Below are 55,288 nucleotides of genomic sequence, written 5' to 3' on the forward strand. Positions count from 1 at the left end.
AATCTGCAAGTTTGAAACTGACAGAACAAATCATTACTGACTTGCTTTGTTGTTTAAATGTTTTCCAAAGGAATCTCTTCCGCGGTACCCCCTAGAAAGGAGCCCTACGACCGAGGTTTTTGGCATTTGACATTGTGCACGCTGTTGAGTTCTCAAGGATCGGACGCACTCGACTTCAAACCCACCAAGGGCTGTCGCTTCGAGGCAACCTGTAAAACTTACCCACCCGACTAATCTCTGTCAAATCACGGAAAGCAGCCGATTCCGAGTGCGCCAAAGCGACTCGAAATCATCTACATACGCGACCTGACGACCAGCCGAAGAGAGATATTATTTTGGTTTAAACCCGAACTCTCCCTAGTCGGGAGGATATTCGAGAAAAAACTAAATCTTCGTCCCACTTGAGGCCGGGAAGCTCTGCGGCTTTCCGCACCTGTGGGGTGACTAGAGAGACATTACGGTGAATTTTGGGGGTGCGCAACTCCCTCCCGCATCCCGGGCGTGTCGGCTCCGGCGCCCTGGCGGAAGCCCCCAGGTGCGGGCCTCACGGCGGTCCGGCGCGTCTCAGCGTCCGGTCGAGACCGTGACGGTGAACTTGGCGTTCCGACCGACCTGGTGTGTCGGCCCGACCAATCGCGTCAGCGCGGGGCGATAACCGAGGTGGGTGTTCCACACACTCCACAGTTCACCACCGGGCTGCAACACTCGTCCGGCATCCTCGAACAGTTTCAGGGCTATGCCGGCATGGACCGACGAGCCGATGTGAAAGGGCGGGTTCAGCACAATCAGTTCGGCCGAGGCATCCGGTTGGCTCTGGAGCGCGTCATCCCGCACGACCGTGACCCGGTCGGCGAGCGCATTGGCCACCATGGTGGCCCGCGCGGAGGCGACGGCCGCGGCCGACTGGTCGGTGGCGGTCACCCGCAGGGCGGGACGGCGTCGGGCGAGGGTGGCGGCGAGCACCCCGGTGCCGCAGCCGAGGTCGATGGCGCTCCGAGCATCCGTTTTCATACGATCAAGGAACTCAAGCAGGTAGCGCGTTCCGATATCGACGGTCGCGCCGGCAAACGCAGCCCCGTGGGCGCAGATCGTGAGTCCCAGGTCGGCGTGCTCCACAGAATTCGGCCAGGTGGACACCGTCGGCTGAGTTGCGGAGGCAGTCGGAGCCGCTGCCCTGAGTACCCGCGACTTTTGCCGGGCCGACGAGACCTGCAGCTCGCCGAAGTGCTGGCGGAGCACCGCGTTCATGGTCGGCGTCATGTGCTTGATGCGTCCGCCGGCGATCACCACCACATCCGGTGCCGCGAAACGACGGATGGCGTCGGCGAACTCATCGAGCGCCGCCAGACTGCGCGGCAGCTGGATCAGCACCACCCGCGCGTTCGTCAGCAGTTCTTCGCCCAGGATGAGGGAGCGGTAGGAATCGGCGAGTCCGGCGTCGGCCGCATTCAGGGTGAGGGCCAACTCCCCAGAGAGGACATCCTGGTGCACCCGGATTCCCCGGGCCCCGGCCAGTGCGGCCGCGCCCAGGGTGAGAGCGCCATAGCGGTCCTCGATCACCACGACCTCGCCGGATCCTGCCTCGGCCAGCACGCCGGCCGCCTCGTCGAGGATCAGGCGGTCGCTCGCATCCACGGCGAAGAGATTGTCCGCTTCCACGTCGGGGAAACGCCTCAGGCGGTCAAAGGAAAAATCAGGCATTGCCTCAGGCTAGCCCGCAGGTGCGGCTACTTCTCGTCGCCGATCGGGCGGGAACCCAAGGGGCGCCAGATCACGATCTGGTTGGACCGGCGCGTGCGCGTACCGGCCCGCATCGAGATGACCTCACCGGCCGAGCCGGCCGCGAAGATGCGGCGGCCCGGACGGTTGAGCAGTTCATCGGCCAGCGCAGACTCCAATTCGCGCAGCCGCGATTCGAGCGTGCGCACGTGGTCCTCGAGGTCAATGATGCGACGGATCCCTTCCAGGCTCACACCCTCGGCACCGAGCTCCGCGATCTCGCGGAGCTTGGCCACATCCCGCATCGAGTACCGGCGAGACCGACCGGGGGTGCGGTCGGGACTCACCAGCCCCAGGCGATCGTATTGGCGCAGCGTTTGCGGGTGCATGCCCGCAAGCTCGGCGGCCATCGAGATTACGAAAACCCGGGTGTTCTCGTCCACCGTCAGTCTCTCGCCTTCGCGAGGAGTTCGTCGCGCGGATTCTCCTTCGGCAGTGCTTCCGCGAAGGCCGCGAGTTTCTCTTCGGCGTCCTTCGACAGATGAGACGGAACGGCAACCTGAACCTCCGCCAGCAGGTCCCCGGTGCCCTTGGGCGTCACGACGCCACGCCCCTTGACGCGCAGCACGCGCCCGCTCGGGGTGCCCGGGGCGATGCGCAGTTTGACCGGCGCTCCGCCCAACGTCGGCACCTCGATAGTGGCGCCGAGCGCGGCCTCGACGAACGTGACCGGAACGGAGACCCGCAGGTTCAGCCCATCGCGTTCGAAGACCGGGTGCTTGCGCACGTTCACCGTGAGTACGATGTCGCCGGACTCGCCGCCGTCAGGGCTGTGCTGCCCCTGGCCGCGGAGCTTGATCTTCTGCCCGTCGGCCACCCCGGCCGGGATCTTCACCTTGATGGCGCGGCCATCCTGCGTTTGCAGGGTGATCTGGTCACCGTGCGTGGCCGTGATGAAGTCGACCGTTGTCGACGCGATCACGTCGCGGCCGCGAGTCGGCCCGCCGTAGCCGCGGAACCCGCCGCTCGAGGTGCCGAAACCGCCGCCACCCTGACCGCGGCCGAACATGCCGCCGAGGAGGTCGTCGAAACCGCCCTGCTCATAGGAGTAGCCGGGCTGTTGTTGCCGCGCGCCCCCACCGAACATGCCTCCGAAGACATCATCGAAGCCTCCGGCCTGCCCGCCACCGGGGCGCGGGGCGGTGAAGCGGGCCCCACCGCCCATCGCGCGCACAGCATCGTATTCCTTGCGTTGGGCAGGGTCACCGATCACCGAGTGTGCCTCGCTGATCTCCTTGAACGTCGCCTCGGCCGCAGGGTTGCCCGGATTGGAGTCCGGGTGATACGTGCGGGCGAGCTTGCGATAGGCCTTCTTCAGCTCGGCCGGGGTGACGTCCTTTGACACACCCAGGACCTTGTAAAAGTCCTTATCGAACCAGTCCTGGCTAGCCATCGCTCGGTACCTGCACGACGACCTTGGCCACGCGCAGGAGCGACGAGCCGAGGAAGTAGCCGGTCTCGATCACGTCACCGACGGTCTCCGACTCGATGCCCGCGGTGGGCAGCTGGAAGATCGCCTCGTGGATGGTCGGATCGAACGGTTCGCCGACCGTGCCGAAGGACTTCACGCCCAGGCGCTCGACGCTCCCCCGCAGTTTCGCGGCGATCGTGCTGAACGCCGAGTCTTCGACCAGGTCGCCGTGCTTCTCAGCGCGGTCGAGATCGTCGAGCACGGGAATCAGGCCCTTTACGACATCCACGGTGACGCGCTCACGCTCGACCTCGCGGTTGGCCTCGGTGCGGCGACGGTAGTTGGCGTACTCCGCGGTGACCCGCTTGAGGTCGGCGAGGTGCTCGCTCGTGGGCTCGTCGACTTCCCGCGTGGCGGCATCCAGGATGTCTTGGACCGTCAGCTCGTCCTCTTCGATACCCTCGGCGGACGCCTCGTCGAAGTCCTCGACACTCACACCTTCGGCTTCCGCCTCGGCGTCGGCCCCGGGGGCACCCTCAGTGGATGCCCCCTCGTCAAACGGCTCGTCGCCAGGACGCTTGTTGTCGTCTGCCATTACTTCTTGGTCTCGTCTTCGTCGTCGACGACCTCGGCGTCAACCACGTCTTCGTCGGAGCCGGCCGCGTCGGCGGTCGGCTCGGAGTCGGTTGGGGCACCGGCCGCGGCATCCGCCTGGCTGGTCTTGTAGATGGCCTCGCCGAGCTTGCCCTGGCTCTCGTTGAGCTTGTCGAAGGCCGTCTTCACGGCCGCATCGTCGTCGCCGACGAGAGCGGCCTTGAGGGCGTCAACGTCGGCCTGAACCTCGGACTTCACGTCCTCGGGCAGCTTCTCGTCGTTCTCCTTGATCAGCTTCTCGATCGAGTAAGCGAGCTGCTCCGCCGTGTTGCGGGTCTCGGCTGCCTCGCGACGGCGCTTGTCCTCGGCGGCGTGCTCTTCGCCCTCGCGCACCATGCGCTCGATGTCTTCCTTCGCGAGCGAAGATCCGCCCGTGATGGTCATCGACTGTTCCTTGCCGGTGCCCTTGTCTTTGGCAGACACGTGCACGATGCCGTTGGCGTCGAGATCGAAGGTAACCTCAACCTGCGGGATGCCGCGCGGGGCCGGCGCGATGCCGGTCAGCTCGAACGTGCCGAGGTTCTTGTTGTCGCGGGTGAACTCGCGCTCGCCTTGGAAGACCTGGATCGCGACGGACGGCTGGTTGTCGTCGGCTGTGGTGAAGGTCTCGCTGCGCTTGGTCGGGATGGCCGTGTTGCGCTCGATCAGGCGCGTCATGATGCCGCCCTTGGTCTCGATGCCGAGGCTCAGCGGGGTGACGTCGATGAGCAGGACATCTTTGCGCTCACCCTTCAGCACGCCGGCCTGCAGTGCGGCGCCAACGGCGACGACCTCGTCCGGGTTGACGCCCTTGTTCGGGTCCTTGCCACCGGTCTCGGCCTTGACGAGCTCGTACACGGCGGGCATGCGGGTGGAGCCACCGACGAGAACGACGTGGGCGATATCTTCCACCTTGACCCCGGCTTCACGGATGACGTCCTGAAACGGCTTCTTCGTGCGGTCGAGCAGGTCTTCGGTCATCTTCTCGAACTGGGCGCGGGTGAGCGTCTCGTCGAGGTTGGCCGGGCCATTCTCGGTCAGGGAGAGGTACGGCAGCTGGATGCTCGTCGACATGCTGCTCGAGAGTTCCTTCTTGGCCTGCTCGGCGGCTTCCTTGAGGCGCTGCTTGGCGATCTTGTCCTTGGAGACGTCGACGCCGGTGGTTTCCTTGAACTTCTTGATCAGGTGATCGACGATGCGCTGATCCCAGTCGTCGCCGCCGAGGCGGTTGTCACCGGCAGTCGACCGCACCTGAATGGTGGAGAAGTCGTCGTCCTTGCCTACCTCGAGGAGGGAGACGTCGAAGGTTCCGCCGCCGAGGTCGAAGACCAGGATGAGCTCGTCTTCTTTGCCACGGTCGAGGCCGTAGGCGAGTGCGGCCGCGGTCGGCTCGTTGATGATACGCAGCACGTTAAGGCCGGAGATCTCGCCGGCCTCCTTGGTGGCCTGGCGCTCGGCATCATTGAAGTACGCGGGAACGGTGATGACGGCATCCGTCACCTTGTCGCCCAGGTACGCCTCGGCATCGCGCTTGAGCTTGGCCAGGATGCGGGCCGAAACTTCCTGCGGGGTGAACTTCTTGTCGTCGATGGCGACATTCCAGTCGGTGCCCATGTGGCGCTTGACCGACGCGATGGTGCGGTCGACGTTGGTGACGGCCTGCCGCTTGGCGGTCTCGCCGACCAGCACCTCGCCGTCTTTGGTGAAGGCGACGACGGACGGCGTGGTCCGGAAGCCTTCGGCGTTTGCGATGACGGTGGGTTCTCCACCTTCGAGGACGGCCACCACAGAGTTGGTGGTTCCGAGGTCGATGCCTACTGCACGGGCCATGTGTGCGTTCTCCTTTAAAGTATGTTCTCAGCTCGATTTCACAGAGTTGAGTGGTGCTGACTCAAGTGTGCCAGTGTCCCAAATCGAAAGTCAAGCCACGCACCTGAGAGTTGAGCGTGAACGACTCAACTTTGAGATTTCGTGCAATCGATGGTCTCCGGCCACCCACATCCACTAGCCTCAGCGCATGACCGGGATCGCGGAGCAGGGCAGCACGGATGCCCGGGAGCTGCCAGACAAAACGAGCAGACGCCGCGTAGTGGCCTGGAGCTTCTGGGACTGGGGCTCTGCCGCGTTTAATGCGGTGGTCACCACCTTCGTCTTCACCGTCTACATCACGGGCAGCTCGTTCGGCGACAAAGACGTCATTTCCGCACAGCTCGGTTGGGCCCTCGCCATCGCCGGCTTGCTGGTAGCGGTCCTGGCCCCGATCACCGGACAGCGCTCGGACACCTCCGGGCGGCGCAAGCTGTGGCTCGGCGTCAACACGTTCATCGTGGTGGGCCTCACCGCGGCGATGTTCTTCGTGGAGGCGTCACCGAGCTTCCTGCTGCTCGGCCTCGTTCTGGTGGCCGCCGGCAACGTCTTCTTCGAGTTCGCCAGCGTCAACTACAACGCCATGCTGTCCCAGGTCTCGACCGCGCGCACCATCGGCAGGGTCAGCGGTTTCGGTTGGGGCATGGGCTACATCGGCGGCATCGTGCTGCTGCTCATCGTGTACTTCGGTTTCATCAGCCCCGACGTGGGTCTGTTCGGGGTGACCAGCGAGAACGGCCTCTCGGTGCGGGTCACGATGCTCATCGCGGCCGCCTGGTTCGGCCTGTTCGCCCTGCCGGTGCTGTTCTCGGTTCCCGAATACCGTTCTCCCGTTGCGGTGCGCCGGCCCCGGGTGAGCTTCCTCCGTTCCTACGTCGTGCTCGGGCAGGACATCATTCGGCTCTGGAAGACCAGCCGCCAGACGGTGTACTTCCTGATCGCGAGCGCGATCTTCCGCGACGGCCTGGCCGGGGTTTTCACCTTCGGCGGGGTGCTCGCGGCATCCGTCTTCGGATTCTCACCCGGCGAGGTGATCATCTTCGCTATCGCCGCCAATGTCGTGGCGGGCTTGGCCACCATCATCGCCGGCGCGCTTGACGACCGGGTCGGCGCAAAGCCGATCATCGTGACCGCTCTGATCGGCCTGATCGTGTTCGGCAGCATCGTATTCCTGCTGCACGACGGCGGTCAGATCGTGTTCTGGACCGCCGGCCTCGCCTTGACGCTCTTCGTCGGGCCGGCCCAGTCGGCCAGCCGCACCTTCCTGGCACGCCTGATCCCGGCCGGCCGGGAGGGTGAGGTCTTCGGGCTCTACGCCACGACGGGCCGCGCGGTGAGCTTTCTGGCGCCGACCATGTTCGCCCTGACGGTGACGATCTTCGGCGAAACCTATTGGGGCATCCTCGGACTTATGTTGGTTTTGCTCGTGGGGCTGCTTCTCCTGCTTCCGGTGAAGGCCCGCCAGGACCAGATTGGCTAACGGATGCGGGTGGCCTCGTTGTGCTCGACCAGCACCCAGGTGGAACCCTCGTCGTTGGAGACCCAGCCCTCCCAGGCATAGGCGTCAGGTGTGATCGAGACGAAGTTCCAGCGGATCGGGCGGCCGTCGGTGCCCGTGCCGTCCTGGCGCAGGCCGTTGCGGTGGGGGGTCGCCACGAGGTGGCAGTACTCGCCGGATGCCGGGGCGAAATAGCTGACCCGCCACACGCCGGCGTAGGAATCATAGACTCGCACGGCCGTGGCGACGGTCTCGAAGCCGGTCGGGTGCGAGTCGCTCACGACGACCTCGACGTCTTGCACCGCACGCCCGTCGAGCACGAAGTCGACGATCCAGGTGAATTCGCGCCCGGTCCATTCGCCGGTCGTCTCGTCGAGGAGGGACCCGGTGGCGGCCCAGGCGCCGACCAGCTGGCCGAAGCGGCGCATCCGCCCCGGGTAGTCGGGTGTCGGTCCCGGCGCGACGAGCGCCTCTGCAAAGCTGGGCACGGATGTGGTCATGGGCCGATTTTACCGGGCGCGTGTTGCATGCGTGTGAACCGGGCTACTCGGCTCCGGTGGTCGATCCCATCGAGGCCTCCCGCACATCCGTGCAGTGGAAGTTCTGGAACGACCGCGACGCGGTCGGCCCGCGCTGGCCCTGGTAGCGGGAGCTGTATTCGCTTGAGCCGTAGGGACGTTCGGCGGGCGAACTCAGCCGGAAGAAGCAGAGCTGACCGATCTTCATGCCGGGCCACAGCTTGATCGGCAGGGTGGCGACGTTGCTCAACTCGAGCGTCACGTGGCCGGTGAAACCGGGATCGATGAAGCCGGCGGTCGAGTGGGTGAGCAGGCCGAGCCGGCCGAGCGAGCTCTTGCCCTCCAGCCGCGCGGCGACGTCGTCGGGCAGGGTGACCTTCTCGTAGGTGGACCCGAGTACGAACTCACCGGGGTGCAGGATGAACGGTTCGCCCGCGGCGGTCTCGATCAACCGGGTCAGATCGGGCTGGTCTTCGGCCGGATCGATATAGGGGTACTTGTGGTTGTCGAAGAGGCGGAAGAAGCCGTCGAGTCGCACGTCGATACTCGACGGCTGGATCATGTCGGCCTGGTACGGCTCCAGACGGATTCGTTCCGCGTTGATTTCAGCCTTGATTTCGCGATCCGAGAGCAGCACGGTTCCAGCCTAACGGCGCGGACTTGATATGCTGGCACGGTTCCGTTCCGGGCTTGCCTGCGCGACGGACACGCGGATGTAGTTCAATGGTAGAACTTCAGCTTCCCAAGCTGATAGCGCGGGTTCGATTCCCGTCATCCGCTCACTTGTCATATTTCCCGGTCCTGTGATGCGGCTCGGTGATGCGGCTCTGTGCTGCCCCACGTCGGCGGCCTCCGGTATCGTCGAGACTATGACCGACCCGACACTGCGTATGCCGAACACCGTGCTGCGGGTGGTGCTCGACCTCGGCGTGCTGCCCCTGGACATCCCCCCGCTGCCCCCGCGTTTCCGGCACCCGGAATTCGACGCGGACTGGGACGACGAGGAGCAGGTCGCCGGCATCTTCCTCGGCTTCGACGACGGAGAGTTCCACCTGGACATCCTGGACGAAGGAGTCGAGTACCACTTCCACAACGCGGACGGGTCTTCGAGCGATGACAGTCCGTGGCCGGCCGCCGACACCCAGGCCCTCGTCGACTGGGCGACCGGCTTCGTGCTGCACGTTGCACCGCGCCTCCCGGATCTGCTGGAAGACTCGGATGAGGCCGCCGAATGGCACCATGTGGGGCTGCCGGTGTACTCCCGCGATTACGGGCCGGTCCCGCTCGAAATCATCGACGTGGAGTTGGAGGGCGAGCAGCTGATGCTCCCCTGGCTCGGGTCCGGCCACATCGCCGACGATCACCTCGACGGATCTGACCACCCGATCGCGCTCCTCTGGAATCCGGAGCACGAAGATCCGGATATCCCGATCGCACGGGTGTGGCTGAACCCGAAGACCGGGGAACCGACAGCGCGCGCGGAAGCAGGGGTGGACTGGTCGGCCGTGGGGCTCACCAAAGCGGAAGTCCTGTCATGGGCGGAGAGCCTGTACCTGAACAATCACGTGATCGGCGATCCGGCCCAGATGATCATGCGAGCCGCACTGGAACGCATGGCAGGGCTCGACCGCTAACCGAGTGAGTCCCAACCCGTTGGGTTGCATGGCTCCCGATGGCTCCGATCCGACAGCCCCCGTGGACTTTGTTCCTCAGCGGCGGAGCGCCGGGTCCGTCGCCGCACCAATTCGACGGAGATTCTCGTATATGGGACCATTTTTTCGGGTTTCCGGGCCGTTTCGGGCAAAAACTCCGTCGAATTCGTTCGGGCCGGCGTTGCCGGCAGCGAGCGCGCCCTCGCCGCGGCGAAAACGGGCGACGAACCCGCTGCGATCGCGGATGCCGCGGACGCCGCGGACGCCGCGGACGCCCTCACCCTCGCAAAAACCCGGCTCGATTCGGTGCTCGCGGCTCGCGACACCACGGCCGAGACATCCGCCCTGCGGTCCGCCGAACAGCAGGCGACGAGCGCGCGTGACGCGCTCGCCACGGCGAACGAGGCCACCATGACCTATCTGCCGGCATGCGAAATCCTGTACCTGTCGGGTCTCCCCCGCCGGGTCGACGAGGTCACCGTATCCCGCGGCACCTCGATCACAGGCTCCGTGATGCGCGTCTCCGGTGCCACGATCCAGATCAGCGCCTCCGCCTCGGCGAGCGATGCCAAACTCATGAAGGTCGGCAACGCCGCCGTGCTCTCGATGCAGGACGATTCCGAGCACGGCGCCACCGTGACATCCGTCGCCGTGGCCGAGGCTAAAGAGGGAACGGATGCGGCGAGCGGACGCTTCACCATCCTGCTCACGCCCGACGACCTCACACCCGGGCAGCTCCAGAGCATCCAGGGCAGCAACCTTCGGGTCACCATCCCGGTCAGCTCCACCGACGGGGAGGTGCTCGCTGTGCCGTTGGCCGCGCTTACCGCCGGCCCGGGCGGGGAATCCCGGGTCGAGGTGTCGACCGGATACGGAAAAAAGACCGTGCTGGTCGAGGTGAGCGCCGGGCTCGCGGCTGACGGTTTCGTCGAGGTGCAGGCGGTCGACGGTTCCCTCGAGGAAGAGGACCTCGTCGTGGTCGGGCGATGAGTCGACCGGCCGTCGTGGAGCTCATCGACGTCACCCGCTCCTTCCCCGGCCCACCCGAGGTCCAGGCGCTCAAATCAATCAACCTGCGGGTAGAGAAGCAGGACTACCTCTCGATCGTCGGGCCGAGCGGGTCGGGCAAGTCGACCATGCTCAACGTCCTCGGCCTGCTCGACCGACCGAGCGTCGGCGAGTACTACCTCGACGGAGCGCTCACGGGTCTGGCCGGCGAGGCGGAACGCGCGGCGCTGCGGGGCGGCAAGATCGGCTTCGTGTTCCAGGCCTTCCACCTCATGCCGCACCGCTCGGTGTGCGACAATGAGCTGCTAGCCACGATCTACAGCAAATTTCCGCGCGCCGACCGCGAATGACGGGCCCGCGCCGCCCTGCACCGGGTGCACCTGGACCACCGGATCGACTTCCTGCCCGGCACTCTCTCCGGCGGCGAGCGCCAGCGGGTCGCGGTCGCGCGGGCCGTGGTGGCCTCGCCCCAGCTGCTGTTGGCCGACGAGCCGACCGGCAACCTCGACGCCTCCACCTCCAGGGAGGTCATGGACCTGTTAGAGGAGCTGAATGCCGGCGGCCTCACGTTCATCGTCATCACCCACGACCGGGCCGTGGCGGATCGCGCCGGGCGCACCATCAGCATCACCGACGGCCGCGTGGGCGAAACAACATAAAATTGCGGATGCCGAACCGCCGTCGAGCGACCAGCGCTCCGGCCCCGGTAAGCGACGGTGACCGCGGGGCCGCGCCGGCCATCACCCGCGCCGACCGGTTCTCGGTGCAGGACCTCATCGTCGAGGCGGGCTATGGCATCGGGGCGCGCCCCACCCGCCTGATCATGACCGCGCTCGGGACCACGATCAGAATCGCCTCCCTGGTGGTGACAATCGGATTCGCCCAGACGGCGGCCGGTTAGATCGCCCGCCAATTCGACGCGGTCGCGGCCACCCAGGTCGTGATCGAGCCGGGGAGCACCGACGGGATGAACGGCTCGGAGCGCGCGACCGGGCGACTGCCTTGGGATGCCCCGGACCGGGTCAGCCGCCTGGCCGGGGTGGAGCTGGCCGGCCTCGTCAGCGAGGTGCCCCTCGATGCCGTGACCATTACCGCGGTGCCGGTAAACGACCCGTCGGAACCGGCAACCCTGGGCCAATCGCTGATGGCCACCTTCCCCGGACTGTTCGACGCGGTTCGCGGCAACATCGTGACCGGCCGGTACTTCGACACCGGCCACGATGCCAGGGCCGATCGGGTGGCGGTGCTCGGTTCGCGCGCGGCTGAGCGCCTGGGCATCAACCGCGTCGACAGCCAGCCCTCCATCTTCATCGGCGACTCCTCATATACCGTGATCGGCATCATCGATGGGATGGAGCGACGCTCCGACCTGCTCGACGCGGTGGTCGTGCCGATGGGCACCGCGCGCGCCGACTTCGGCCTGACCGGCCCGGATGAACTGCAGATCCGGATCGCTCTCGGCGCCGGCAAAGTGGTCGCGGAACAGGCTCCGCTCGCCCTGGACCCCAACGCTGCGCAGAACTTCGAGGTACAGGCCCCGTCGGCTAGGTCCGCCCTGCGCGAGAACGTGCAGGCCGACGTGAACGTCATCTCCCTGATTCTCGGCGTGCTCGCACTCGTCGCGGGCGGACTGGGGATCGCGAACGTCACTCTGCTGTCGGTGATGGAAAGGGTGGGCGAGATCGGGCTGCGCCGGGCCTTGGGCGCCACCAAGCGCAACATCTCGAGCCAGTTCATGGTCGAATCCGTGGTCATCGGCCTACTCGGCGGCCTGATCGGAGCCGCACTCGGGGTCTTCGCGGTGGTGATCGTGTCGCCTATTCAGCAGTGGGCGCCGGTCGTCGACCCCTGGCTCGCAGCCGGGTCGGCGCTGCTCGGGGCCGTCGTCGGCCTTGCCGCCGGGGTCTACCCCGCCCTGAAGGCGTCGAATATCGAGCCGATCGTCGCCCTGCGCGGGGGCAACTGACGCACCCTGTCGGCCCCGCCTCGCATCAGCCGCGCGCCTCGTCGGCGACGAGCGCGAGCTCCACGAACGCGCGCACGGCAGCCGACGCGCGCCGCTTGCGCGAGGCCGCCAGGTACACCGTGAAATCGGGCAGATTCGCCACGGGAAGCCGGTGCACGTCGAGCGCGTCGTGGGCGGTGAATTCGGGCAACAGGGCCACTCCGAGGCCGTTGGTCACGTATTCGGCGGCCGTTCCGATATCGGAGACCTCGATCATCACCCGCCGCTCGAGGCCGGCAGCGGTGAAGGCATCGTCCACGATCTGACGGCTGGCGTAGCCGGGCGGCAGATCGATGAACTCCTCCGGCACGAGGTCGCCCAGGCCCACGGCCGACGCGGAGGCGAGCCGGTGGCCTTTCGGCACCACCAGCACCATCGGCGACGAAGCGATCGGCACGGCTGAGAGCGCCGTCGGCGCCGGGCCGCTGAGGGCGAGGAAGGCCAGGTCGAGTTCGCCCGAGACGAGCTCGTCGACCAGCCCGGCCGACCCCCGCCGGGCCGCGCGCAGCCGCACGCCGACGCCCGGATGGCCGGCGCGGAAGAGACCGAGCAGCCGAGGCACATTGACGAGCGTGACCGAGGTCATCAGCCCGATCACGATGGACCCGGTGATGGCGCGGGTGGTGTCCTGGGCGGCGTCGCGCACCTCGTTCACGGCGTCGAGGGCGTCGCGCACCTTCGGAAGCAGCAGTTCGCCAGTCGTAGTGAGCCTGATCTGGCGGCGGCTGCGATCGAACAGTTCGACGCCCAATTCGCTTTCGAGCGATCGAATGCCGGCCGAGACGGCTGACTGGGCGATGGTGAGCCGGTCCCCAGCGCGCGTGAAGCTCAACTCACCGGCGACGGCGCTGAAGAATTCGAGCTGTCTCAATTCCATGGGCCTAAGCATCTCATTTTCAGATCGTTTGCATCGCTACTCGGCGTTGCTTGTTATTGAATGTGCAGCGACGATGGAGGGGAGGCCGATTCAGAACGGCGATCCGGGAGGCATCACAATGACCACTACTTCACCGCTCCAGAGCGACGACGACACAACCGAGACCACGCTCGTGCGCTCTGACGCCGGCACCCCCGCTCCGTCCACACGCTCCGCCGAACGCGTGGTGGAATGCCTGAAGGCATACGGCGTGCAGTGGGTCTTCGGCGTTCCCGGCGCCAAGATCGACCCGGTCTATGACGCTCTCATCGACGACGGACCCGAGGTGATCGTGGTGCGTCACGAGCAGAATGCGGCCTTCATGGCCGCGGCCGTCGGGCGTCTGAGCGGCCAGCCGGGCGTCGTCCTGGTGACGAGCGGCCCAGGCACCTCCAACCTCGCGACGGGCCTGCTGACGGCGACGACCGAAGGCGACCCGGTGGTCGCCCTCTGCGGCGCGGTTCCGCGCGCAGACCGGTTGAAGCGTACCCACCAGACAATGGATGCCGTGGGCATGCTGTCCGCCGTGACCAAGTCCGCCGGCGAGGTGAGTGTCGCCGACAACGTGCCGGAAGCAATCGCGAACGCGTTCCGCGAGGCAACCCAGGAGCCCAAGGGCGCCGCCGCGGTTGTTCTCCCCTACGACGTGCTCACGGACTCGACGACCGTGTCGATGACGCATCCGCACTGGGTGCCGCAGCTGGGCGCCGCACCCTCCGAGAGCGTGCAGCGCGCTGCCGCCCTGCTGAAGGATGCGCAGTTCCCGGTCATCCTCGCCGGCGCGCGGTCCGGCTCGGACCAGGCCGTCGCGGCGCTGCACCGCCTGCTGGGCGTCGCCGGACTGCCCGTCGTCGAGACGTTCCAGGCCGCGGGAGTCATCTCGCACGAGCTCGAAGAGCATTACCTCGGACGCGTGGGCCTGTTCCGCAACCAGCCCGGGGACATCCTTCTGCACAAGGCCGACGTGATCCTGACCGTCGGCTACGACTTCGTCGAGTACGAACCGTCGAAGTGGAACAAAGACCACCTGCGCGTGATCATCCACCTGGACGAACTCTCCGCCGACCTCGACGACTACTACCGCCCCACGCTCGAACTGCGCGGCGACGTCGCCGAGACCCTCGACGCCCTCGCCCGCCAGATCAACGGGCTGTCGATGCCGGTCGCCGCCGCGGCCGAGGTAGCCGAGCAGCGCGCCCGCCTCGCGCACGCCGACCAGCCCACCGGTCGCCGGGACGAGTCCGAGGGCGTGCACCCGGCCGACCTCACCCTGATGATGCGCGAACTGCTCCCGGATGACACGACGGTGCTCTGCGACGTGGGCTCCCACTACATCTACATGGCCCGGCACTTCCGCACCTACCACCCGCGCACCCTGCTGTTCTCGAACGGCCAGCAGACCCTGGGCGTGGCCCTGCCCTGGGCGATCGCCGCGACCCTGGTGCGCCCGGGCACACCAGTCGTGTCCGTGTCGGGCGACGGCGGTTTTCTCTACTCCGCCATGGAGCTGGAGACGGCCGTGCGGCTCGGCTCGACGTTCACCCACATCATTTTCAACGACGGCACCTACGACATGGTGGCGTTCCAGCAGATGGGCAAATACGGGCGCACCTCCGGCGTGCAGCTGGGCGATTACGACGCCGTCGCCTATGCCGAATCGTTCGGCGCCCACGGCCACCGGGTAACGCACCTCGACGACTTCGCCGGCATCCTGGCGCAGGCCCTTGCCGAACCCGGCCCGAGCATCATCGACGTGCACGTCGACTACCGCAACAATAGAGATGACCTGATGGCCGATCTGGAAAGCGATGTGCTGCAATGAGCAAATTCACTGTCACCCGACACGAAATTTTCCAGACGAGCCTGATGAGCGCGCTGCTCGACGGCGTCTACGAAGACGAGATGACCGTGCGCGACCTGCTCGGCCGCGGCAGTTTCGGACTCGGCACGTTCAACGGACTGGACGGTGAAATGCTGATCATCGACGGCATCTGCTACCAGCTGCGGGCCGACGGCGGGGTGTCGAAGGCCGACCTGGGCGCGCACACGCCCTACGCCGTCGTCACGAATTTCGTGCCTCATATCGAGAGCCAATTGCCGAAGAACATCGTGCGCGCGGAGGCGTCAACGTTCATCGACAAGCTGACGGCGTCGCAGAACTACATGTACGCCCTGCGCATCGACGGCGACTTCGAGTGGATCCGGATGCGCACGGTCGTCAAGCAGGAGAAGCCCTACCGCCCCATGGTGGAGGCAACCGACGAGGACGCGATCATTGAGTTGCACGACGTCTCGGGCGTCGTGGCTGGCTTCCGCACCCCGCTCTACGAGCAGGGGATCGGCGTGCCCGGCTGCCACACGCATTTCCTGACCGACGACCGCACGGCCGGCGGCCACGTGCTCGACTTCAAGCTGCGCTCCGGCACCGCTGCCCTGTGCCTCGGCACCGACCTGCGCTTGCAGCTGCCGCTGACGGATGCCTTCAAGAACGCCAACCTGTCCCCCGACGACCTCGAGTGGCAGATCCAGAAGACCGAAATGCACCGGTAGCCGAGCGATCCGAATCGGTTGGTTGTGTCGCTCTCGAAAGATCACAGCTCAGCGCACCGAGTGAATGCTGCTCATCACAGGTGACTCCCTGCCCGGCGTCCAGCCAATTCGACGGAGATTCTGGTGCAAATCGGCTTCTTCTCAGGATTTACGGCCATTTTTGGGCAAAATCTCGGCTCTCCGTCGAATTCGTCCGGGGTACGGGGTGGAGCGGCTGATGGAGGTGCGAAGCGCGCACGCGCTGCCGCTCATCCGGCGCGCGTTGTGGCCAATTCAGGAGATCCGTCCGGCCGGGCCGAACATCCGCCCCGGTTCCGCACTGGTCCGTGGCGGCCGATGGACTTGGCTGACGGATGTCCTGAGTTGGCCACATGTGTCGGCTCGGCCGGGCCTAACCCACGCATGAGGGCAGCGCGACCGCCATCACGGTGAGCGCGAAGGTGCGGGGTATCCGTCTGCTGGATGGCGTGGGCGACCACGACATCGACTGCAAGCTGGACGGATTCGGCTCAATGCGGCTGAAGTCCAGCGTGGTGAAGAAGGTCCAGCCCCGAACCGCCCGCTAAGGGGACCGTCAGCGTCCGGAATCCAGCCCTGCCCGACGGTTCGACATCAGCGCCGCCAGATCGGTGTTCACCAGAACCCGCACCCGTTCCGCCCGCCGCTGCGCGTAGTCGGGCTCCCGGCGGTCGACAACCTGTTCGACCAGCCGGGCGGCGAGCGCGGCGCCGATTTCCTCGCTGGCGTCCGTGCGGGCCCGCTTAAGCAGGTCGGCGACCTGCTCGTCGTCGGCGGCCACGGCCCGTAGGGCACCGGCGAGCTTCAGGTGCACACTCCGTCGCAAGGCCAGCTGGCGCACGTGGAGCCTGTCATCGTCGGTGATCTCGAATGCGCTCCGCTGCCGGCCCAGGACTTTCCGCTGCCGGCCGACACGCTCGGCATCTTCCTCGTTCTGCGTCGCCAGCCGGACCAATTCGGAGCGGACGGCCGCGGTGTAATCGGCATCGGCGAAGTCGCGGTGCTCACGCAGCGCCCCCACGATGATGTGGTTCTTCACGGCCATGCGCGCCGCGGAGAGCCCGATGAGAACGCCCTCGTCGACAATCCGCTCAAAGGAGGCCATGGCGATACCCTACGCCCCACGCGCCCACGGGGGTCTCATGGGCTGCATGACGGCAGGAACCGAAGCCTCGACACGCTGGCCCACCATCCCCAAGAATGTTCGCGCCCTCACGGTGCCGCCCAACCTCGTCAACTATGACGAGACCTGCGCTGCCTTCACCTGGGACGAGGCCCGCCACGCTCTTTCGGGGCTGCCCGGCGATCGGGGGCTCAACATCGCCTACGAGGCGGTTGACCGGCATGCCGCCGGTGCCAGGGCCGCTCACGAGGCCCTGTGCTTCGTGCGCGGCGACGGCACGACCCACTCCCTGAGCTATGCAGAGCTCGCCGAGCAGACCGGCCGCTTCGCCAGCGTGCTGCGGGGCCTAGGCATCGGGCGGGGCGACCGGGTCTTCTCCCTCCTCGGCCGCGTTCCCGCGCTCTACGTCGCGGTGCTCGGCACGTTCAAGAATGCCAGCGTCTTCTGCCCGCTGTTCTCCGCCTTCGGGCCGGAACCGGTACGCCGACGGCTCCAGCTCGGCGGCGGCCGGGCCCTGGTCACAACGCGGGCGCTGTACCGCAAGAAGGTGGCGCCGATCCGGGTCCAGCTGCCGGACCCGCGGCACGTGTTGCTGGTCGACGCCGACGGCCATCCGGACCCGGGCACGCTCGATCTGGCGGCCCAGCTGCGGGAGACCCCGCCCTACATCGAGATCGCCGCCACCCAGAGCTAGGACATGGCTCTGCTGCGCTTCACGAGCGGCACCACCGGCACCCCGAAGGGTGCCATCCACGTGCACGACGCCGTGACCGCGCACTACGCGACCGGCCGGTTCGCCCTCGACCTGCACCCCGGTGATGTCTACTGGTGTACCGCCGACCCCGACTGGGTCACGGGCACCTCCTACGGCATCATCGCTCCGCTGGTGCACGGCGTGACCGCCATCGTCGACGAGGAGGAGCTGGACGCGGACCGGTGGTACCGGGTGCTCGCCGAGCAGCGCGTGACCGTCTGGTACACGGCGCCGACCGCCCTGCGAATGCTTATGAAAGCCGGCTCAGACCGGGCCGCCGGCCACGACCTGTCCACGCTGAGGTTCGTGGCCAGCGTGGGTGAGCCGCTCAACCCGGAGGTCGTGGTGTGGGGCCAGGAGACGTTCGGGCAACCCGTGCACGACAACTGGTGGCAGACCGAGACCGGCGGGATCATGATCGCGAACTACGCGGCCACGCCCATCCGCCCCGGCTCGATGGGGCGGCCTTTGCCCGGCGTCGGGGCGGCGAGGTCGTGCTGGTGACCGAAATGGATGCCCTGAGCGAGCTGGCACTGCGGCCCGGCTGGCCGTCGATGTTCCGCGGGTATCTGGGCGAGGAGGAACGTTACCGACGAACTTTCGCCGGCGGCTAGTACCTCACCGGCGACCTCGCCCGACAAGATTCCGACGAGTACTTTTGGTTTGTCGGCCGCGGAGACGACCTCATCAAGTCGTCCGGGCACCTGATCGGGCCCTTCGAGATGGAGAGCTCGCTGATGGAGCACGAGGCGGTGGCGGAGGCCGGCGTGATCGGCATCCCGGATCCGGTTGACGGCGAGGTGGTCAAGGCCTTCGTGGAACTAAAGACAGGGTGAGAGCCCAGCGAGGCCCTGCACCTGGACATTATCGGCTTCGCCCGCGGCCTGCTGCACCAGATGCTGCGGGTGCGGCGGTTCGAGGAGAAGTGCGTCGAGCTGTACAGCGCCGCATAGATCCGCGGGTTCATGCACGTCTGCATCGGCGAAGAGGCGGTGGCAGCCGGCGTTCTGGTGACGCTCGAACCGGAGGACGCCGTCGTGGCGACCAACCGCGAACACGACCACGCGCTGCTGCGAGGGGTCGCCGCCGGCGCAATCCTGGCCGAGATGTACGGATTCGAACAGGGATGCTGCCGGGGCCGCAGCGGGTCCATGCACCTTTTCGACGCGGCCACCCGGTTCTTCGGGGGCAACGCCATCGTCGCCGGCGGTCTTCCTCTCGCCATCGGTCTGGCTCTGGCCGACAAGATGGCGGGCCGTTCCCGCGTCACCGCCTGCTTCTTCGGCGAGGGCGCCGTCGAGGAAGCCACTCGGCGCGCCGTCGCCGCCGTGAGAGCCGGCGCCGGACCGCACTTCCTCGAGCTCCGCACGTACCGCTTCCGGGCGCACACGATGATCGACCCCGAGCGCTACCGCGAGAAGGCCGAGGTGGCCCAGTGGCTGGAGCGCGACCCGATCGACCTGCGGGCATCCGTGGACACCGAGGTGCAGGCCGCCGTCGACTTCGCCGAGGCAGGCACCGCGGAACCGGTCGAAAACCTCACCCGCCACGTGTATACCGAGAGAGACGTCACCGAGCAGGAACGATCATGAAACGGATGCCGAGATGAAAACCACCTATCGCGAGGCCATGCGGGCGGCCATCCGGGAGGCGATGGTGCGCGATGACCGGGTGTTCATGATGGGGGAAGACGTCGGGGCCTACGGCGGCTGCTTCGCGGTGAGCCTGGGTCTGCTCGAGGAATTCAGGCCCGAACGCATCCGGGACACCCCGCTTTCGGAAACCGGGTTCGTGGGGGCCGGGATCGGCGCGGCCCTGGGCGGGATGCGCCCGATCGTCGAGATCATGACCGTCAATCTCAGTCTGCTCGCCCTCGGCCAGATCATGAACAACGCGGCGACCCTGTCCTACATGTCGGGCGGGCAGTTCAGTGTGCCCGTGGTGATCCGCATGACCACCGGCGCCGGGCGCCAGCTGGCCGCCCAACACTCGCACGGCCTCGAGGGCTGGTACGCACACATCCCGGGCCTGCGTATCCTCACCCCGTCGTCCCTGGCCGACGCCCGCGGGATGCTGTGGAGCGCCCTGCAAGACCCCGACCCGGTGCTGATCTTCGAGCATGGTTCGCTCTACAACACTGCCGGCGAGCTCGACGATGACGCCGGCGCGGTCGACATCGACACCGCGGTCGTGATCGACGAGGGCTGGCGCAGCGGCAGCATCTCGTCCGAGATCAGCGCACGCATCACCGAAACAGCCTTCTTCGACCTGGATTCTCCGGTCGGCCGGGTCTGCAGCGCCGAGGTGCCGCTACCCTACGCCCGGCACCTGGAGCAGGCCGCCCCGCCGTCGACCGCACGCGTCATCGCCGCCGCCCGGGAGGCGGTGGGCACCCGTGGGTGAGTTCCGGATGCCGGCGCTCGGCGCGGACATGGAGCAGGGCGGCCGGGCCAACCGCCGCTCCAACGGATGCCGCCGAGCGGGCCGCGGGCCTGCTCCGCGCCATCGGGTCGCTGATGGCGCGCTCGAAGAAGACCATCCCGCACTACTACCTGAGCACCACCCTGGATTTGCGGGCGGCACTGGCCTGGATGGAGCAGTACAACTCCGCCCGCCCGATCGCTGAGCGGCTCGTGCCGGCCGCCCTGCTCCTGAAGGCCTCCGCGCTGGCCGTCAGGGACGTCCCCGAGGTCAACGGCTTCTTCACCGAGGGTTCCTTCCAACCGAGCGCCGCAGTGCACCTGAGCGTAGCCGTGGCATTGCGCCGGGGTGGCCTGGTTGCCCCCGCGCCGCACGACGCGGACACCCTGCCGCTGGAGGTGCTGATGAAACAGCTGCGGGACCTGGTGAGCCGGGCGCGCGGCGGGCCATTCCTCGCCCGGATCGACGAACTGTTGCAGAACCCGGAGGAGCTATGACCGAACAGACCGAACAGGAGGCCCGAGCGGCCGTGTATGCGGCCATCCGCCAGGTGGCGCCGGATGTCGACACCGACGATCTCGACGAGGGCGCGCGATTGCGCCAGGATCTGGAACTCGACTCGCTGGACTTCTTGCGGCTGATCGAGACGATCCACGAGGCGACAGGCGTTGACATCCCCGAGCGCGACTACGCGGTTGTCACAACGGTGCGAGTCCTGATCACCTATGTCGCCCTGCACGGTTGATTCAGTTCTCGAGCATTATTCGGTTTCTTCCCGGCCGAGTCAAGGCCCTCGACGCAGTCCCGCCCAGGATATGTACTGATGTTCCAGCCCGAACTGGAGGAACCCATGACCATTACCGCACATGCATCATCCGTTGCCACGTATAACCGTGCAGCGACGGACGCGTTCGGCGACTACCTGAGAAAAATCGGCAGCGTTTCGCTCCTCACCGCCGAGGACGAGGTCGACCTGGCCAGACGCATCGAAGTCGGCCTGTTCGCCGAGCAACGCAGCGAGCAGGGCGAAATTGAACCCTCTCTCCTCCGCGAGCTGGCCTGGCTTGCCCATGACGGCCGCCGCGCGAAGAACCACTTCATCGAAGCGAATCTGCGCCTGGTGGTCAGCATCGCCAAGCACTACTCCGGACGCGGAATGCCCATCATGGACCTCGTGCAGGACGGCAACATCGGCCTCGTCCGCGCCGTCGAAAAATACGACTTCATGACCGGCTACAAATTCTCCACCTACGCCACCTGGTGGATCCGCCAAGCCATCCACCGCGGCATGGCCGACAAATCCCGCATGATCCGCATCCCCGTGCACACCGCGGAGAAGCTCAACAAGATCAAGCGCATCCGCCGAGACCTCACCAGCACCCTCGACCGCGAACCCACCGTGGCGGAGCTCTCCGAGGCCTCGCAGATCCTGCCGGCCGATGTGATGCGCCTGCTGCGCTATGACAACGAGCCGATGTCCCTGCAGTCGCCGGTGGGCGATGGTCTCGGCGACATCTCCGAGCTGATCATCGACGACGACCTCCCCCAGCCCGAGGAGCATGCCGTGCTCACCATGCGGGCTTCGGACATCGTTTTCTACATGAGTGCCCTGCCGCCGCGGGAGCGGTCGATCCTGATGTCCCGGTTCGGTCTCGACGGGGGCGCGCCCCAAACGCTGGACCAGATCGCCGTCGTTCAGGGCGTGACCCGGGAACGGGTGCGCCAGATCGAGAAGCGCGCACTGGCCCTGCTGAAGGTGCCGTGCCTGGAACAGTACCTGCGCGATTGACCGCCTCTGGGCGGGGACCTGACCGGCTGACGCAGCGGCCGACGCGACTCGAGAAGTCACGTCAGCCGTTGTGGTCACTCCCCCTGCTCATCCATGGCGCCCAGTAGTTCCGGTCGAAGGCGATTTCACTGACCCGGCCCAGCGGCGCGTCGATCGGCATTAGGCGCTCGGTCGCGGGAAGCGCGAAAATGGGCTCATGTCCTCCGTAAGCGCTGCACCCAGGTCTCTGCCCGCATCCGTTCGAATCGGAGAGGGCCGCGGTAGCCTCACCGTGGTGAGAGTGGTCGGTCGCGCCGGCTCCGCCGAGATCTACCTGCACGGCGCGCACGTCACCGACTTCACCCCGGCCGGCGGCCGGCCGGTGCTTTTCCTGAGCGACCTGAGCCGGTTCGAGGCCACCGCCGCGATCCGCGGCGGCGTGCCGATCTGCTTCCCCTGGTTCGGTGCGAACGCGCTCGATCCGGCCGCGCCGTCGCACGGTTTCGCCCGCCTGATCGAGTGGGAGCTCGTGGACGCCCACGAATCCGACGACGACGTCGTGCTCACCTTCAGCCTCACCGACACTCCCGCCACACGCACCTCGGCTTGGCCCCACCGTTTCGAGGCCCGCTACACGGTCACCGTCGGCGCCCGCCTGACCCTCGCCCTCCGGGTGACCAACCGGGAGACGGATGCGCTCAGCTACGAAGAAGCGCTGCACACCTATCTGCGAGTGAGCAATGTGCGCGGCACGACGGTCTCGGGGCTGCAGGGCACCGCGTTCCTGAACCAGCTGACCGCTCTGACCGAGCCCGCGGAGAACAACCCCCTGGGCTTCGGCACCGAGACGGACCGCCTCTATCTGGGCAGCCGCGGCAGCGCCACCGTCGCCGACCCGGACGGCCGCACCGTCACGATCGAATCCGACGGATCCGACAGCACCGTGGTCTGGAACCCCTGGGCCGACAAGGCCGCCCGGATGAGCGACTTCGGCGACGACGAGTGGCCCGGCATGGTCTGCGTGGAAACCGCGAACGTGCGCCGGGACCAGGTACGTCTGGACGCCGGCCAGAGCCACACGACGACCGTCGAGTTCGCGGTTTCGGCCTGAGAACCGACCTTCGGGACTGCCCCGCAAAAACTTTCTTTCGGCGCTAGCGTGACGAATTCCCGTCGACCGACGTCATACTAGTGTCGCCCGGCTCGTGCCACGCGCCGCGACAGATTGGAGCCTGCCATCGTGGAACAGACGACCTCCGCACGACCAGCCGTCCCCCCGACCGGACCAGGGACGACTGTCATCGCCGATGGCGTCGTCGCGAAGGTAGCCGGCATCGCCGCACGTGAGGTGCCGGGCGTTCACGCGCTCGGCGGAAGCGCGGCCCGGGCTCTCGGCGCCATCCGGGAAGCCCTCAGCGTCGCCGACCTCTCCCCCGGGGTGAGCGTCACCACCGAGGGCGCCGCGGCATCCATCGCGATCTCCATCGTCGTCGAGTACCCGCACGAACTGCAGAAGGTCGCGGGCGCAGTGCGCAACGCGGTCGAGACGGCGATCGAGACAATCGTCGGCATGCAGGTCACCTCGGTCGATGTGACCGTCAAGGACGTGCACCAGGCGTCAGATGACACGGTCGCGGACGTCGACGAGACAGACACCCCGGACTAGTCCGGCTCTTTTCCCCACTTCACCAGAACTGACCTTCATTAGTTCGCAAACAACAGAGAGACGCAAGGACAAATTATGGGCTTCATCGGATTCCTTATTCTCGGACTCATCGCCGGCGCAATCGCCAAGGCAATCCTGCCGGGCAACCAGGGCGGCGGCTGGGTCATCACCCTCATCCTCGGCGTGCTCGGCGCGTTCCTCGGTGGTTTCCTCGGCTCGGTCATCTTCGGCACGGGTCTGGAGAACTTCTTCGACATCTCGACCTGGCTTCTCGCCATCGCCGGCTCCGTCATCGTTCTCGTGATCTACGGCGCACTCACGGGGCGTCGCCGCCGGGCCTAAGTCACGGCAGCGCGACAAGCGCGAACGAACGGGCGCACTATTAGGGGGTGCTCCGGTTCGTTCGCGCTTATTTTTTGTTGATTCGTGCCTGCTGGCGTCCGATTGCCGGCATTCTGCGTGCCGGTGGCGTCAGCCGCCGGCGACGTCGTGCAGGTGGTGCACCGGATCGTGCACAAAATATTGCCCCATCGTGGTGACGGTGAACCGGGCACCGTCGCTGCGGCGACCGGTTCGGCCGTGGTCTGCGGGCGAAACGGCGGCGAAAGAGCCGGCGACGGATGCCGCGGCTTCGGCGAGTTCGCGGGCCACGACCGCCGGCTCCTGCTCGTTATAGCGCTCCATCACCGCGGTGGCGTCCTGGTCCCAGTTCGGGAAAGCCGGGTCGTCCTCGGCGAGCATGAGGGTGAGACGCTCGTCGAAGATGCGGAACACGTCGCGAACATGGGCCGCGTATTCCAGGGCAGACCAGGTCTGCTCGTCGGGGCGCGACGCGACATCCGTTCGCTGCAGCACCGGCTGCCAGCGGGCCGCGTTCTCGCGCACCAGCCGCGGAATGTGCGCGAAATCGACGTCGGCGGCGGAGAAACCGCACTCCGGGCAGGGGCGCTCCAGCACCCAGGTCCAATCTTTTGTATCCGCGCTGATTCCCATCCGGTGATCCTATCCGGCGGTCACGGCTACGCACCGGTGTCCGGCCAAACCGAACCGTCGTTGATTCCGAACAATGGGCGAGCACGGATGCACCGTGACATCTACTGGAGGTCTTCTCATGCGTACATCCCCCAACCGCATCATTGCCACTGTTTTCGGTGCCGTCTACGTTCTGGTCGGCGTGCTCGGTTTCTTCGTGACCGGCGGCGTCGACTTCTTCGCCACCGATGGCGGCCTGCTTCTCGGCATCTTCGCGGTCAACCCTCTCCACAACACGGCCCACCTCCTGATCGGCGCAGCACTGTTGATCGCCGGCCTGGCCACGGCCCCCGCCGCAAAGGCCGTCAACACCACGGTCGGTGCGGTGTACCTGCTCCTCGGAATTGTCGGTTTCTTCATCGCCGACACCGCGCTCAACATCCTCGCCCTCAACACGGCCGACCACTTCCTGCATCTGACCAGCGCCATCGTGCTGCTTGGAGCCGGTCTCGCAGCCGACAAGACGGTACCTCGCACGGTCACCGTCTAGCCCACGCGCGCCACCCACACCGCGGACAGGAATCCCATGACGCAGATCACGCGCCTCTGGATCGCTTTCGCCGCCCTCGGGGCAGGGATTATTCACCTGGCCGTGGGCGCCGGCGCTCCAGCCCTGCTCGCCGTCACCTTCGTCGGGCTCGGCGTCGCCGAGCTCTGCTGGGGTGTGGCGACGCTCGTGCGAGGAAGGCATCTTTGGCCGAACCAGGCCCTCGTCGCCGCCCTTCTCCCGGGCGTCGTTTGGGCTGCAATGGTGGCGCTCCGCAGCACCTCGGCGGTGCCGGCCGACGCCACAGTGCTGCCGGTCTTCCCAATGACCATCGCCACCCTGTTCGGCGTGTTCGTGGCCGTCTCCCTTGCCCTCACCCGGCGGCGTGCCAGATGCCGGGCGGCGGCATCCGACACCCCTGCCGGGGTGACCGGGGCGACCGAACCCGCACCGCAGGGCTGGCGTTTCCTGGCCGCGCTGACGCTCGGCGGCCTGCTGGTTTCCGGCCTGACCACTCCGGCCCTGGCCGCGACGGATGCCGGCACTCAGGCGGTCCCGCACGGGTCCCACGGTCACTCGGGCCCCGCCGTTCTGCCCGGCGCACCGCACTCCCACCACTGACCGGCTGCGGGCCAAAGATAATTCCCGGGTCTCGCTGGGCCCGGCAGCCCTTCTAGTCCGGCTGCTGCGATCCGCAGACGGCGACAGCCCGGATTTCGCTGGCGATTTGGTTTTCGGTCCAGGGCAGGTTCAGCTGGGGTGCCGGCACCTCTCCGGACGCGGGCGCAGCGCCGGCGACCGCGGCAAGTCGGCGGGCGACCGCCTCGGCGAATCCGCGGCCGGAGGTCGAATTATTGAAGGCGACCACTACCGTGAGTCCGCTGACCGGGTCGGCCATCGCCGCCGAAATGAAACCGGGGATCTCCCCGGACTGACCGAGCAGCGGGCCGAACCGCTCGACCCCGAGGCCGTGTTGATGCCAGGAGAGGGCTCCGGCACCCGGCAGAACCGGCGCCCACTGCGCATCCGTCGATGTTTTCGACAGGAGGGTCCCCGCGGCCAGCGCCTGCGCCCAGATCTTCAGGTCGTCGAGGTTCGAGACCGCCCCCGCCGCCACTCCGCCCACCGAGGGCGACAGCTGCGTCACATCGAGCACGCTCCCACAGCGGGCCCTGCCGACCGGATCAAGGGCCGCGGCATAGCCGCGGGGACTCGGCCCCGGGATCGCAAGCTCGCCCGGCGATGGCAGGCTGGTGTTCGTCATGCCCAGCGGTTCGAACACGTAGTGCCGGTAGAGCCACGGCCAGTCGCGTCGGGTTGCCTGCTGCAGGGCGAGACCGAGCAGCACGACCCCGGTATCCGACGCGGACCAGGTTCCGCCGGGCAGCGCCACCCGAGGTGCGCCCGTGCCGCTCGCGATAACTTCGCGCGTCGACCATTTGCGACTGGGGTTGGCCATAATCTGCGGAGCCATCAGTGAGGCGTGATCGGCCAGGCCGGACGTGTTGCGGCAAAGCTGCCCGAGGGTGATTTTGTCCAGCCCCACCACCCGGGGCACGTAGTCGGACACCGGATCCTCCAAGCGCACCTGCCCCTCCTCGACGAGCCGGAGCAGCACCGTGCAGGTCAGCGCCGTCGTGTTGGTGCCGATCCGGAATCGCATCTCCGGGGTGAGGGCACCCGGTGTCGTCCTCGAGACGGACCCGGGCGACGCGACCCAGGTGCCGGCCCACGGCGCCCAGACACCGGCAATGGCCCCCGAGGAACCGGACAGGGTCTTCGCCTCGGCGAGCACGTCATCCAGCCGGGACGTGACCTCGGACGAGAACGGGGCCGCCGCCTGCGCGCGGGCCTCCGGGGACGCATCCGTCGCCGCGGTGCACGCCGTCAGCACGAGGGCGGCACTCACGACGAGAGCCGGCACGCGGTGGTGGCGTGTGTGGGGGCTCGCGTGACGAGGTGCGGAGCCGGCTGGTACAAGGCCGGCTGCGGCCTGGCTGATCGGTGCCTGTCCGAGCTTCATCGCCTGACCCCCGTCGCGTCGCGGCCCACACAGGAGCGCCCCTGCACGACGGAGTGTACCCACGCCGCCGTCCGGCCGCACCGTATTGCTGCCGGCGCCCCCCCCGGCTCTCGCTCTTGCCCCTACTGCCGCCCTCGTCCCTAACGAATTCGACGGAGATTTTGGGCTAGAGACTCTAGTTTTGGGCTGTTCTGCACCGTTTTCGGCAAAATCTCCGTCGAATTGGTGCGTAGGCAGCGGCGGGAGAGGCAGCCGCGAGAAGGGCAGCCGCGGCGGTAAACACGGGGCTAGTCGGCGGGGGTGACCGGGCAGGGGGTCTCGGTAGCGCGCGGGCCGCGCATGAACCGCTGCACGTTCTCGTCCACGATCATGTCGCTCGGGCGCAGCGGACGGGTCAGATAAAGGCCGTCCAGGCTGGTCAGCCGGCTGAGGGCCACATAGGTCTGGCCGGGGCTGAACACGCGCGCGCCGAGGTCGACGACCGCGCGTTCATAGGTGGCGCCCTGCGATTTGTGGATGGTGACCGCCCACGCCAGCCGCAACGGGAACTGCGTGAACTCGGCGACGACGTCTTTGCGCAGCTTCTTCGTGGTCGGGTTGTAGGTGTACTTGAACTTCTCCCACACCGCCGGTTCGACCTCGTGCGTTTCGCCGTCGATGTCCACGTACACCGTCGAATCGACCCGAGTGACGGTGCCGATGCTGCCGTTCACCCAGCGCGGGCCGCCGTCCTGGTTGGAGTCGTTGCGCAGAAACATGACCTGCGCCCCGACCTTCAGCTCGAGCACCTCGTCGGCGGGGAATGTGCGCCCGCCGAAGTCGCCGGTGACGTCGGCCTTGGCGGTCAGCGCCTTGCCGGGGAGGCGTTTGAGAGCGGATGCGTTGATCCGGTTCACGGAATCGTTGCGGGTGGCCAGCGTGATCACGCCCTCCCTCGGCGGGGTGCGGGCGCCCGCGGCGTTGAGCGCGCCGCCGATCTCGGCCGTGACCTGCCCGTGCCGCACCGCGTTGAGCATGTGTTTGAAGTCGGCGTCGCGCTGCCGGTGCACCTCGGTGAGCTCGAAGATGCGCAGGTCGGCGACCTGCCAGACCTTCGCGTCGAAGAACCACATCGACCGGTAGGTGTCCGCGAAGTAGGCACGCTCGTCGGAATCCCCCGGCACCGGGGCCAGCTGGTACGGGTCGCCGAAGAGCACGATCTGCGCGCCGCCGAACGTGTCGTTCGGCCGTTGCCGCGCCTGACGCAGGCTGCGGTCGATCGCATCCATCAGGTCGGCGTTGACCATCGACACCTCGTCGATGACGACCGTGTCGATCGTGTTGAGCAGTTTGCGTACCTGGTCGGACTGGTCGATCGCGTTGTCGGCGATCACGCCGATCGGCAGGCGGAACAGGGAGTGGATGGTCTGGCCGCCCACGTTCAAGGCCGCCACCCCGGTGGGAGCGGCAATCACGATCTGCTTGCTCGTGTTCCAGGCGAGGTGATTGAGCAGCGTCGACTTGCCGGTGCCGGCGCGCCCGGTCACGAACACGTTCTGCCGGGTTCCCTCGATGGCCTCGAACACTTCGGCCTGCTCGCGCGACAGCGGAATCTCAGACACGGGGGCGCTTTCGATGGGGTGCGGACGGGACATACCACTGTATCCGGCCCGGCTGCACGAGTCGGCCCCGGTCTACGGGTTGGTGGAGAACCGGCCCCGTAGGATGTGGGGGTGAGCAACCGGGACGGCAGGCGCCGGCGTAACGAGCGGCGCGCCATCGTGGCCGTGGTCATCGTTGCCGCCCTCCTTGGCGCAGGCCTGGTCGCGACGATCGGGTCGCTCAACCGCGACCTCTACAGCGCCGGCAGCTTCGTGGGGCAGTATCTCGGCGCCCTGGCCCGCAAAGACACCGCCAGTGCGCTGCTGCTTCCCGGGGTCAAACCCACGGCTGCGGAGCTCAAAGCGGCCGCGCTGCCGAAGGACCTGCCGGACACCCTGCTGCGGAACTCCGTGCTGGGGGAGCTCACCGACATCCGTCTGACCGCTGACGACGAGTCGGCCGACGGACGGCACACGGTCGACTACGAGTTCCGGCTGAACGGCACACCCGCGGCGATGACCTTCCAGGTGGAGAGCGCCGGCACGTTCTTCGGCGTTTTCGACAGCTGGCGCTTCACCACCAGCCCGCTGGCCGTGCTGCGAGTGAACGTGCTGCAGCAGGCCACGTTCTCGGTGAACAGGCTGACCCTCGACACGCGTGCGCACGCCGCCGATGGCGCGCCGGAAATGTTCTCGAACCAGGCGGCCTACCTGGCCTTCGCACCAGCCCTCTACTCGTTCGAGCACACCTCCACCCTGCTCGACGCGGCCTCGCAGACGGTGCCGGTCGTCGCGTCCGGGGTGACGGATGTCACGGTCGACGCCCAGCCCAACGCCCAATTCATCGGTCAGGTCCAGGCCGAGCTGGACCGTTTCCTCGACGATTGCACCACGCAACAGGTGTTGCAGCCCACGAACTGCCCATTCGGCATCGAGATCAACGACCGGGTGCGAGACGACCCGATCTGGTCGATCGCCCAGTATCCCCCAGTCACCCTTGTGGCCGGCGACTCCACCTTCGAGATGCCCGACACCGAGGGGCAGGCGCACATTGTGGTGGAGGTGCAGTCGCTTTTCGACGGCGATGTCGAGGTGCGGGATGAGGACGTGGCCTTTGCGGTCGCGATCAGCGTGACCGTGAACCCGGACGGGTCGCTCGCTCTCCAGCTGCGCTGACCGGCGGCGGCTGCCCTGCTGAACGCTTTCTTGCTACTCCGAGCGGTCGTGCGCGGCGAGGCGGGCCAGGCCAGCGTTGTACTGGAGCAGTTCGGCGTCGCCCGTGCGGGCGGCGTTTCGGTCCTTGCGGCGGGTTTCCTTCTCGTCGCTGCGGCTCCATTGGATGGCCACCGCAATGGCCAGGGCGATCGTTGGGATCTCGCCGACGCTCCAGGCGATGCCACCGCCCATCTGCTGGTCCTCGATGCCGCTGAGCCCCCAATCGCGCCCCATGGCCCCGTACCAGTCGGCGAGGAGCAGCCCGGTACCCGTCATCATGGTGACACCGAAGAAGGCGTGGAAGGCCATCGTGCCCAGAAGAAGAAGCAGGCGGCCGGCGTAGGGCAGGCGGTAGGGCACCGGGTCGACGCCGATCAGCGACTGCACGAACAGGTAGCCGGTGATCAGGAAGTGCACGATCATCCACTCGTGGCCGATGTGGTCGGTCGTCGCCCAGCTGAATAGCGAGGAGTAATAGAACACCCAGAGTGAACCGGCGAAGAGCACGGCTGCGACCAGCGGATTGGCCAGGAACCCCGCGTACGCCGAGTGCACGGCCAACAGGATCCACTCGCGGGCGCCGCGGCTGCCATCCTGCCGCTTGCGGATGGCCCGGGCGGCGAGAGTGACCGGCGCCCCGGGCACCAGAAAGACGGGCACGAGCATGGTCAGGGCCATGTGCATGAGCATGTGGGAGGAGAAGAGGTACTTCGCGTAGAGGTTCGCGCCGCCGTTGGTGATGTAGAACAGGATCAGCATGCCGGTCACCCAGAGCACGGTGCGGAAGACGGGCCACTTATCGCCGCGGCGGGCCAGGCGGCGCACCCCGGCCACGTAGAAGAAGATGCCGAACGCGCAGAACAACACCCAGGCCAGGTCGAAGTTCCACTCGGTGAAGTAGCGGCTGAAAGTGAGCGGCGGTGGCAGGAGCTCGCCGGTCAGGATCTGGGCGGGCGTCGAGGTGGGAATCTCGGTCGCCGTGATCTGCTCGACCGGCGTCGCGGTCTTGGCGAGGGCGGCGGCAGCCCCGGAGGCGAGCCCCATGAACGCCAGTTCCGTGACGATGAGCCACCAAAACCAGACGTTCCGGCGGGGTGCGGGGGTCTGGGCGTCTGCGGGGGTGCTCCGCAACATCCGCCCGATCACGTACCGGCGTTGCAGCACGCCGAACACGCCGAGCACGGTGAGGGCGAAGACCTTGACCAGAACGAGGATGCCATAGGGCGAGAGCAGCCGGTCCCAGGCACCCAACCGCAGTTCGGCGCCGACGTAGCCGGACGCAGCGACGACGATGAAGGAAACGAGGGCGAGCGAGGAGTAGCGCGCGATGACCGGATCGAGGCGGCCGCCGGCCAACTGCTTGCGCAGCACGATGATGGTCAGCAGCCCGCCCAGCCAGACCGCGGCGAAGACCAGGTGCAGACCCAGGGCGGTGATGGCCACGTCGTGCCCCTCGGCGCCGGCCGCGTGCCCCTGTAGTGCAATCGGCACCAGGGCCCCCACGGCGAGGACCGTGACGAAGACGAGCCCGGTCAGTGAACGCACCGCGAAACACAAGACGGTGACGAAGGCCGCGATCAGGGTGGTGATCAGCCAGGCCTGGCCGATCTCGATGTCGCTGAAGAACTGCCCGGCGGTGGCGCTGAACCGGTCATCGAAGCTGAGCGGAATGGTCGTCACCTGCAGGAAGGTGAAGAAACCGGTGAGGGCGGATGCCACGGTGAAGACGGCGGCGGACCCGGCGGCGAAATCGAGGGCCGCGTTGTATTCGGGTTCCCGAGGGCTCAGGGCGAAAAGGGTGAGCACGAGGGCGCCGATGGTGCCGGCGGCGCTGAGGTTGACGAGGAGCTTGGCCAGCGGGAGACCCCACCGCACGACTGGTCCCGGATCGGCCAGCAGTTGCGCCGAAGCGCCGCCACCGTAGGCTAGCGCGACGAGCGTCGCCAGCGTCGCGACCAGCAGAAGCACTGCCGGACCGGAGATACGCACGAGACGAGGCACTGACTCAGCCTAACCGTGCCCGGTGGACGCACGCTCCACGAGGCACGCTGACGTGTGACGTCACAGACGAAAGCAGGGCGCCGACCGAAGGCGACGCCCTGCTTTCTTGGTTCGCGACCTACTTGGCGGCAGCCTTGAGCTTGCTACCAGCGGTCAGCTTGACGCGGTGGCCCGCGGCGATGGCGATCTCTTCGCCGGTCTGCGGGTTGCGGCCGGTGCGCGCTGCGGTAGCGGTGCGCTCGACTCCGAGCCAGCCCGGGATCGTGACCTTGCCGTCGTTCGCGACGGTGTCGGCGAGAGTTGCAAAGAAAGCGTTCAGAACGCTGTCAACTGCAGCCTGGCTCTGGCCAGAGTCTGCGGCAACCTTGGCAACGAGCTCGGTCTTGTTCAGCGACTTGTCAGCCATTGAGTGTCCTCCTCGGACCTTTGTCTGTAAAAACAGGGATTCACGTATTGCGGGCGACGCTCCGAGGAGCGACTCCGTTTGGCCGGTTGGACCGGGTTGAATCTAGCAGACAACCGCGGAATTCCGCGGATTTGCGGCGTTTCCAGCCGGTTTGGCTGCCGTAACGGCTTCATTTTCGCTGTGGGCGAAAAAAGAGGATGCCGACCGGAGTCGACATCCTCTCGCTTCAGAACCGAGGTTCCGAATGACCGGCTAAGCGGCTTGGTGCGTTGTTACCAGCTGGACTTGGTGATGCCGGGCAGTTCGCCGCGGTGAGCCATGTCGCGGAAACGCACGCGGGAGATTCCGAACTTGCTGAGGTGTCCACGGGGACGACCGTCGACCGCGTCGCGGTTGCGCAGGCGAACCGGCGACGCGTTGCGGGGAAGCTTCTGCAGGCCGAGGCGAGCAGCTTCACGGGACTCATCGGTGCCGGCCGGGTTGACGAGGGCCTTCTTGAGCTCAAGGCGCTTCGCGGCGTAGCGCTCGACGATAACCTTGCGCTGGTTGTTCTTGGCAATCATGCTCTTCTTCGCCATTTTTAGCGCTCCTCACGGAAGTCAACGTGCTTGCGCACTACGGGGTCGTACTTCTTGAGTACGAGACGGTCGGGGTCGTTGCGACGGTTCTTCTTGGTCACGTAGGTGTAACCGGTGCCAGCCGTCGAACGGAGCTTGATGATCGGGCGGACGTCATGCTGCTTGGCCATTAGATTTTCTCCCCACGAGCGAGAAGGTCCTTTACGACCGATTCAATGCCACGAGCGTCGATCACCTTGATGCCCTTGACGGACAGGGTCAGCGTGACGTTGCGGCGAAGCGACGGTACGTAGTACTTCTTGGTCTGAACGTTCGGGTCGAAGCGACGCTTGGTGCGTCGGTGCGAGTGCGAAATGTTGTGTCCGAAGCCGGGAACGGCGCCGGTCACCTGACAAGTAGCTGCCATGGTTCTCCTCCAATACCGAAGGGCGACTGCCCTTCCCAAGATCTCTTGTCGGCTGGCGTGACTACGCTTCCGCGAAGCGGAAGCGAGCGAACCAGCAGTGCACGCACAGATATGCGCAGCAGCATGCAACATTACGCGGTGCTCTCCCCCAGCGCAAACTGAACCAATTCGACGGAGATTTTGCCGATTGAGGCCCTAAAGCCGGCAAAACTGGGTTGTGGGGGCAGAATCTCCGTCGAATTCGTTCGGGGCGAGGACGAGTCCGGCGCGCGGAGCCCGGCGCGCGGCGGTTGGCCTAGTCCACGGATGTGGCGGAGCAGGCCGCGCAGAGACCGAACACGTCGACCACGTGGGCGGCCTGGCTGAAGCCGTGTTCGGCGGCCACGTTCTTGGCCCAGTTTTCCACGGCGTCCGCTTCGATCTCGACGGTGAGTCCGCAGTTGCGGCAGATCAGGTGGTGGTGGTGGTCGGTCGTGCTGCAGGCGCGGTAGAGCGCCTCACCGTCGGGCGACTGCAGCGAGTCGGCCTCGCCCTCGCCGGCCAGGTCGGCCAGGGCCCGGTACACCGTGGCCAGGCCGATGGGCGAACCGGTGGCGTGCAGGCTGGCGTGCAGACCCTGGGCGCTGACGAATCCCTCGGCGTCGCTGAGTGCGGTGCGCACGGCCTCGCGCTGCCAGGTGTTTCGCTTCATGCTTTCAACCGTAACCGCGCCCGGACCAGCCGGCGACCGCCCAGGGCCACCAGGAAGAAGACGGCCGCGGTGAGGGCGATCGCCGGCCCGGCGGCCACGTCGATCGCCCGGGACAGGAGCACTCCGACCAGGCCGGCGGCCGCGCCCAGCACCGGAGCGAGAACCAGGATCTGGGTGGCGGTGCGCGTGACCAGGCGCGCGGCGGCGGCCGGGGCCGCGATCAGCGCGATCGCGAGGATCGCCCCGACGGCCGGCATTGCGGTGACCACGGTGGCGGTGGTCAGGGCGAGGGTGAGCAGCTCGATCGGCCATTCCCGGAATCCGGCGGCGCGGAATCCGCTCGGGTCGAAGGTAGAGAACAGGATCTCCTTGCCCAGCAGCACCATCACGGCCACGGCCACCCCGAGCACGCCGACGGCCAGCCAGACGTCACCGGTCGTGACGGTGAGGATTGACCCGACCAAATAGGAGTCGACCTGCACCGGCAGCGACGGGTTGAGGGCCTGCAGAAGCACGCCGAGCGCGAAGCCCGCGGTGAGCAGGATGCCGGACGCCACCTGGGTGCCCTGCCGCTTCACCCGGCCGATCAGGGTCATGATGCCGACGATGAGGATGCTCGCCAGGGCCGCCCCGAGTGGGATGCTCACGCCGACGATCGTGGCGGTCACGGCGCCCGGGAAGGTGGCGTGGGTGAGGGCCTGGGCGAAGAAAGTGCGGCGGCGCAATACGACGAGGGATCCGACCAGCCCGCTGAGGGCGCCGATCACGGCGGCCGCGAGGAGTGCCTTCTCGAAGTAGCCCATCACGTCACCAGCTGTTCGTGCGGCGGCGGGGTGTGCGGCTGCGGGGTGTGCGGCTGCGGGGACAGCGGCGGCGGGGTGCGCGGCGGCGGGGTGTGCTGCGACCGCAGACGGGGCGAACCCAGCCGCCGAAGACCGTCGATGGACAGGCGCAACAGCAGCACCACGGCGTAGCCGGCGACCAGCACCAGCACCACGGTCGCGCCGCTGGGCAGGTCGAGACCGGCCTGCACGGATGCCTGGAAACCGAGCACGAGCCCAAGCCAGGCACCGAGGGCCGCGAAACAGGCCGCGATCGGGAACAGCAGCCAGAGCCGGTCAGTGATGAGCCGGGCCACGGCGCCGGGCACGATCAACACGGCCAGGACGAGGAGGTTGCCGACGGCGCTGGAGGCCGCGACGACCACGAGGGCGATGGCCACGTTGAGCACGAGGTCGAGCGCGAGCGTGCGGTAGCCGGCCGCGGCGAAGCCGACCCGGTCGAAGGCGCGGAACACCTCCTCCTTGAGCGTGAACCCGATCAGGACCAGCGCCACGAGGCAGATGGCGACGGTCTGCACGACCTCATTCGGGCTGACCGTGAGGAGGCGGCCGAAGAGAAGCTGCTCCAGCTGGCCGACGTAGTTCGTCTCGCGGGAGACCAGGATGATGCCCACGCTGAACATGGCGGTGAAGACGATGGCGACCGCGGCATCCGAGGACACGGACTGGCGCACGATCAGGGTGAGGATGACCGCCGCGAACAGGGCGGCGACCATCGCGCCGGCGAACAGCCCCTCGCGCCCACCCCAGACGAAGCCGATCGCGATGCCGGGGAAGACCGCGTGGGTGAGACCGTCGCTGATGAACTCGAGGCCCCGCAGATTGACCAGCACCCCGACGACGCCGGCTACCAGGCTGAGCGCACCCAGCACGAAGAGGGCCCGGGTCATGAACGGCAGGGCAAAGGCGTCGATCAGCGGGCTGAGGAAGTCCATCTCAGTGACCGGTGTGCCCGGGCACAACCACGGTGTGCTCGTCGATCTCCACGCCGACCTCTCGGAACGTGCGCTGCACGTTCTCCAGGATCAGCACCGACTCGCGCGGCCCGAACGCCACCTGGGCGCCATTGAGCAGCAACACCTGTTCGCAGACCTCGCGGGCGAGCTGGAGGTCGTGGGTGGAGACGACCACGGCCACCCCCTCCTCCTTCAAACGCTTGACGGTGCCCACGAGCGCGTCCCGATTCTGCTGGTCGAGGCCGTTGAACGGCTCGTCGAGCAGCAGCAGGCGGGGCCCCGCGGCCACGGCCCGTGCGAGCAGTCCGCGCTGCTGCTGGCCGCCGGAGAGTTCCCCGAAGCGGGTTTTCGCGCGATGCGCGAGGCCCACCGCGTCGAGTGCACGGGCCACGGCCTGACGGTCGCGCTTACCGGGCAGGCGCAGCCAGCCTAGCGAGCGGTAGCGCCCCATCATGACGACCTGCTCGAGCGTGACCGGGAACTGCTGGTCGATCTCGTCGGCCTGCGGCACGTAACCGATGGATCCGGCCGGGGCCGCTGCCGCTCCCAGCACCTCGACGGTGCCGCTCACGCGCTGGATCAGGCCGAGGATGCCCTTGAGCAGCGTGGACTTGCCGGACCCGTTGGGCCCGATCAGCGCCACGGCCTCGCCGGCGTGCACCTCGAAGTCGATGTCGGCCAGGGCAGGGCTCTGGCCGTAGGAAAAGGAGGCGCCCGCCACCTTGAGCGCGACAGGCGCGCTCGGCCGTACTTGAGAAGGGTTCTCGATCACTGACTAACTATCGCAGGTCTGCGGGCACCGCGGTGGGCTCGGCTCCCCAGGATTCGAGGATCAGGCCGACGTTGTGCAGCTGCGAACTGATGTAGGTGGCGCCGTCACTGTGCCGCGCACCGAGGGAGTCGCTGTAGAGCGCGTCCTCCCCCGAGTACACGCTGACGCCGGCCTCGCCGGCGATGGTGTCGGCGGCCTTCGGGCTGATCGAGGCCTCGGAGAAGACCGCCTTGACCCCGGTGGCCGTGATGGCGTCGACGAGTTCGTCGATCGCGGCGGCGCTGGGCTCGGCGTTGTCATCGAAGCTCGGGATGATGGAGCCGACGTAGGTGATGCCGTAGGCCTCGGTGAAGTAGCCGAATGCGTCGTGGTTGCTCACGAGCAGGCGCTGCTCGGCGGGCACGGCGTCGATGTTGGTACGGATCCAGTCGTCGAGCTCGGCCAGCCGGCCGGTGTAGGCGGTCGCGTTGGCCTCGACGTCCGGGGCCAGGTCCGGCTGGGCATCACTGAGGCCCGTGGCGATGGTGACGGCCATGGTCTCGGCATTGGACACGTCGGTCCAGATGTGCGGGTTGCCGCCCTGGTGGGAGTGCTCGGCGTCATCCGTCGCGGCCTTGTCGTCGGCGTGGTCCTCTTCGCCGGCTGCGATGTCCTGGATCTCGATGCCCTCGTCGGAGTCGATCGTCACGCCGTCGAAACCGCTGGCGCTGATTGCGTCGTCGAGCCACTCCTCGAGGCCGACCCCATTGATCACGAGCACATCGGCCTCACCGAGGGCTGTCAAGTCGGCCACGGACGGATCATAGCTGTGCGCGCTCTGGTTGGGCTGGATGAGCTGGGTCACTACTACGCCCGCGGTGTCGCCGACGACGTTGCGGGTGAGGTCCGCCACCTGGGTGGTCGTCGCGACCACCTTGAGGTCGCCGGCGGCGGCGCCATCCGCCGAACCGCCGGTCGGAGTGCAGCCGACCATGGTCAGCGAGGCAACGGCGGCCAGGGCGGTGAGGACGAATCGATTGTTGATCACAGGGCCGACGTTACGCCTAATGATAATGATTGTCAACATCAATAAGAGCCGCCGCCGGGATCTCCTCCGGGACCTTACTCGAGCAGCAGCGCGGGCTCCTCAATGATGCTCGCGACATCCGCCAGGAAGCGGCTCGCGACATCCCCATCGACCACGCGATGGTCGAAGCTCGCGCCGATGGTCGTCACCTGACGCACCCGCACCTCGCCGTCGACGACCCACGGTTTGGGCTTGATCGTTCCGAGGGCCACGATGCCGGCCTCGCCGGAGTTGAGGATGGGCGTGCCGGTATCCATGCCGAAGACACCGATATTGGTGATCGTGATCGTGCCGTTCGACATCTCCGCCGGCGAGGTCTTGCCGTCCCGCGCGGTGAGCGTGAGCTTCTCAAGGGCGCGGGCCAGTTCAAGCAGGCTCATGTCCTGCGCTTCCTTCACATTGGGCACGATGAGCCCACGGGGGGTGGCCGCGGCGATGCCCAGGTTCACGTAGTGCTTGATCACGATTTCCTCGTCGGTGAAAACCGAGTTGACCGTGGGGTTGCGCCGCACGGCCCAGATCATGGCTTTGGCCATGATCAGCATCGGGGACACGCGCACGCCCGCGAAGTCGGTGGACGCCTTGAGCCGCTTGACGAACTCCATGGTGCGGGTGGCGTCCACGTCGACGAAGAGGCTCACGTGCGGTGCGGTGAAGGCGCTGGAGGCCATGGCCTGGGCGATGGCCTTGCGCACGCCTTTGACCGGGACGCGCTCCTCACGGTCGCTGGGCCATTCCGGCGTCTGGATGTTGCGGAACACGCTGGCCTGGGTGGCCTCCCGCAGCACGTCCTCGCGGGTGACGTCGCCGACCGGGCCGGTCGCCTCGACCAGGGACAAGTCCACACCGAGGTCCTTGGCCAGCTTGCGGATCGGCGGCTTGGCGACGACGGGGCCCGCGGATGCCGCGCGCGGCAGGTGCGGGAGCTGCGAAGTGGCCGGGCGCGTGGGGTGCACGGGCGGCGGCGCGATCGACTCGTGGGCGACGGGGGTGACCCCGTGGCGCTTGCGCCGGGTGGGCATGGTCGCCGCGGCGCCGCGCCCGACCAGGACCGCGCCCGGCGTCTCGGCCGGCTCGTCCGTGATGGTGGAGCCGGCATCCGCTGCCGCGCTGGCCAGCTCGCCCGCGCGGTTCGCGATCGCACTGCTCGACGCAGACGCGACGGCGACGGTCTCGGCCACGATGGTGATGATGACCGTTCCGACGTCGACGGTCGTGCCGGGTTTCACCAGGATCTCCCCGACCACGCCGACGTACGGCGACGGCAGCTCGACGAGCGACTTCGCGGTCTCGATCTCGACCAGCACCTGGTTGATCGACACGGTGTCGCCGGGCGCCACCTTCCACTCCACGATTTCGGCCTCGGTGAGACCCTCGCCGACGTCGGGCAGTGTGAATTTCGACACGCTCATCGAGTACGCTCCTTGCGATTGGTGAGGCGAGAAGCCCTGGTGCGACTCATATCAGTAGGAGAGGGCGCGGTCGACGGCCTCGAGCACGCGGTCCGGGCTGGGCAGGAAGTGCGTCTCGACGGCGGCCGGCGGGAACGGGGTGTCGAAACCGGAGACGCGCAGCACGGGAGCCTCGAGCAGGTAGAAGGCCTTCTCCATGACGGTCGCGGCGATCTCCGATCCGACGCTGACGAAGCCGTGGGCCTCCTGGGCGACGACCAGATGCCCGGTCTTCTCGACCGACGCGAGGATGGGACCGTAGTCGATCGGCGAGATTGAACGCAGGTCGATGACCTCGACGCTGGTTCCCTCCGCCGCCGCGAGATCCGCCGCCTGCAGCAGGACGCTGACCATGGCGCCGTGGCCGACGACCGTCGCATCCGTGCCGCTGCGTACCACGCGGCTGGCGTGCAGGGGCGTGCCGCTCTCGGCAAGGTTCACCTCACCCTTGGGCCAGTAGCGGCTCTTGGGCTCGAAGAAGATGACCGGGTCGTCGGAGGCGATGGCCTCCTGCAACATCCAGTAGGCGTCGTGCGGGTTCGACGGGCTGACCACGCGCAGGCCCGGCGTGTGCGCGAAGTACGTCTCCGGGCTCTCCTGGTGGTGCTCGATCGACCCGATGTGGCCGCCGTAGGGGATGCGGATCACGACGGGCATGGAGACCTCACCCTCGTGCCGGTTGCGCATCCGCGCCAGCTGGCTGGTGATCTGGTCAAAGCCGGGGAAGACGAACCCGTCGAACTGGATCTCGCAGACCGGGCGGTAGCCGCGCAGGGCCAGGCCGATGGCCGTACCGATGATGCCGGACTCGGCCAGCGGGGTGTCGAGCACGCGCTTGTCGCCGAATTCGGCGATCAGACCCTCGGTGACGCGGAAGACCCCGCCCAGCGGGCCGATGTCCTCGCCCATCATCAGCACCCGGGGGTTGTCGCGCATGGCCTGGCGCAGGCCCGCGTTGAGGGCCTTCGTCATGGGCAGGTTCGCCGTTCCGGTGCCGGGAATGGCCCGCTTGGCGGCGGCCGGGTGTTCCGGGGTCGGCATCGCGGTGGTCGGTGTGGCGAGGCCGGTGGTGCTCGTCACGATCGTGTCGCTCACGCGTCGCCTCCTTCGAAGGATGCCTCGTAGTGGTCGAGCCAGGCCTTCTGTTCCTGGATCAGCGGGTGGGGTTCGGCGTAGACGTTGTCGAAGATGACAGCCTTCTCCGGGGAGTGGATGTCGAGGGCCCGGCGGCGCACATCCGCGGCGTAGTCGTCGGCCTCCACGTCGACGGCGTCGAGGAACTCCTGCTCGACGCCCAGGCCCTGCAGGTAGCTGCGGAAGCGCACGATCGGGTCGCGGGCCACCCAGTAGGCCAGCTGCTCCGGGTCGCGGTACTTGGTGGGGTCGTCGGCCGTGGTGTGGGCACCGACTCGGTAGGTCAGGGCCTCGATCAGGGCGGGGCCGTGGCCGGCGCGGGCGTCGTCGAGGTGCTTGGCCGTCACCGCGAAACTGGCGAGCACGTCGTTGCCGTCGATCTGGGTGCCGGGCATGCCGAAGCCGGCGGCACGCAGGTAGAGCGGAGTGCGGGACTGCCGGGTCACGGGCACTGAGATGGCCCAGTGGTTGTTCTGCAGGAAGAAGACCTGCGGGGTCTGGTAGCTGGCGGCGAAGACGAGCGCCTCGTTGGCGTCGCCCTGCGACGAAGCTCCATCGCCGTAGTACACGATGACGGCCTGGTCGGTCTCGGGATTGCCGGTCGCGGTCGCGCCGTCGAGCTGCATGCCCATCGCGTAGCCCGTGGCGTGCAGGGTCTGCGAGGCCAGCACAAGGGTGTACAGGTGGAAGTTGCCGTGGTCCTCGGGAGTCCAGCCGCCGAGGGTGACACCGCGCAGCATCCGCAGGATATCGACGGGGTCGAGTCCGCGGATCATGCCGACAACGTGCTCGCGATAGGACGGGAACACGTGGTCCTGCGGCCGGGTTGCGTAGGCGGAGCCGACCTGGGCGGCCTCCTGGCCGTGGCTGGGCACCCAGAGGGCCAGCTGGCCCTGCCGCTGCAGGTTCGCGGCCTCGGTGTCGAACCGGCGCACCACCACCATGTCGCGGTAGAACCGCCGATGGTCGGCCTCGGTCAGTCGATCGAGGTAGGGCAGGAACTCGGCCGCGGAATCGCTCGGGGCGAAGACACCCTCCGGGGAGAGCATTCGCACCGTGGGAGAGGCACTCGGGGTCGCTGACACCGTACTAACCTAGCCCTCGGGCAGGGTGCCCCGTTGGTAGATCGTCAACAATGTCGGCGCAAATACCCAGGAGCTTCTCCACGGATTCTTCCTCACCGATCGAAATTCGGATGCCCTCGGGGAACGGGCGCACGATCAGGCCGACGGCCGACAGGACATCGGCGATGTCGGCGGTGTCCTCGGCGGTGGGCAGCCAGATGAAGTTTCCCTGAGGCACCGGAATGTTCCAGCCCTGCTCGCTCAGCAGGCGCCAGACCCGGTCGCGCCGCTCGGTCAGGGCACGCACCCGCCGCAGCAGCTGGTCGGCGGCGTCGAGAGAGGCGATCGCGGCCGCGCCGGCAACACCTGTGACCGAGAGCGGGATCGCGGTGGACCTCGCCGCATCGAGCACGGCGACGGGACCGAGGGCGTAGCCGACGCGCAGGCCGGCCAGGCCGTAGGCCTTGGAGAAAGTGCGCAGCACGACCAGGTTCGGGAACCGGGACAGCAGTGGCAGGCCGGTGACCGCCTCGGGGTCGGTGACGAACTCGCAGTAGGCCTCATCGAGGATGACGAGGAGGTCCGGCGGGACGACGGCCATGAACGATTCGAACTCGTCGCCCGTGACGGCAGTCCCGGTCGGATTGTTCGGGCTGCAGATGATGACGACGCGGGTATGGTCCGTGATGCGGGTGGCCATCTCGGGCAGGTCGTGGCCATGGTCGGCCCGGTTCGGAACCTGCACGCTCGTGGCACCGGCGACGGTGACCAGACCGGGGTAGGCCTCGAAGGAGCGCCACGAGTAGAGCACCTCGTCACCCGGTCCCGCGGCGGCGAGGATGAGCTGGGCCAGGAGGGCCACGGAGCCGGCACCGATGTGCACCTCGTCGACGCTCAGGCCGAACTGCGTGGCCAGCCGTTCGCGCAGGGCCAGCGCCGAGGCATCCGGGTACCGGTTGTACGCGGTCTCGGCGTTCACGGCGGCGATGACGCCGGGCAGCGGATCGAAGGGGTTCTCGTTGCTCGAGAGTTTGAACGCGCTGGCTGCGGCAGCTTGACCCTGCCGATAGGCCGGGAGGGCGACAATCTCGGGGCGCAGGCGGACCGAGGGCGGGTCTGATGGGCTCACTCGGCGATTCTACGCCGCGGCATATTCACGTGGCCGCATGGTTAGGCCCGGGGCTGGCCCATCCGTGCGACCAGTCACCGGCGATGCCATAGTGGAGTCATGGCCAGATTCCTGATCAAGCTGATCCTCAACTCCGTCGCCCTGTGGCTCACGACCCTGCTCGTCAGCGGGGTGCGGGTCGATCCGTTCGCCGAGGGCACGACCGCCCTGATCGCCACCTATCTGTTGGTCGCGCTGGTCTTCGGCCTCGTCAACAGTGTGATCGGCGGCTTCGTGCGGGTTGTCGCGTTCCCGGTCTACATCCTCACGCTCGGCCTGATTTCCTTGATCGTGAATGGTTTCCTGCTGATGATCGTGGCCTGGTTCTCGGGCCTGGTCGGCTTCGGGCTCGTGGTGGACGATTTCTGGTGGGGTGTGCTCGGCGCACTCGTGCTGGGCATCATCAGCTGGATTCTCGGCGTGCTGATCCGACCGGTCACCCCCCGCTCGTAGCGATCTCCAGCCGTCGGGTCAGCCGTCGGCCAGGCGGAAGCCCCGCCACCGGGAGGACTCGCCAGCTTCCCTGCCGAGGATCTTCCCGAGGGTCTCCCGGAACTCCTGTAATCGTGGTTCCTCGGAGCCGTCCATGAGCCGCCCGGTCTCCCAGTAGGTGGTGAGGGCGTGAGCCGGCAGCGGCCGGTCGACCGGCACCTCCGTCTCAGCGAACACCTCGCGGCGCACCACCAGGCGCTCATCGTCGCCGGTGGCCGTTCCCCCCAGGGCAGGGACAAGGTCGTCGGTGTGCTCGACCATGACGGCCTCCACGTCTGCGGGCAGGGCCACTTGGGCGGTGAGTCCCCCAAAGGTCGCCACCGCGACGGTGTTGAAGTCCCCGGACGCCGCGAGCTGCGCCGCGACCAACCCGCCCTGCGAGTGACCCACCGGAACCACCGGGTCGCCCGGCGCCACCCCGGCCTCCCGCAGGGCATCGACGACCGCCCGATAGGAGCCGGAGCCCTGGTCGGCGAGGGCGACGAGGTTGGAGGTGAGGTCCCACGGTTGTTCACCGGCGACCGGACTCCACGCCGCGGTGCCGCCGATGTAGACCACCCAGGATGCGTCGTCCGGACCGCCATAACGCTCGATGCGCACCTGCGGGGCGTCCTCCGACACCGAGGGGATGCGGGCAGCCAGGTCCTCGAAGCCGGCCGGCGGAGCGACGGGTCGGCCGGGGAGAGCGGCGCCGGGCCGCGCGGCACCCGCAGGCGGCGGGCCGAGGGGGCGGGTCCCACCGTCGAGCCGCTCCACCGACACGGGAGTCTCGCGCAGCAGGCCGAGGGGGCGGGCGAGCCCGACCAGGCCCGCCGCGGTCGTCGTGACACCGAGCAGGCCGAGGCCCTCGTCGCCGAGGGCCAGTGACACCGGGAACGGCACCCCGGCACGACCGGTGGCCGCGTCGTCGGCCGAGGAGACGATCACCCGCACCGCCTCGACCAGGACCGGGTTGGTCAGGGCCCGCGGATGCGCGTGGACCCAGGCGCCGATCTCGGCGGGCGCGTCTCCCGGACGCCGGCCGGTGAGCAGACCGCCGAGCACCAACCCCACCACGCCGACCGTGAGGCCGGGCACGGCCGCCAGGGCCAGAAGAGGTGCCAGCAGCCCGAGGGTGGAGCCCAGCCAGGCCCCGGAGAGGCTTGCTCCCCAGTCCCGCAGGCGCTCGGCCCTGCCGTAGCCCTCCGCCGCCGCGATGAGAGCGTCGGCGAGGGTCTGGCTGCGCTCCGCGACTCGCTCCAGGGCGGAGCGGGCCGCGAACACGTTCATCCCGGCGTTGGGCAGGCTCATCACCGGACCGAGGGGCTGGTCGGAATCCAGTGCCTGGATGCGCGCCACCCGCACCAGCCAGTCCTCGGCGTCACCCTGAAGCAGCCGCAGCCGCGCCGCCTCGGCCAGCAGCGTGTCGGTGGCGACGAGCGTGCTCCCGCCGCCGGACACGATCAGGGTGTCGCCGGGGCCGCCAGGCTGCTCCCCCGTCATCGCACCGCCCGGGCTGGAGCCGGGCCGGGTGCCAGGGTCGGGATCGGCGCCCGGGCCTCGGCCAGAGCAGCCCCGCCCTGATCGATCGCGGCCACCACCTCGGTGAGAGCGGCGTCGAGGAGCTCGGCGGCTCGGCGGAGTTCGCCGGCGAGGTCGCTGCGCTGACGGTCGTAGTTCCGCTGGGCCTCTGAGCGCCACGAGCCGGTCAGGTCGCCGGCCGTGAGCCGGCCCGCCGCCATGTCGACGTCGTCGCGCAGCAGGCGCAGCAGCATCCGTCGCTGCCGAAGTTCGTCGAGGCGCGCCTCCAGCGCGTAATGAGTCACGATCGTGCAAGTCGAGCTGGTGCCGCCCGGAATCTCCATCTCCGCCCTTCTGCGCGCTGCGGATTCGCTGCCAGTGAGCGTGCCACCCCCGGCAGACGTGGTCGCTATGAATCCGAGAGTTCACGGAACATGCCGCACGACGGCGGCTGGGGAGGGGGCCGGGTGCAACACAATGGGGAGATGGACATTGTGTCGATCACACCCGATGAGTCGACACCGTTCCGCATTATTTTCGTCTGCACCGGGAACATCTGCCGTTCGCCGATGGCCGAAGTCATGCTTCGCGATCTGATCACGCGCTCCGGCCTGGGTCGTTTGATCACCACCAGCTCCGCCGGCACCGGCGACTGGCATGTCGGCGAGCAGGCGGATCAGCGCACGATCGCCGCCCTGGCCACCCGCGGCTACGACGGCAGGCATCATCGGGCCCGCCAGTTCGACCCCGAGTGGTTTGCCGACCTCGACCTCGTCGTGGTGCTCGACCGCGCGCAGGAACGCATCCTTCGCAACTGGGCCACGACCGAGCGTGACCGCAGCAAGGTGCGCCTGCTGCTCAGTTTCGATGCGGCCCAGGCTGCCCTGCTGGACGTTCCCGACCCCTACTATTCCGACGATGCTTTCTTTGACACGGTTCTTGGCATGATTGAAAGCGCAAATGAAGCGCTCTTCGCGCAACTTGCACCCGCAATCCGACAGGGAGTCCGATGAGTCCGTTACCGCCCCAGGTCCTCAGCCCACTCGATGGCCGCTACCGCGCCGCCGTCACCGAACTGGGCGAGTACCTATCCGAGGCAGGCCTCAATCGGGCCCGGGTGCAGGTCGAGGTGGAATGGCTGATCACCCTCACCGACCGCAGCCTGTTCGGCTCCGTACCGCTGAACGCGGAGCAGAAGCTCGGCCTGCGCGCTCTGGTCACCGACTTCGGCCAGACCGAGATCGACGAGCTGGCCGTGCTGGAAGCCACCACCCGGCACGACGTGAAAGCCGTCGAGTACCTCGTGCGCCGCCGCCTGAGCACGCTGGGCCTCGACCACATCAGCGAGCTCACCCACTTCGCCGCCACCAGCGAGGACATAAACAACCTGTCCTACGCGCTGACCGTGAGCGACGCTGTGCGCGAGGTCTGGCTGCCCAAATTCCGCGCCGTCATCGGCGCCCTGCGCCTACGCGCCCTCGAATACCGCGCCGACTCCATGCTGGCCCGCACACACGGCCAGCCGGCGACACCCACCACGGTGGGCAAGGAGCTCGCGGTCTTCGTCTACCGGCTCGAGCGCCTGGCCCAGCAGGTCGAGGACAGCGAGTACCTGGGCAAATTCAGCGGTGCCACCGGCACCTTCGCCGCCCACGTCACGGCCGATCCCGCCGTCGACTGGCCGGCCGTGTCGCGCGGCTTCGTCGAGGGCCTCGGGCTCACCTGGAACCCGCTGACCACCCAGATCGAGCCCCACGACTGGCAGGCCGAGCTCTACTCGCGCGTCTCCCACGCGAACCGGGTGCTGCACAACCTGGCGACGGATGTCTGGACCTACATCTCGCTCGGCTACTTCCGCCAGATCCCGCAGGTCGGGGCCACCGGCTCATCGACCATGCCGCACAAGATCAACCCCATCCGCTTCGAGAACGCGGAGGCCAACCTCGAGCTGTCCAGCGCGATCCTCGACTCGCTCGCGGCGACACTGGTGACCTCGCGGCTGCAGCGCGACCTGACCGACTCCACCACGCAGCGCAACATCGGCGTGGGCTTCGGACACTCCCTGCTCGCCCTCGACAACATCCTGCGCGGCCTCGGCGAAATCGACATCGACCGCGCCATGCTCGCCCGCGACCTCGACGCCAACTGGGAGATCCTCGGCGAGGCGATCCAGACCGTGATCCGCGCCGAGGTGTCGGCGGGGCGCTCTACGATCGAGGACCCCTACGCCCTGCTCAAGGAACTCACCCGGGGCAAGCGGATCAACCGGCACGATCTGGTGGCCTTCGTCACCGAACTGGAGATCGGCGACGCCGCCAAGGCGCGGCTGCTCGATCTGACCCCGGGCAGCTACGTGGGTCTCGCGGACCCGCTTCTCGACTACCTGACCTAGCGGCTGCGCGGGTGCTGCGCCGTTCCGCTGGTGGCGTGCCACGTGCGCAGCAGCGCACCCCACGCGCGGCGTCAGAATGCTCGTGGCGTCGGAGTACGCACGGCGCCTCCGTTCAGAGGCCGCGGTCCTGCTCGTCGAGGTCGGACCTCTCGGCCGGGTTCGGCTTCATGCCGAGCACGAGCATCGCGATCACGACGAGCACGAGGATGAACGTGCCGCCGAAGCCGATCAACGCCAGCACCACGTCCCGGGTGCTCATCAGCACGACCAGGCCGAGGAACACGGCCATCACGGCCGAGAAGCCGACGAGTTCGATCGGCTTGAGCTTCTCGGAACGGCTGGGCGTGCGCGGGGTGTTCTGGGTCACAGGGTGTCCGAATCGTTGGGTGAGGCCGTGAGGGCGCGGGCGGCATCCGTGCCGGACCACTTGAGGGAGAACCCGGCGATGGCGAGGTAGACGCCGAGCATCACGAGGTAGGCGCCGAACAGGCCGACCGACACCACTGCGTTGGGCGGCAGCAGCAGGAAGATCACGGCCAGCAGGGCGGTGACGGCGCCGACCAGCAGCCAGTCACGGTCGGCCGGGTCGCGCCGACGCGCACGGATGCCGCTGTACAGCTCGAGAAAACCGGTCACCGCCGCCCAGACCGAGACCAGGAGGAGGAAGAAACCGAGCCCGCCCGCGTGGAAGAGCAGCGCGAGGAGGCCGGCGGCGACACCAACGGCGCCCTGCACCACAAAGAGGGACCGCTCCCGCGGATCGGCCAGCGTGCGCCGGCTGAGCAGACCCACCGTGAGGCCGCTGAGAAGCGCGAAGACGCCGAACACGAGAAGGCCGAATTCCGCCGAATGATCGGCGTTGAAGGTAATCGCGGCCGCCGGCACAAGGGTGAGGGCGGCCCGCAGCACCGGCACCGGCCAGTACCGGCCGGTGGTGGAGTGTGGAGCCTGGGCGTTCGCCACGCGACGACCTCTTTCATTGCGGGTTGAGACGAATACAGTCTACGCGGGCGGTCCTGGCCGCCCGCTGGGCCCCGGTGCGCAGATCGGTCAGAACAGGGTGTCGCCGATGTAGCCGTCCGTTGCGCATCCCGGCGGAATCGCGAACACTGCGGAACCGATCGGGGTGGTCCACTGGTTGAGCAGGTCGAGGGTGTCGAGGCGCTGCTGGATGGGCACGAACTGCGCGTCGACATCCGCCTGGAAAGACGCGAACAGCAGTCCGGAGTTGGAGACGCCGGAACCCTGAGGCGCGTCGTCATAATTGTAGCCGCGGCGGTGGATGCGCTGGGACCGGTCCTCCGACCGGGCGCGACGCAGGTGGGAGTACTCGGGGATGACCGGGAACCCGAGCGCGTTCGTCGCCGTGAAGTCGGGCTCGTCGCGCTCCTTCGTGCCCGTGAGCGGCGCCCCGACGGCGAGAGTGCGTCCGACCGCGGACTCGCGGCCCGAGCGGTCGAGCCCGTCCCACGTGTCGAGGTTCATGCTGATCCGGCGCAGGACGAGGCTGGTTCCACCCACCAGCCAGCCGGGACCGGAGGCCGTGCCCCAGACCAGGGCATTGAAGTCGGCCGTTCCGGCGGACGGGTTCGCGGTGCCGTCCACCTGGCCGAACAGGTTGCGCATGGTGGTGCCGGGCTTCTCCGAACCGGCTGCTCGGCGGAAGCCGGACTGAACCCACCGCACCGACGCGAAGGAGCGCAGGTCCTTCAGAAGCATCCGGGTAGCATGGGCGACCGTCATCGGGTCGTCGGCGGCGATCTGCAGCAGCAGGTCACCGTCGTTCCACTCCGGCTGGAGCCGGTCGATCGTGAACGCGGGCAGGGACCTCAGCCAGCCGGGAGCCTCTCCCCCGGCGACGGCGACGAGGCCGGGCCCGAAGCCGAAGGTGACCGTCAGCCGGGCCGGCACGACGGCCAGCTCGGGTTCCGAGTCGGCCAGGGCGCCCTCGCCCTGGGTGAGCCGGGCGGCATCGTCGGTCAGGATGCGCATCATCCGCCGCAGCGCGGCCCGGTCGATCTGCGCGGGCAGGTTGAGCGCCACGAACGTGACCCGGGCCTGCGGGTCGGTGTCCACCCCGGCCTGGTGCACCCCGAAGAAGGGAACGGCGTCGGTGCCGCGAAAGAGCGGTACCGATGGAGCCGCAGAGCCGCCGATCCCGGCCTTGGCCACGAGGTCGATGCCCATGGCTCCGGCCGCACCGATCCCGGCGGCGGCGGCACCCAGAAGAAGGTGGCGCCGGCTGAGCCGGCGGCCCGACTGCACGGACGATTCGGGCGGTCCACTCCGTTCATTCTCTGTGAGGGAACTCACTGGCTGTCGGTATCCATGTCCATTTCGGTGTCGCCCTCGTATGTTTCGTTGGCCCCGGTGTAGTCCTTCACCGGGGCTGAGAAGTCCAAGCTCGACCCGTCGGCGAGGTCGAGGGTGAAGGCGGCCGCATCGCCGGCGGCGAGCGGGCCGGTGAGCCCCATCAGCATGATGTGGCGGCCGCCAGGGATGAGTTCGATGGAGCCGCCGGCCGGCACCACGAAGCCATCCGGATTCTCCTGCATGACCATGTCGCCGGCGTCGTTGGCCACGGTTTCGTGAAGTTCGATCATCGAGGCTGCGGATGTCTCGGCTGAGACGACCGTGATGTCGTCGGGTCCGGAGTTCTCGAGCAGGCCGAAGGCGCCGGTCATGCCGGACTCGCTCGCCTTGACCCAGGCATCCGTCATGGCCAGGGTGTCGGCCGAGGTGGCGCTGTCGGTCGTCGCCGCGGGTGCCTCGGTCGCGCCGGCGCAGCTCGAGAGGGCCAGCATCAGAGCGGCGGCGGCAACGACGAATCGGGTGGGAACGGTGTTGAGCTTCATGAGGGGTTCTCCTGGTCTGGTGCGTTGGGTGCTCGGGAAACGATGCGGCGTGTCAGGTGCTTCAGGTGCTTCACGGGTTGCCGCGGCGCCTGGCTCGCCAGGCAATGAACAGGGCGACGGCGGCCAGTCCACCGAAGGCACCGAAGAGCCCCACCGCGACCACCGAGAGTCCCGTTCCGTCGGCGGTCTCTTCCGAGGCGGCGGATGTCGCCTCGCCGGACGGGTCCGGCGCCGCGGTTGCACCCGCAGTCGACTGTGATCGAGGCTGGGCCGCGGCGCCCACGGTGAAGGCGAAGGCGCCAGAGACCGGGTGACCGTCGGCGGACACGACCCGCCAGCGCACGTCGTAGGCACCGTCGGGCAGGTCGGCCGCCACCGGCTGGGTGGCCTGCGGCCCGTCGAGCCGCATGTCGCCCTCTGCCCAGTTCTTCTCCTCGGTATCGACAACCATGACGATGGCGCCGACCTCGAGGATGTCGTCCGTGAACGTGATGGCGATCTCGGCGGGAGCGAGGTCGACGTTCGCACCGTCGGCCGGCACGGTCAACGCCACCTGGTCGTGGGCGTCGGCCGCCGGAGCCACCGGGCTGAATATGGACAGAGCGATCACGGCCAGGGTCAGGAAAACGGCGGCTGCCGGGCGTCGCGGTTGGGCAGAAATCATTGAAATCTCCGATTCGTGGAGGGAAGAGATGGGGCGGTGCGACGGCAGATTCACCGGGCACAGACGTGCCGGTGGCCGGGTGCGCAGACGCCGTCGACCTCACCGAGGTCGAACGGAATCACTCGGGCCAGGTGTCAGCGGGTCAGCGGGTCAGCGGGTCGCGCGCAGGGTGCAGCGCATCGGGATCAGAGCGCACGAGTGAGAAGGTCAGAGCCTCACGGTGCCAGGGCGCGCGGGGGCGGACCGCGGCGTAGCGCACTGGAGAGCAGCACGCCGAGATCGGCAGGAACGAAGACCCGGCGGAAAGCAGGGCGCAGCGTCGCCGCATCCGTTCCGATCTGCGCCGGAGCGAGGCGTTCGATCAGGACCGCGATGAGACGGATCGTCGTCTCCTCGAGCAGCGCCCAGAACGTCTTCTCGCCGCGGTACAGGGCGGCGATGGTGACGAGGGCGGCCAAGGCGTGTGCCACCCACATCCAGCCACCAGGCAGGGCGCCGACCGCGTGCATCAGGTGGGGGGTCGCGTCCGCCAGGGTGACGGCTCCGTGATGGGAGGTGCTCGTCATCGTCGCGCTCGAGGCCCCGCCGAGGCCGAACAGAACGTGGAGCAGAAGCTGGCTGACCCCGACGGAGAGGGAGAGACGCAATAGCGACAAGCTTGTGCCGGCCAACAGTACGGACGCGATCCCCGCGAAGGCGAGGGCCAGACCCACGCTGAGCCAGCCGGGAGCGTTGCCGCCGCCGGCGATGTGCGAGAGGGCGGCGACGAAGACGGCGACGGATGCGGTCAGCCAGCCGCGACCGAATCGCGCCCACCTGCTCGTCATGGCTCTCCCTCGCACCGGAACCGCCCCGATCGGGATCAGGGTCGGGTCCCTGACTGAACCCTACCGCCCTGACCTGTGCGCCGGGGCCGGGCGGGCACCGAACTCAGAGCGCGTTGACCGCGCCGAGCACCTTCGTCAGAGAGTCCTTGGCGTCGCCGAACAGCAGCGTCGTCTTCGGGTCGTAGAGCAGCTCGTTCTCGATGCCGGCGAAACCGGGACGCATCGACCGTTTGAGGAACACCACCTGCCGGGCATCACCGACGTCGAGGATCGGCATGCCGTAGATCGGCGAGCCGGGCGACGTCTTCGCGGCCGGGTTGACCACGTCGTTGGCGCCGACGACGAGGGCGACATCCGTGTTCTTGAACTCGGGGTTGACCTCGGCCATCTCCTTGAGCGCCTCATAGGGCACATTCGCCTCGGCGAGAAGCACGTTCATGTGCCCGGGCATGCGCCCGGCCACCGGGTGGATGGCGAAGACGACCTCGATGCCGCGCGCCTCGAGGGTGGTGGCGAGTTCGGCGATGGTGTGCTGGCCCTGCGCCACGGCGAGGCCATAGCCGGGCACGATGACCACGCGCTGGGCGTAGTTGAGCAGCACCGCGACGTCTTCCGCATTGGAGCTGCGCACGGGCCGGTCGCTCTGGGCGGTCGACCCGGCGGTGGAACCGCCCTTGAACGCCCCGAACAGGATTCCGTTCACGCCGCGACCCATGGCGGATGCCATCGCCCGGGTCAGGATCGTGCCGCTGGCGCCCACGAGGGTGCCGGCCACCACAAGGAGCAGGTTGCCGAGAACAATGCCGGAGGCCGCGACGGCCAGTCCGGTGAAGGCGTTGAGCAGGGAAATCACGATCGGCACGTCGGCCCCACCGACGGGGAGCACGAGCAGTGCCCCGACGAGCAGTCCCAGCACGAGCAGACCGATAGCCCAACCGGCCGCACCGGTGGCGACGACAAAGCCTCCGGCCACAAGGGCGGCCAGCACGATGCCGCCCATCACGATCGCGAGGCCCGGGAAGATGAGAGGCCTGGAGCTGATCAGACCCTGCAGCTTGCCGACGGTGACCGCGGAGCCGGAGAACGAGACGGCGCCGATGAGCATCGTGAAGACCACGGCCACCTTGCTCCACGGGCTGTCAGTGCTGCCGAGCTCCAGCATGGCGACCAGTGCCGCGGCACCGCCGCCGACGCCGTTGAACAGCGCGACGAGCTGGGGCATCTGCGTCATCTCCACGCGCCGCGAGATGGGGGCGGCGATCGCCGACCCCACCGCGATGGCGATGAGGATGGCCGGGATGTTCTCGATCCGGGCGGAGAGGAAGACGGTGATCACGGCCAGCAGCGCGCCGGCGGCCCCGATCAGGTTGCCGCGGCGGGCGGTCTTCGGCGAGGAGAGCCCGCGCAGGGCCAAGATGAAACAGACCGCGGCGATCAGGTAGAGCAGGCTGGTCCACTCGGGGCTGAGCAGGCTCATTTCGTCGCGTCCTTCGGATCGGTCTTCGGGCCGGCGCCGGCCGGTTTGCGGGGGGCGAACATTTTGAGCATCCGGTCGGTCACGACGAAGCCACCGACGAGATTCGCGGTGGCCATCACCACGGCGAGCAGGGCGACCGCGAGCAGCCGCGGCTCCAGGGTCTGCCCAGCGACGATGATGGCTCCGATCAGGATGATGCCGTGGATGGCGTTCGCCCCGCTCATCAGTGGGGTGTGCAGGGTGCTCGAGACCTTCGAGACGACTTCGAAGCCGACGAAGACCGCCAGCACGACGACGGTCAGCAGGGTGATTGGATCCATCAGTGTTCTCCTGTCGCGGCGGCGGCCACGGCGGCGGCCGTGGGTTCGTGCCGGATGGTGCCGTCATGCGTCAGGCAGGCCCCGGCGACGACCTCGTCCGTGAAGTCGGGCGTCACCGTGCCGTCGACGGTCATCAAAGCGAGCAGGTTGGCCACGTTCTTGGCGAAAAGCCGCGAGGCGTCCGCCGGCATCGTGGAGGGGGCGTCCTTCATGCCCACGAGCGTGACGGAGCCGTCACCGACCTGGGTGGGCACCAGGGTGTCCACACCGGCGAGAACACCCTCGACGTTCCCGCCGGTCTCGGCGGCCAGGTCGATCACGACCGAGCCTGGACGCATCGCGGCCACCATCTCGTGCGTGACGAGCAGCGGGGCCGCGCGACCGGGGATGGCCGCCGTGGTGATCATGACGTCGGCTGCGGCCACGTAGGGTGCAAGCAGTTCGCGCTGGCGCACGGCACGGTCTACGCTCAGCTCCCGGGCGTAGCCACCCGTACCCTCGGCGGCGTCCAGGTCGAGGTCGACGAAGGTGCCACCCATGGAGGTGACCTCATCGGCCGAGGCCGGGCGCACGTCGTAGGCCGAGACCCGGGCACCAAGGCGCTTGGCCGTGGCGATTGCCTGCAGTCCGGCCACGCCGGCCCCGAGCACGAGCACTCGAGCCGGCGGAATCGTACCGGCCGCGGTCATGTAGAGCGGGAAGAAGCGGGGGAATCGGATGGCCGCCTCGAGCACCACGCGATAGCCGGAGACCAGCGATTGGCTAGTGAGCGCGTCCATCGACTGGGCGCGCGAGATGCGCGGAACCAGCTCGAGGGCAAAGGCCGTCGCGCCGGCCGCGGCCAGGGCGGCGACCGTGGCCAGCTCGGAGGCCGGCGACGCCAGGCCGACCGTAATCGTGCCGGGGCGGAGAGCAGCCGCGAACTCCGGGGCGAGGGGGCGCACGTGGCAGTAGACATCGAGGTCGCCCGGGGTGAGGTGCGGCACAACGGCGGCACCGGCATCCGTGTAGGCGGCGTCGCCGTGACCGGAAGGGGCGCCCGCACCGGACTCAACCAGGACCTCGAGTCCAAGGGTTGTGAGCTGGGTCACTGTCTCGGGGGTCGCCGCGACGCGGCGCTCACCTTGCAGGCGTTCTCGTCCGATGCCGACTCTCACGCGCGTCTCCTTCGTGGCGAACGGCCACGAGCGAGAACGGACCGATCCGAACGCTTGCACGGCACTTTCGTCCCCGTTCGTAGCGTAGTGGGATTCGCGTGCCGCCCGGAGAATATGACCGCGTTGCGGCGGGTGTGTAGGTTCCTGACTCAGTTGTCATTGGCTACTGCCGAAATCACGGCGAATTCTGTGCACCTGTCACCGCGCCAATCCCCGTCTACCTGTCACTATCCTCGACCGTGTCTCAACCTTGTCCTGCAGGTGGTCAAGGGGTGAGATCACCCGGCAATACCCTTATGGCATGTCAGCAGTTGAGGAAATTCTTAGCATCGTGGCTTCAATCACAGCCGCCGTCGCGATAGGCGTCTCAGTCAGTGGCGCCTTCATGCCGAACGTCGGTCTAGGTCGAATTGAACGACTCACGTCTGCGATTGAGAAGCTCTCTGGTCCAGACCAAGCGCCCTCAGCGAAGTGAGATCGCAGCTGATCAGAAACTATGTCAAAGCATCTTCTTCATGGACATTAACTGCTGACCGGATTCAAGTTGGCGTGCTAACGGCCGGTGGAACTCTGATGTTCGTTTCGCTGGGCGCGAGCTTCATCGCGGCTGCGTCAACTTCACCGGGATCGGAGGACCGGTCGAGCGCCTGGTGGATCCCTGGCTATGTCATTGGCCTGGGCACGGTGGTTGTCAACTCAATCATCTTGTTGTGTCGGAGAGCTCGTGCCAAGAAGGATCCGGAAGGACACACAACTCGATCCATCGTGACCGTTCCACAGCCGCCAGTCGGCACACCGGCTAATGCAACATCCACTGCAGCAGAAACTTGTAAGAAGCTAGACCCGCTGTATCGTTAGCGCTTGGACGCTCCATGCCTGCTACGAAATGCGTCGTCTCTCGATGCCAGAATCGAGAGTGGGGCGTGTCACGACCAACACTTCGGCGGAAGGCGAGTCCACCCGTGAGTCCGAAGCACGAAGTTGAACTGGTATGAGCCTCGCGCCGCCTCTTGGACGCGTTTGGATGCCTTCCCGACGGAGTCTACGGAGGACAGCACTCGGGCTCATCCCGAGGATCGCTGCAATTTCCCGGGCGGACTCACCCTGGTCGACGTAGTGCCGCACGGGAAACTCCCCTGAAATGTC

58 protein-coding genes, 1 tRNA gene and 4 pseudogenes are annotated in these 55,288 nt (G+C 67.6%); 26 read left to right on the forward strand and 37 right to left on the reverse strand.

All coding sequences use genetic code 11. The features are described from left to right. Positions 1 to 564 precede the first annotated feature (564 nt). The 5 genes from E3N86_RS15680 to dnaK are packed head-to-tail and all read right to left on the reverse strand — an operon-like array spanning position 565 to position 5,653. Complete coding sequence (locus E3N86_RS15680) at positions 565 to 1,701, reverse strand: class I SAM-dependent methyltransferase (protein WP_134374348.1); 1,137 nt, start codon at positions 1,699 to 1,701, stop codon at positions 565 to 567. Between the two features lie 26 nt (positions 1,702 to 1,727). Then, entirely contained in the window at positions 1,728 to 2,162 is a 435-nt protein-coding gene (locus E3N86_RS15685; protein WP_134374346.1) for a heat shock protein transcriptional repressor HspR, read from the reverse strand. Positions 2,163 to 2,164: 2 nt separating this feature from the next. Then, on the reverse strand, positions 2,165 to 3,172 hold the full coding sequence (locus tag E3N86_RS15690; protein WP_104099725.1) for a DnaJ C-terminal domain-containing protein: 1,008 nt from the start codon (positions 3,170 to 3,172) through the stop codon (positions 2,165 to 2,167). Beyond that, complete coding sequence (locus E3N86_RS15695) at positions 3,165 to 3,785, reverse strand: nucleotide exchange factor GrpE (protein ID WP_134374342.1); 621 nt, start codon at positions 3,783 to 3,785, stop codon at positions 3,165 to 3,167. Before E3N86_RS15695 ends, E3N86_RS15690 begins: the two co-directional genes overlap by 8 nt. Further along, entirely contained in the window at positions 3,785 to 5,653 is a 1,869-nt protein-coding gene (gene dnaK, locus E3N86_RS15700; protein ID WP_134374340.1) for a molecular chaperone DnaK, read from the reverse strand. The genes E3N86_RS15695 and dnaK overlap by 1 nt, the downstream gene beginning before the upstream one ends. A gap of 187 nt (positions 5,654 to 5,840) precedes the next feature. On the opposite strand from dnaK, the gene E3N86_RS15705 reads away from it, so the two are divergent. Further along, on the forward strand, positions 5,841 to 7,169 hold the full coding sequence (locus E3N86_RS15705) for an MFS transporter (RefSeq protein WP_134512260.1): 1,329 nt from the start codon (positions 5,841 to 5,843) through the stop codon (positions 7,167 to 7,169). Here the strand turns inward: E3N86_RS15705 and E3N86_RS15710 are convergent. Together E3N86_RS15710 and dcd are read right to left on the reverse strand one after the other, a co-directional pair. Next, positions 7,166 to 7,687 carry a hypothetical protein gene (locus tag E3N86_RS15710; RefSeq protein WP_134342700.1) on the reverse strand — a complete coding sequence of 174 codons (522 nt, stop codon included), beginning with the start codon at positions 7,685 to 7,687 and terminating at the stop codon, positions 7,166 to 7,168. The two genes, E3N86_RS15705 and E3N86_RS15710, sit on opposite strands and share 4 nt — an antisense overlap. A 43-nt stretch (positions 7,688 to 7,730) precedes the next feature. After that, the gene (gene dcd, locus E3N86_RS15715) at positions 7,731 to 8,342 is read right to left on the reverse strand and encodes a dCTP deaminase (protein WP_104099730.1); all 612 of its coding nucleotides are present in this window, start codon (positions 8,340 to 8,342) and stop codon (positions 7,731 to 7,733) included. A 72-nt stretch (positions 8,343 to 8,414) separates the two neighbouring features. Here dcd and E3N86_RS15720 point away from each other — a divergent pair. From E3N86_RS15720 to E3N86_RS15740, 6 genes and pseudogenes are all read left to right on the forward strand, one after another. Beyond that, positions 8,415 to 8,485 (forward strand) — tRNA-Gly (locus E3N86_RS15720). 89 nt (positions 8,486 to 8,574) lie between these two features. Beyond that, positions 8,575 to 9,339 carry a hypothetical protein gene (locus tag E3N86_RS15725; RefSeq protein ID WP_134512261.1) on the forward strand — a complete coding sequence of 255 codons (765 nt, stop codon included), beginning with the start codon at positions 8,575 to 8,577 and terminating at the stop codon, positions 9,337 to 9,339. Positions 9,340 to 9,363: 24 nt separating this feature from the next. Next, complete coding sequence (locus tag E3N86_RS15730; protein ID WP_134512262.1) at positions 9,364 to 10,347, forward strand: hypothetical protein; 984 nt, start codon at positions 9,364 to 9,366, stop codon at positions 10,345 to 10,347. After that, a pseudogene (locus E3N86_RS15735) lies at positions 10,344 to 11,024 on the forward strand (ABC transporter ATP-binding protein). Before E3N86_RS15730 ends, E3N86_RS15735 begins: the two are co-directional and overlap by 4 nt. Positions 11,025 to 11,032: 8 nt before the next feature. Beyond that, positions 11,033 to 11,266: a hypothetical protein gene (locus E3N86_RS17920; RefSeq protein ID WP_370295550.1), complete on the forward strand. Its 234-nt coding sequence runs from the start codon at positions 11,033 to 11,035 to the stop codon at positions 11,264 to 11,266. Between the two features lie 39 nt (positions 11,267 to 11,305). Beyond that, the gene (locus E3N86_RS15740) at positions 11,306 to 12,331 is read left to right on the forward strand and encodes an ABC transporter permease (protein ID WP_370295551.1); all 1,026 of its coding nucleotides are present in this window, start codon (positions 11,306 to 11,308) and stop codon (positions 12,329 to 12,331) included. Between the two features lie 25 nt (positions 12,332 to 12,356). On the opposite strand, the gene E3N86_RS15745 is transcribed toward E3N86_RS15740, so the two are convergent. After that, positions 12,357 to 13,247 carry a LysR family transcriptional regulator gene (locus E3N86_RS15745; protein WP_104099734.1) on the reverse strand — a complete coding sequence of 297 codons (891 nt, stop codon included), beginning with the start codon at positions 13,245 to 13,247 and terminating at the stop codon, positions 12,357 to 12,359. A 118-nt stretch (positions 13,248 to 13,365) separates the two neighbouring features. On the opposite strand from E3N86_RS15745, the gene alsS reads away from it, so the two are divergent. The 3 genes and pseudogenes from alsS to E3N86_RS15760 all read left to right on the forward strand — a co-directional run. Further along, positions 13,366 to 15,108, forward strand: coding sequence for an acetolactate synthase AlsS (gene alsS, locus E3N86_RS15750; RefSeq protein WP_134512263.1), 1,743 nt, complete (start codon positions 13,366 to 13,368; stop codon positions 15,106 to 15,108). Continuing rightward, the gene (gene budA / locus E3N86_RS15755; RefSeq protein WP_104099735.1) at positions 15,105 to 15,836 is read left to right on the forward strand and encodes an acetolactate decarboxylase; all 732 of its coding nucleotides are present in this window, start codon (positions 15,105 to 15,107) and stop codon (positions 15,834 to 15,836) included. Before alsS ends, budA begins: the two co-directional genes overlap by 4 nt. A 404-nt stretch (positions 15,837 to 16,240) precedes the next feature. Continuing rightward, positions 16,241 to 16,402, forward strand: a pseudogene (locus tag E3N86_RS15760) (PhnA domain-containing protein); the annotation flags it as partial. 8 nt (positions 16,403 to 16,410) lie between these two features. Here E3N86_RS15760 and E3N86_RS15765 read toward each other — a convergent pair. Further along, positions 16,411 to 16,959 (reverse strand): hypothetical protein, encoded by a 549-nt coding sequence (locus E3N86_RS15765; protein ID WP_104099736.1) that lies wholly within the window; start codon positions 16,957 to 16,959, stop codon positions 16,411 to 16,413. 46 nt (positions 16,960 to 17,005) lie between these two features. Between E3N86_RS15765 and E3N86_RS15770 the strand changes: the two are divergent. From E3N86_RS15770 to E3N86_RS15810, 10 genes and pseudogenes are all read left to right on the forward strand, one after another. Beyond that, positions 17,006 to 18,235, forward strand: a pseudogene (locus tag E3N86_RS15770) (AMP-binding protein). Positions 18,236 to 18,453: 218 nt separating this feature from the next. After that, complete coding sequence (locus E3N86_RS17925; RefSeq protein ID WP_338145489.1) at positions 18,454 to 18,567, forward strand: hypothetical protein; 114 nt, start codon at positions 18,454 to 18,456, stop codon at positions 18,565 to 18,567. A 15-nt stretch (positions 18,568 to 18,582) separates the two neighbouring features. Continuing rightward, positions 18,583 to 19,323: pseudogene (locus E3N86_RS15775) on the forward strand (thiamine pyrophosphate-dependent enzyme). 13 nt (positions 19,324 to 19,336) lie between these two features. After that, on the forward strand, positions 19,337 to 20,134 hold the full coding sequence (locus E3N86_RS15780; RefSeq protein WP_134512264.1) for an alpha-ketoacid dehydrogenase subunit beta: 798 nt from the start codon (positions 19,337 to 19,339) through the stop codon (positions 20,132 to 20,134). Further along, positions 20,131 to 20,649, forward strand: a complete 519-nt coding sequence (locus E3N86_RS15785) for a 2-oxo acid dehydrogenase subunit E2 (protein ID WP_241986189.1) — start codon at positions 20,131 to 20,133, stop codon at positions 20,647 to 20,649. The genes E3N86_RS15780 and E3N86_RS15785 overlap by 4 nt, the downstream gene beginning before the upstream one ends. Next, entirely contained in the window at positions 20,646 to 20,897 is a 252-nt protein-coding gene (locus tag E3N86_RS15790) for an acyl carrier protein (RefSeq protein WP_134401308.1), read from the forward strand. The genes E3N86_RS15785 and E3N86_RS15790 overlap by 4 nt, the downstream gene beginning before the upstream one ends. Positions 20,898 to 20,975: 78 nt before the next feature. Then, positions 20,976 to 21,941, forward strand: coding sequence for an RNA polymerase sigma factor RpoD/SigA (locus tag E3N86_RS17080; RefSeq protein ID WP_241980919.1), 966 nt, complete (start codon positions 20,976 to 20,978; stop codon positions 21,939 to 21,941). 196 nt (positions 21,942 to 22,137) lie between these two features. Then, positions 22,138 to 23,031 (forward strand): D-hexose-6-phosphate mutarotase, encoded by an 894-nt coding sequence (locus E3N86_RS15800; protein WP_134512265.1) that lies wholly within the window; start codon positions 22,138 to 22,140, stop codon positions 23,029 to 23,031. A gap of 129 nt (positions 23,032 to 23,160) precedes the next feature. Further along, complete coding sequence (locus E3N86_RS15805; protein WP_241986190.1) at positions 23,161 to 23,586, forward strand: Asp23/Gls24 family envelope stress response protein; 426 nt, start codon at positions 23,161 to 23,163, stop codon at positions 23,584 to 23,586. A gap of 75 nt (positions 23,587 to 23,661) precedes the next feature. Beyond that, complete coding sequence (locus E3N86_RS15810) at positions 23,662 to 23,928, forward strand: GlsB/YeaQ/YmgE family stress response membrane protein (RefSeq protein WP_104099742.1); 267 nt, start codon at positions 23,662 to 23,664, stop codon at positions 23,926 to 23,928. 129 nt (positions 23,929 to 24,057) lie between these two features. Here the strand turns inward: E3N86_RS15810 and E3N86_RS15815 are convergent, their stop codons facing one another. Then, complete coding sequence (locus E3N86_RS15815) at positions 24,058 to 24,579, reverse strand: DinB family protein (RefSeq protein ID WP_104099743.1); 522 nt, start codon at positions 24,577 to 24,579, stop codon at positions 24,058 to 24,060. A 118-nt stretch (positions 24,580 to 24,697) separates the two neighbouring features. Here E3N86_RS15815 and E3N86_RS15820 point away from each other — a divergent pair, with 118 nt between their 5' ends. Then, positions 24,698 to 25,108, forward strand: a complete 411-nt coding sequence (locus E3N86_RS15820) for a DUF4383 domain-containing protein (protein ID WP_104099744.1) — start codon at positions 24,698 to 24,700, stop codon at positions 25,106 to 25,108. Between the two features lie 36 nt (positions 25,109 to 25,144). Beyond that, on the forward strand, positions 25,145 to 25,726 hold the full coding sequence (locus E3N86_RS15825) for a hypothetical protein (RefSeq protein WP_134375341.1): 582 nt from the start codon (positions 25,145 to 25,147) through the stop codon (positions 25,724 to 25,726). 52 nt (positions 25,727 to 25,778) lie between these two features. Here the strand turns inward: E3N86_RS15825 and E3N86_RS15830 are convergent, their stop codons facing one another. Beyond that, positions 25,779 to 27,128: a serine hydrolase gene (locus tag E3N86_RS15830; protein ID WP_166785113.1), complete on the reverse strand. Its 1,350-nt coding sequence runs from the start codon at positions 27,126 to 27,128 to the stop codon at positions 25,779 to 25,781. Between the two features lie 287 nt (positions 27,129 to 27,415). Next, complete coding sequence (locus tag E3N86_RS15840) at positions 27,416 to 28,729, reverse strand: ATP-dependent RecD-like DNA helicase (RefSeq protein ID WP_134342711.1); 1,314 nt, start codon at positions 28,727 to 28,729, stop codon at positions 27,416 to 27,418. Positions 28,730 to 28,840: 111 nt separating this feature from the next. Here E3N86_RS15840 and E3N86_RS15845 point away from each other — a divergent pair, with 111 nt between their 5' ends. Beyond that, positions 28,841 to 29,884 carry a hypothetical protein gene (locus E3N86_RS15845; protein ID WP_134512267.1) on the forward strand — a complete coding sequence of 348 codons (1,044 nt, stop codon included), beginning with the start codon at positions 28,841 to 28,843 and terminating at the stop codon, positions 29,882 to 29,884. A gap of 33 nt (positions 29,885 to 29,917) precedes the next feature. Here E3N86_RS15845 and E3N86_RS15850 read toward each other — a convergent pair whose 3' ends face one another. The 14 genes from E3N86_RS15850 to E3N86_RS15915 form a co-directional block, all read right to left on the reverse strand. Next, positions 29,918 to 31,924, reverse strand: a complete 2,007-nt coding sequence (locus E3N86_RS15850; RefSeq protein ID WP_174843030.1) for a cytochrome c oxidase assembly protein — start codon at positions 31,922 to 31,924, stop codon at positions 29,918 to 29,920. 118 nt (positions 31,925 to 32,042) lie between these two features. Further along, entirely contained in the window at positions 32,043 to 32,330 is a 288-nt protein-coding gene (locus E3N86_RS15855; protein WP_104099750.1) for an HU family DNA-binding protein, read from the reverse strand. 272 nt (positions 32,331 to 32,602) lie between these two features. Continuing rightward, complete coding sequence (gene rpsN / locus E3N86_RS15860; protein WP_104099751.1) at positions 32,603 to 32,908, reverse strand: 30S ribosomal protein S14; 306 nt, start codon at positions 32,906 to 32,908, stop codon at positions 32,603 to 32,605. 2 nt (positions 32,909 to 32,910) lie between these two features. Continuing rightward, positions 32,911 to 33,078 (reverse strand): 50S ribosomal protein L33, encoded by a 168-nt coding sequence (gene rpmG / locus E3N86_RS15865; RefSeq protein WP_104099752.1) that lies wholly within the window; start codon positions 33,076 to 33,078, stop codon positions 32,911 to 32,913. After that, positions 33,078 to 33,314: a 50S ribosomal protein L28 gene (gene rpmB / locus E3N86_RS15870; RefSeq protein WP_104099753.1), complete on the reverse strand. Its 237-nt coding sequence runs from the start codon at positions 33,312 to 33,314 to the stop codon at positions 33,078 to 33,080. Before rpmB ends, rpmG begins: the two co-directional genes overlap by 1 nt. Before the next feature lie 295 nt (positions 33,315 to 33,609). After that, positions 33,610 to 34,005 (reverse strand): Fur family transcriptional regulator, encoded by a 396-nt coding sequence (locus tag E3N86_RS15875; protein ID WP_104099754.1) that lies wholly within the window; start codon positions 34,003 to 34,005, stop codon positions 33,610 to 33,612. Beyond that, entirely contained in the window at positions 34,002 to 34,808 is an 807-nt protein-coding gene (locus tag E3N86_RS15880; RefSeq protein WP_134512268.1) for a metal ABC transporter permease, read from the reverse strand. The genes E3N86_RS15875 and E3N86_RS15880 overlap by 4 nt, the downstream gene beginning before the upstream one ends. Then, a complete protein-coding gene (locus tag E3N86_RS15885) occupies positions 34,808 to 35,782 on the reverse strand; it encodes a metal ABC transporter permease (RefSeq protein ID WP_134512269.1) in 975 nt (324 codons plus the stop codon). Before E3N86_RS15885 ends, E3N86_RS15880 begins: the two co-directional genes overlap by 1 nt. 1 nt (position 35,783) lies before the next feature. Beyond that, a complete protein-coding gene (locus E3N86_RS15890; RefSeq protein WP_104099757.1) occupies positions 35,784 to 36,575 on the reverse strand; it encodes a metal ABC transporter ATP-binding protein in 792 nt (263 codons plus the stop codon). A 7-nt stretch (positions 36,576 to 36,582) separates the two neighbouring features. After that, entirely contained in the window at positions 36,583 to 37,602 is a 1,020-nt protein-coding gene (locus E3N86_RS15895; RefSeq protein WP_198412275.1) for a metal ABC transporter substrate-binding protein, read from the reverse strand. Positions 37,603 to 37,676: 74 nt separating this feature from the next. After that, positions 37,677 to 39,053 carry a dihydrolipoamide acetyltransferase family protein gene (locus E3N86_RS15900; RefSeq protein WP_134375329.1) on the reverse strand — a complete coding sequence of 459 codons (1,377 nt, stop codon included), beginning with the start codon at positions 39,051 to 39,053 and terminating at the stop codon, positions 37,677 to 37,679. A 51-nt stretch (positions 39,054 to 39,104) separates the two neighbouring features. Beyond that, positions 39,105 to 40,064 (reverse strand): alpha-ketoacid dehydrogenase subunit beta, encoded by a 960-nt coding sequence (locus E3N86_RS15905; RefSeq protein WP_233191201.1) that lies wholly within the window; start codon positions 40,062 to 40,064, stop codon positions 39,105 to 39,107. 119 nt (positions 40,065 to 40,183) lie between these two features. After that, positions 40,184 to 41,275 (reverse strand): thiamine pyrophosphate-dependent dehydrogenase E1 component subunit alpha, encoded by a 1,092-nt coding sequence (locus E3N86_RS15910; protein WP_134416192.1) that lies wholly within the window; start codon positions 41,273 to 41,275, stop codon positions 40,184 to 40,186. A 40-nt stretch (positions 41,276 to 41,315) separates the two neighbouring features. After that, on the reverse strand, positions 41,316 to 42,419 hold the full coding sequence (locus tag E3N86_RS15915; RefSeq protein WP_134375327.1) for a histidinol-phosphate transaminase: 1,104 nt from the start codon (positions 42,417 to 42,419) through the stop codon (positions 41,316 to 41,318). Positions 42,420 to 42,518: 99 nt separating this feature from the next. On the opposite strand from E3N86_RS15915, the gene E3N86_RS15920 reads away from it, so the two are divergent. Then, positions 42,519 to 42,911, forward strand: coding sequence for a phage holin family protein (locus E3N86_RS15920; RefSeq protein WP_104099761.1), 393 nt, complete (start codon positions 42,519 to 42,521; stop codon positions 42,909 to 42,911). Positions 42,912 to 42,929: 18 nt separating this feature from the next. Here E3N86_RS15920 and E3N86_RS15925 read toward each other — a convergent pair whose 3' ends face one another. Both E3N86_RS15925 and E3N86_RS15930 read right to left on the reverse strand, forming a co-directional pair. After that, positions 42,930 to 44,432, reverse strand: coding sequence for a hypothetical protein (locus E3N86_RS15925; protein ID WP_134512271.1), 1,503 nt, complete (start codon positions 44,430 to 44,432; stop codon positions 42,930 to 42,932). Next, a complete protein-coding gene (locus E3N86_RS15930; protein ID WP_134512272.1) occupies positions 44,429 to 44,794 on the reverse strand; it encodes a hypothetical protein in 366 nt (121 codons plus the stop codon). The genes E3N86_RS15925 and E3N86_RS15930 overlap by 4 nt, the downstream gene beginning before the upstream one ends. A gap of 141 nt (positions 44,795 to 44,935) precedes the next feature. Between E3N86_RS15930 and E3N86_RS15935 the strand changes: the two genes are divergently transcribed. Then, entirely contained in the window at positions 44,936 to 45,463 is a 528-nt protein-coding gene (locus tag E3N86_RS15935) for a low molecular weight protein-tyrosine-phosphatase (RefSeq protein ID WP_104099783.1), read from the forward strand. Continuing rightward, on the forward strand, positions 45,460 to 46,842 hold the full coding sequence (gene purB / locus E3N86_RS15940; protein WP_134375321.1) for an adenylosuccinate lyase: 1,383 nt from the start codon (positions 45,460 to 45,462) through the stop codon (positions 46,840 to 46,842). Before E3N86_RS15935 ends, purB begins: the two co-directional genes overlap by 4 nt. Positions 46,843 to 46,954: 112 nt before the next feature. Here purB and E3N86_RS15945 read toward each other — a convergent pair whose 3' ends face one another. From E3N86_RS15945 to E3N86_RS15985, 9 genes are all read right to left on the reverse strand, one after another. After that, positions 46,955 to 47,209: a hypothetical protein gene (locus E3N86_RS15945; protein WP_104099765.1), complete on the reverse strand. Its 255-nt coding sequence runs from the start codon at positions 47,207 to 47,209 to the stop codon at positions 46,955 to 46,957. Continuing rightward, positions 47,206 to 47,805 carry an HdeD family acid-resistance protein gene (locus E3N86_RS15950; RefSeq protein WP_104099766.1) on the reverse strand — a complete coding sequence of 200 codons (600 nt, stop codon included), beginning with the start codon at positions 47,803 to 47,805 and terminating at the stop codon, positions 47,206 to 47,208. The genes E3N86_RS15945 and E3N86_RS15950 overlap by 4 nt, the downstream gene beginning before the upstream one ends. An 87-nt stretch (positions 47,806 to 47,892) precedes the next feature. Beyond that, on the reverse strand, positions 47,893 to 49,155 hold the full coding sequence (locus E3N86_RS15955; RefSeq protein WP_370295554.1) for a Dyp-type peroxidase: 1,263 nt from the start codon (positions 49,153 to 49,155) through the stop codon (positions 47,893 to 47,895). After that, on the reverse strand, positions 49,152 to 49,697 hold the full coding sequence (locus E3N86_RS15960) for a copper chaperone PCu(A)C (RefSeq protein WP_134375319.1): 546 nt from the start codon (positions 49,695 to 49,697) through the stop codon (positions 49,152 to 49,154). Before E3N86_RS15960 ends, E3N86_RS15955 begins: the two co-directional genes overlap by 4 nt. 70 nt (positions 49,698 to 49,767) lie before the next feature. Beyond that, entirely contained in the window at positions 49,768 to 50,361 is a 594-nt protein-coding gene (locus tag E3N86_RS15965) for a copper resistance protein CopC (protein WP_134375317.1), read from the reverse strand. Positions 50,362 to 50,576: 215 nt separating this feature from the next. Further along, a complete protein-coding gene (locus E3N86_RS15970; RefSeq protein WP_134512273.1) occupies positions 50,577 to 51,188 on the reverse strand; it encodes a hypothetical protein in 612 nt (203 codons plus the stop codon). Positions 51,189 to 51,291: 103 nt separating this feature from the next. After that, on the reverse strand, positions 51,292 to 52,665 hold the full coding sequence (locus tag E3N86_RS15975) for an NAD(P)(+) transhydrogenase (Re/Si-specific) subunit beta (protein WP_104099770.1): 1,374 nt from the start codon (positions 52,663 to 52,665) through the stop codon (positions 51,292 to 51,294). Then, positions 52,662 to 52,985, reverse strand: coding sequence for an NAD(P) transhydrogenase subunit alpha (locus E3N86_RS15980; RefSeq protein ID WP_134512274.1), 324 nt, complete (start codon positions 52,983 to 52,985; stop codon positions 52,662 to 52,664). The genes E3N86_RS15975 and E3N86_RS15980 overlap by 4 nt, the downstream gene beginning before the upstream one ends. Further along, a complete protein-coding gene (locus E3N86_RS15985) occupies positions 52,985 to 54,142 on the reverse strand; it encodes an NAD(P) transhydrogenase subunit alpha (RefSeq protein ID WP_134512275.1) in 1,158 nt (385 codons plus the stop codon). The genes E3N86_RS15980 and E3N86_RS15985 overlap by 1 nt, the downstream gene beginning before the upstream one ends. Between the last annotated feature and the right edge of the window lie 1,146 nt (positions 54,143 to 55,288).

Origin of the sequence: Cryobacterium sp. Hz7 (assembly GCF_004402815.1) — a bacterium.
Lineage (GTDB): Bacteria > Actinomycetota > Actinomycetes > Actinomycetales > Microbacteriaceae > Cryobacterium > Cryobacterium sandaracinum.

Excerpts from the sequence above, each read along its gene's own strand:
- E3N86_RS15680 (WP_134374348.1), bottom strand. The coding sequence starts at position 1,701 with ATGCCTGATTTTTCCTTTGACCGCCTGAGGCGTTTCCCCGACGTGGAA.
- E3N86_RS15690 (WP_104099725.1), bottom strand. The coding sequence starts at position 3,172 with ATGGCTAGCCAGGACTGGTTCGATAAGGACTTTTACAAGGTCCTGGGT.
- E3N86_RS15695 (WP_134374342.1), bottom strand. The coding sequence starts at position 3,785 with ATGGCAGACGACAACAAGCGTCCTGGCGACGAGCCGTTTGACGAGGGG.
- dnaK (WP_134374340.1), bottom strand. The coding sequence starts at position 5,653 with ATGGCCCGTGCAGTAGGCATCGACCTCGGAACCACCAACTCTGTGGTG.
- E3N86_RS15705 (WP_134512260.1), top strand. The coding sequence starts at position 5,841 with ATGACCGGGATCGCGGAGCAGGGCAGCACGGATGCCCGGGAGCTGCCA.
- E3N86_RS15710 (WP_134342700.1), bottom strand. The coding sequence starts at position 7,687 with ATGACCACATCCGTGCCCAGCTTTGCAGAGGCGCTCGTCGCGCCGGGA.
- E3N86_RS15725 (WP_134512261.1), top strand. The coding sequence starts at position 8,575 with ATGACCGACCCGACACTGCGTATGCCGAACACCGTGCTGCGGGTGGTG.
- E3N86_RS17920 (WP_370295550.1), top strand. The coding sequence starts at position 11,033 with ATGCCGAACCGCCGTCGAGCGACCAGCGCTCCGGCCCCGGTAAGCGAC.
- E3N86_RS15745 (WP_104099734.1), bottom strand. The coding sequence starts at position 13,247 with ATGGAATTGAGACAGCTCGAATTCTTCAGCGCCGTCGCCGGTGAGTTG.
- alsS (WP_134512263.1), top strand. The coding sequence starts at position 13,366 with ATGACCACTACTTCACCGCTCCAGAGCGACGACGACACAACCGAGACC.
- budA (WP_104099735.1), top strand. The coding sequence starts at position 15,105 with ATGAGCAAATTCACTGTCACCCGACACGAAATTTTCCAGACGAGCCTG.
- E3N86_RS15765 (WP_104099736.1), bottom strand. The coding sequence starts at position 16,959 with ATGGCCTCCTTTGAGCGGATTGTCGACGAGGGCGTTCTCATCGGGCTC.
- E3N86_RS17925 (WP_338145489.1), top strand. The coding sequence starts at position 18,454 with ATGGAGAGCTCGCTGATGGAGCACGAGGCGGTGGCGGAGGCCGGCGTG.
- E3N86_RS15780 (WP_134512264.1), top strand. The coding sequence starts at position 19,337 with ATGAAAACCACCTATCGCGAGGCCATGCGGGCGGCCATCCGGGAGGCG.
- E3N86_RS15790 (WP_134401308.1), top strand. The coding sequence starts at position 20,646 with ATGACCGAACAGACCGAACAGGAGGCCCGAGCGGCCGTGTATGCGGCC.
- E3N86_RS17080 (WP_241980919.1), top strand. The coding sequence starts at position 20,976 with ATGTTCCAGCCCGAACTGGAGGAACCCATGACCATTACCGCACATGCA.
- E3N86_RS15800 (WP_134512265.1), top strand. The coding sequence starts at position 22,138 with ATGTCCTCCGTAAGCGCTGCACCCAGGTCTCTGCCCGCATCCGTTCGA.
- E3N86_RS15810 (WP_104099742.1), top strand. The coding sequence starts at position 23,662 with ATGGGCTTCATCGGATTCCTTATTCTCGGACTCATCGCCGGCGCAATC.
- E3N86_RS15815 (WP_104099743.1), bottom strand. The coding sequence starts at position 24,579 with ATGGGAATCAGCGCGGATACAAAAGATTGGACCTGGGTGCTGGAGCGC.
- E3N86_RS15820 (WP_104099744.1), top strand. The coding sequence starts at position 24,698 with ATGCGTACATCCCCCAACCGCATCATTGCCACTGTTTTCGGTGCCGTC.
- E3N86_RS15825 (WP_134375341.1), top strand. The coding sequence starts at position 25,145 with ATGACGCAGATCACGCGCCTCTGGATCGCTTTCGCCGCCCTCGGGGCA.
- E3N86_RS15830 (WP_166785113.1), bottom strand. The coding sequence starts at position 27,128 with ATGAAGCTCGGACAGGCACCGATCAGCCAGGCCGCAGCCGGCCTTGTA.
- E3N86_RS15855 (WP_104099750.1), bottom strand. The coding sequence starts at position 32,330 with ATGGCTGACAAGTCGCTGAACAAGACCGAGCTCGTTGCCAAGGTTGCC.
- rpsN (WP_104099751.1), bottom strand. The coding sequence starts at position 32,908 with ATGGCGAAGAAGAGCATGATTGCCAAGAACAACCAGCGCAAGGTTATC.
- rpmG (WP_104099752.1), bottom strand. The coding sequence starts at position 33,078 with ATGGCCAAGCAGCATGACGTCCGCCCGATCATCAAGCTCCGTTCGACG.
- rpmB (WP_104099753.1), bottom strand. The coding sequence starts at position 33,314 with ATGGCAGCTACTTGTCAGGTGACCGGCGCCGTTCCCGGCTTCGGACAC.
- E3N86_RS15875 (WP_104099754.1), bottom strand. The coding sequence starts at position 34,005 with ATGAAGCGAAACACCTGGCAGCGCGAGGCCGTGCGCACCGCACTCAGC.
- E3N86_RS15880 (WP_134512268.1), bottom strand. The coding sequence starts at position 34,808 with ATGGGCTACTTCGAGAAGGCACTCCTCGCGGCCGCCGTGATCGGCGCC.
- E3N86_RS15885 (WP_134512269.1), bottom strand. The coding sequence starts at position 35,782 with ATGGACTTCCTCAGCCCGCTGATCGACGCCTTTGCCCTGCCGTTCATG.
- E3N86_RS15900 (WP_134375329.1), bottom strand. The coding sequence starts at position 39,053 with ATGAGCGTGTCGAAATTCACACTGCCCGACGTCGGCGAGGGTCTCACC.
- E3N86_RS15905 (WP_233191201.1), bottom strand. The coding sequence starts at position 40,064 with ATGACGAAGGCCCTCAACGCGGGCCTGCGCCAGGCCATGCGCGACAAC.
- E3N86_RS15910 (WP_134416192.1), bottom strand. The coding sequence starts at position 41,275 with ATGCTCTCCCCGGAGGGTGTCTTCGCCCCGAGCGATTCCGCGGCCGAG.
- E3N86_RS15920 (WP_104099761.1), top strand. The coding sequence starts at position 42,519 with ATGGCCAGATTCCTGATCAAGCTGATCCTCAACTCCGTCGCCCTGTGG.
- E3N86_RS15925 (WP_134512271.1), bottom strand. The coding sequence starts at position 44,432 with ATGACGGGGGAGCAGCCTGGCGGCCCCGGCGACACCCTGATCGTGTCC.
- E3N86_RS15930 (WP_134512272.1), bottom strand. The coding sequence starts at position 44,794 with ATGGAGATTCCGGGCGGCACCAGCTCGACTTGCACGATCGTGACTCAT.
- E3N86_RS15935 (WP_104099783.1), top strand. The coding sequence starts at position 44,936 with ATGGACATTGTGTCGATCACACCCGATGAGTCGACACCGTTCCGCATT.
- purB (WP_134375321.1), top strand. The coding sequence starts at position 45,460 with ATGAGTCCGTTACCGCCCCAGGTCCTCAGCCCACTCGATGGCCGCTAC.
- E3N86_RS15960 (WP_134375319.1), bottom strand. The coding sequence starts at position 49,697 with ATGAAGCTCAACACCGTTCCCACCCGATTCGTCGTTGCCGCCGCCGCT.
- E3N86_RS15965 (WP_134375317.1), bottom strand. The coding sequence starts at position 50,361 with ATGATTTCTGCCCAACCGCGACGCCCGGCAGCCGCCGTTTTCCTGACC.
- E3N86_RS15970 (WP_134512273.1), bottom strand. The coding sequence starts at position 51,188 with ATGACGAGCAGGTGGGCGCGATTCGGTCGCGGCTGGCTGACCGCATCC.
- E3N86_RS15975 (WP_104099770.1), bottom strand. The coding sequence starts at position 52,665 with ATGAGCCTGCTCAGCCCCGAGTGGACCAGCCTGCTCTACCTGATCGCC.
- E3N86_RS15980 (WP_134512274.1), bottom strand. The coding sequence starts at position 52,985 with ATGGATCCAATCACCCTGCTGACCGTCGTCGTGCTGGCGGTCTTCGTC.